41 protein-coding genes and 7 pseudogenes (1 of these 48 running past the window's edge) are annotated in these 57,671 nt (G+C 69.3%); 29 read left to right on the forward strand and 19 right to left on the reverse strand.

Annotated features, from left to right (window positions below; all coding sequences use genetic code 11):
* Window positions 1-53: 53 nt before the first annotated feature.
* Window positions 54-341: pseudogene (locus tag IE275_RS40975) on the reverse strand (transposase family protein); the annotation flags it as partial.
* A gap of 264 nt (window positions 342-605) precedes the next feature.
* Here IE275_RS40975 and IE275_RS40980 point away from each other — a divergent pair.
* The 3 genes from IE275_RS40980 to IE275_RS40990 all read left to right on the forward strand — a co-directional run bounded on the left by IE275_RS40980 (window position 606) and on the right by IE275_RS40990 (window position 15,222).
* Window positions 606-1,796, forward strand: coding sequence for an IS110 family RNA-guided transposase (locus IE275_RS40980; protein ID WP_189717785.1), 1,191 nt, complete (start codon window positions 606-608; stop codon window positions 1,794-1,796).
* 206 nt (window positions 1,797-2,002) lie between these two features.
* Window positions 2,003-8,104: a Tc toxin subunit A-related protein gene (locus IE275_RS40985; RefSeq protein WP_189717786.1), complete on the forward strand. Its 6,102-nt coding sequence runs from the start codon at window positions 2,003-2,005 to the stop codon at window positions 8,102-8,104.
* Between the two features lie 8 nt (window positions 8,105-8,112).
* A complete protein-coding gene (locus IE275_RS40990) occupies window positions 8,113-15,222 on the forward strand; it encodes a SpvB/TcaC N-terminal domain-containing protein (RefSeq protein ID WP_189717787.1) in 7,110 nt (2,369 codons plus the stop codon).
* A gap of 31 nt (window positions 15,223-15,253) precedes the next feature.
* Here IE275_RS40990 and IE275_RS40995 read toward each other — a convergent pair whose 3' ends face one another.
* Entirely contained in the window at window positions 15,254-15,679 is a 426-nt protein-coding gene (locus tag IE275_RS40995; RefSeq protein ID WP_229871145.1) for a DinB/UmuC family translesion DNA polymerase, read from the reverse strand.
* Between the two features lie 255 nt (window positions 15,680-15,934).
* On the opposite strand from IE275_RS40995, the pseudogene IE275_RS41000 reads away from it, so the two are divergent.
* Window positions 15,935-16,312, forward strand: a pseudogene (locus tag IE275_RS41000) (IS110 family transposase); the annotation flags it as partial.
* 162 nt (window positions 16,313-16,474) lie between these two features.
* Here the strand turns inward: IE275_RS41000 and IE275_RS41005 are convergent.
* Genes IE275_RS41005 through IE275_RS41015 form a run of 3 tightly spaced genes read right to left on the reverse strand, consistent with a single transcriptional unit; the run spans window position 16,475 to window position 19,342 of the window.
* A complete protein-coding gene (locus tag IE275_RS41005; RefSeq protein ID WP_189717789.1) occupies window positions 16,475-17,065 on the reverse strand; it encodes an IS630 family transposase in 591 nt (196 codons plus the stop codon).
* Window positions 17,062-17,610 (reverse strand): winged helix-turn-helix domain-containing protein, encoded by a 549-nt coding sequence (locus IE275_RS41010; protein ID WP_373299380.1) that lies wholly within the window; start codon window positions 17,608-17,610, stop codon window positions 17,062-17,064. Before IE275_RS41010 ends, IE275_RS41005 begins: the two co-directional genes overlap by 4 nt.
* Window positions 17,611-17,650: 40 nt before the next feature.
* Window positions 17,651-19,342: an ISAzo13 family transposase gene (locus IE275_RS41015; protein WP_189717791.1), complete on the reverse strand. Its 1,692-nt coding sequence runs from the start codon at window positions 19,340-19,342 to the stop codon at window positions 17,651-17,653.
* Between the two features lie 172 nt (window positions 19,343-19,514).
* Between IE275_RS41015 and IE275_RS41020 the strand changes: the two genes are divergently transcribed.
* From IE275_RS41020 to IE275_RS41040, 5 genes and pseudogenes are all read left to right on the forward strand, one after another.
* Window positions 19,515-19,853, forward strand: coding sequence for a trypco2 family protein (locus tag IE275_RS41020; protein ID WP_189717792.1), 339 nt, complete (start codon window positions 19,515-19,517; stop codon window positions 19,851-19,853).
* A gap of 360 nt (window positions 19,854-20,213) precedes the next feature.
* The gene (locus tag IE275_RS41025; RefSeq protein ID WP_189717793.1) at window positions 20,214-24,074 is read left to right on the forward strand and encodes an NACHT domain-containing protein; all 3,861 of its coding nucleotides are present in this window, start codon (window positions 20,214-20,216) and stop codon (window positions 24,072-24,074) included.
* Between the two features lie 49 nt (window positions 24,075-24,123).
* A pseudogene (locus IE275_RS41030) lies at window positions 24,124-24,315 on the forward strand (transposase); the annotation flags it as partial.
* Window positions 24,315-24,659: pseudogene (locus IE275_RS41035) on the forward strand (ATP-binding protein); the annotation flags it as partial. The pseudogenes IE275_RS41030 and IE275_RS41035, both read left to right, overlap by 1 nt.
* A 594-nt stretch (window positions 24,660-25,253) precedes the next feature.
* On the forward strand, window positions 25,254-26,828 hold the full coding sequence (locus tag IE275_RS41040) for an ISL3 family transposase (RefSeq protein WP_229871148.1): 1,575 nt from the start codon (window positions 25,254-25,256) through the stop codon (window positions 26,826-26,828).
* A 79-nt stretch (window positions 26,829-26,907) separates the two neighbouring features.
* Here IE275_RS41040 and IE275_RS41045 read toward each other — a convergent pair whose 3' ends face one another.
* Together IE275_RS41045 and IE275_RS41050 are read right to left on the reverse strand one after the other, a co-directional pair.
* Window positions 26,908-27,444, reverse strand: coding sequence for a 2'-5' RNA ligase family protein (locus tag IE275_RS41045; RefSeq protein ID WP_189717794.1), 537 nt, complete (start codon window positions 27,442-27,444; stop codon window positions 26,908-26,910).
* Window positions 27,445-28,997: 1,553 nt separating this feature from the next.
* Window positions 28,998-29,408, reverse strand: a complete 411-nt coding sequence (locus IE275_RS41050; protein ID WP_189717795.1) for a winged helix-turn-helix transcriptional regulator — start codon at window positions 29,406-29,408, stop codon at window positions 28,998-29,000.
* Between the two features lie 100 nt (window positions 29,409-29,508).
* Here IE275_RS41050 and IE275_RS41055 point away from each other — a divergent pair, with 100 nt between their 5' ends.
* Window positions 29,509-30,366, forward strand: a complete 858-nt coding sequence (locus tag IE275_RS41055) for an alpha/beta fold hydrolase (RefSeq protein ID WP_189717796.1) — start codon at window positions 29,509-29,511, stop codon at window positions 30,364-30,366.
* A 19-nt stretch (window positions 30,367-30,385) separates the two neighbouring features.
* Here IE275_RS41055 and IE275_RS41060 read toward each other — a convergent pair whose 3' ends face one another.
* The 3 genes from IE275_RS41060 to IE275_RS41070 all read right to left on the reverse strand — a co-directional run bounded on the left by IE275_RS41060 (window position 30,386) and on the right by IE275_RS41070 (window position 33,869).
* Entirely contained in the window at window positions 30,386-31,228 is an 843-nt protein-coding gene (locus tag IE275_RS41060; protein ID WP_189717797.1) for an IS5 family transposase, read from the reverse strand.
* A 102-nt stretch (window positions 31,229-31,330) separates the two neighbouring features.
* Window positions 31,331-31,834 (reverse strand): GNAT family N-acetyltransferase, encoded by a 504-nt coding sequence (locus IE275_RS41065; RefSeq protein ID WP_189717798.1) that lies wholly within the window; start codon window positions 31,832-31,834, stop codon window positions 31,331-31,333.
* Window positions 31,835-33,392: 1,558 nt separating this feature from the next.
* Window positions 33,393-33,869 (reverse strand): DUF5994 family protein, encoded by a 477-nt coding sequence (locus IE275_RS41070; RefSeq protein WP_189717799.1) that lies wholly within the window; start codon window positions 33,867-33,869, stop codon window positions 33,393-33,395.
* A 292-nt stretch (window positions 33,870-34,161) separates the two neighbouring features.
* Here IE275_RS41070 and IE275_RS41075 point away from each other — a divergent pair, with 292 nt between their 5' ends.
* The 4 genes and pseudogenes from IE275_RS41075 to IE275_RS41090 all read left to right on the forward strand — a co-directional run bounded on the left by IE275_RS41075 (window position 34,162) and on the right by IE275_RS41090 (window position 35,613).
* Window positions 34,162-34,737, forward strand: coding sequence for a DUF5994 family protein (locus IE275_RS41075; RefSeq protein ID WP_189717800.1), 576 nt, complete (start codon window positions 34,162-34,164; stop codon window positions 34,735-34,737).
* Window positions 34,738-34,742: 5 nt separating this feature from the next.
* Window positions 34,743-34,931, forward strand: a complete 189-nt coding sequence (locus IE275_RS41080; protein ID WP_189717801.1) for a hypothetical protein — start codon at window positions 34,743-34,745, stop codon at window positions 34,929-34,931.
* A gap of 93 nt (window positions 34,932-35,024) precedes the next feature.
* Window positions 35,025-35,291, forward strand: coding sequence for a hypothetical protein (locus IE275_RS41085; RefSeq protein ID WP_189717802.1), 267 nt, complete (start codon window positions 35,025-35,027; stop codon window positions 35,289-35,291).
* Window positions 35,292-35,341: 50 nt separating this feature from the next.
* Window positions 35,342-35,613 (forward strand): annotated as a pseudogene (locus IE275_RS41090) (hypothetical protein).
* Between the two features lie 918 nt (window positions 35,614-36,531).
* On the opposite strand, the gene IE275_RS41095 reads toward IE275_RS41090, so the two are convergent.
* Both IE275_RS41095 and IE275_RS41100 read right to left on the reverse strand, forming a co-directional pair.
* The gene (locus IE275_RS41095; RefSeq protein ID WP_189717803.1) at window positions 36,532-36,690 is read right to left on the reverse strand and encodes a hypothetical protein; all 159 of its coding nucleotides are present in this window, start codon (window positions 36,688-36,690) and stop codon (window positions 36,532-36,534) included.
* Between the two features lie 72 nt (window positions 36,691-36,762).
* Window positions 36,763-36,993 carry a hypothetical protein gene (locus IE275_RS41100; RefSeq protein WP_189717804.1) on the reverse strand — a complete coding sequence of 77 codons (231 nt, stop codon included), beginning with the start codon at window positions 36,991-36,993 and terminating at the stop codon, window positions 36,763-36,765.
* Between the two features lie 371 nt (window positions 36,994-37,364).
* Here IE275_RS41100 and IE275_RS41105 point away from each other — a divergent pair, with 371 nt between their 5' ends.
* Window positions 37,365-38,603 (forward strand): PP2C family protein-serine/threonine phosphatase, encoded by a 1,239-nt coding sequence (locus tag IE275_RS41105; protein WP_229871150.1) that lies wholly within the window; start codon window positions 37,365-37,367, stop codon window positions 38,601-38,603.
* Window positions 38,604-38,804: 201 nt separating this feature from the next.
* A pseudogene (locus IE275_RS46395) lies at window positions 38,805-39,173 on the forward strand (RacP protein).
* 194 nt (window positions 39,174-39,367) lie between these two features.
* Here the strand turns inward: IE275_RS46395 and IE275_RS41110 are convergent.
* Window positions 39,368-39,994, reverse strand: a complete 627-nt coding sequence (locus tag IE275_RS41110; RefSeq protein ID WP_189717829.1) for a type III effector protein — start codon at window positions 39,992-39,994, stop codon at window positions 39,368-39,370.
* Between the two features lie 127 nt (window positions 39,995-40,121).
* On the opposite strand from IE275_RS41110, the gene IE275_RS41115 reads away from it, so the two are divergent.
* The 3 genes and pseudogenes from IE275_RS41115 to IE275_RS41125 all read left to right on the forward strand — a co-directional run.
* Entirely contained in the window at window positions 40,122-40,553 is a 432-nt protein-coding gene (locus tag IE275_RS41115; RefSeq protein WP_189717805.1) for an Hsp20/alpha crystallin family protein, read from the forward strand.
* Between the two features lie 103 nt (window positions 40,554-40,656).
* Window positions 40,657-41,052: a DUF2267 domain-containing protein gene (locus IE275_RS41120; protein WP_189717806.1), complete on the forward strand. Its 396-nt coding sequence runs from the start codon at window positions 40,657-40,659 to the stop codon at window positions 41,050-41,052.
* A gap of 63 nt (window positions 41,053-41,115) precedes the next feature.
* Window positions 41,116-41,553, forward strand: a pseudogene (locus IE275_RS41125) (DUF2267 domain-containing protein); the annotation flags it as partial.
* Window positions 41,554-41,780: 227 nt separating this feature from the next.
* Here IE275_RS41125 and IE275_RS41130 read toward each other — a convergent pair.
* Entirely contained in the window at window positions 41,781-42,119 is a 339-nt protein-coding gene (locus tag IE275_RS41130; protein WP_189717807.1) for a MerR family transcriptional regulator, read from the reverse strand.
* Between the two features lie 757 nt (window positions 42,120-42,876).
* Between IE275_RS41130 and IE275_RS41135 the strand changes: the two genes are divergently transcribed.
* From IE275_RS41135 to IE275_RS41145, 3 genes are all read left to right on the forward strand, one after another.
* The gene (locus tag IE275_RS41135) at window positions 42,877-43,494 is read left to right on the forward strand and encodes a DinB/UmuC family translesion DNA polymerase (RefSeq protein WP_189717808.1); all 618 of its coding nucleotides are present in this window, start codon (window positions 42,877-42,879) and stop codon (window positions 43,492-43,494) included.
* A 139-nt stretch (window positions 43,495-43,633) separates the two neighbouring features.
* Entirely contained in the window at window positions 43,634-44,302 is a 669-nt protein-coding gene (locus IE275_RS46400; protein ID WP_229871152.1) for a DUF6417 family protein, read from the forward strand.
* A 436-nt stretch (window positions 44,303-44,738) separates the two neighbouring features.
* Entirely contained in the window at window positions 44,739-45,221 is a 483-nt protein-coding gene (locus IE275_RS41145; protein WP_229871153.1) for a lamin tail domain-containing protein, read from the forward strand.
* 105 nt (window positions 45,222-45,326) lie between these two features.
* Here IE275_RS41145 and IE275_RS41150 read toward each other — a convergent pair whose 3' ends face one another.
* The gene (locus tag IE275_RS41150; RefSeq protein ID WP_444545890.1) at window positions 45,327-46,154 is read right to left on the reverse strand and encodes an HNH endonuclease family protein; all 828 of its coding nucleotides are present in this window, start codon (window positions 46,152-46,154) and stop codon (window positions 45,327-45,329) included.
* Window positions 46,155-46,410: 256 nt separating this feature from the next.
* On the opposite strand from IE275_RS41150, the gene IE275_RS41155 reads away from it, so the two are divergent.
* On the forward strand, window positions 46,411-46,737 hold the full coding sequence (locus IE275_RS41155) for a hypothetical protein (protein WP_189717811.1): 327 nt from the start codon (window positions 46,411-46,413) through the stop codon (window positions 46,735-46,737).
* Between the two features lie 720 nt (window positions 46,738-47,457).
* Window positions 47,458-48,660, forward strand: coding sequence for a M20 family metallopeptidase (locus IE275_RS41160; protein ID WP_373299381.1), 1,203 nt, complete (start codon window positions 47,458-47,460; stop codon window positions 48,658-48,660).
* 501 nt (window positions 48,661-49,161) lie between these two features.
* On the opposite strand, the gene IE275_RS41165 is transcribed toward IE275_RS41160, so the two are convergent.
* Window positions 49,162-49,980 carry a hypothetical protein gene (locus tag IE275_RS41165; RefSeq protein WP_189717812.1) on the reverse strand — a complete coding sequence of 273 codons (819 nt, stop codon included), beginning with the start codon at window positions 49,978-49,980 and terminating at the stop codon, window positions 49,162-49,164.
* Window positions 49,981-50,334, reverse strand: coding sequence for a hypothetical protein (locus IE275_RS41170; RefSeq protein ID WP_189717813.1), 354 nt, complete (start codon window positions 50,332-50,334; stop codon window positions 49,981-49,983). It abuts the gene before it with no gap.
* A gap of 993 nt (window positions 50,335-51,327) precedes the next feature.
* On the opposite strand from IE275_RS41170, the gene IE275_RS41175 reads away from it, so the two are divergent.
* Window positions 51,328-51,819: a hypothetical protein gene (locus IE275_RS41175; RefSeq protein WP_189717814.1), complete on the forward strand. Its 492-nt coding sequence runs from the start codon at window positions 51,328-51,330 to the stop codon at window positions 51,817-51,819.
* A 310-nt stretch (window positions 51,820-52,129) separates the two neighbouring features.
* Here the strand turns inward: IE275_RS41175 and IE275_RS41180 are convergent, their stop codons facing one another.
* Entirely contained in the window at window positions 52,130-53,209 is a 1,080-nt protein-coding gene (locus IE275_RS41180) for a response regulator (RefSeq protein ID WP_189717815.1), read from the reverse strand.
* The gene (locus tag IE275_RS41185; RefSeq protein ID WP_189717830.1) at window positions 53,202-53,447 is read right to left on the reverse strand and encodes a hypothetical protein; all 246 of its coding nucleotides are present in this window, start codon (window positions 53,445-53,447) and stop codon (window positions 53,202-53,204) included. The genes IE275_RS41180 and IE275_RS41185 overlap by 8 nt, the downstream gene beginning before the upstream one ends.
* A 221-nt stretch (window positions 53,448-53,668) precedes the next feature.
* Between IE275_RS41185 and IE275_RS41190 the strand changes: the two genes are divergently transcribed.
* The 4 genes from IE275_RS41190 to IE275_RS41205 all read left to right on the forward strand — a co-directional run.
* The gene (locus IE275_RS41190) at window positions 53,669-55,054 is read left to right on the forward strand and encodes a type IV secretory system conjugative DNA transfer family protein (RefSeq protein ID WP_229871155.1); all 1,386 of its coding nucleotides are present in this window, start codon (window positions 53,669-53,671) and stop codon (window positions 55,052-55,054) included.
* A 63-nt stretch (window positions 55,055-55,117) separates the two neighbouring features.
* Window positions 55,118-55,720 carry a DUF4913 domain-containing protein gene (locus IE275_RS41195; protein WP_189717816.1) on the forward strand — a complete coding sequence of 201 codons (603 nt, stop codon included), beginning with the start codon at window positions 55,118-55,120 and terminating at the stop codon, window positions 55,718-55,720.
* Window positions 55,721-55,985: 265 nt separating this feature from the next.
* Window positions 55,986-56,255 (forward strand): hypothetical protein, encoded by a 270-nt coding sequence (locus IE275_RS41200; protein WP_189717817.1) that lies wholly within the window; start codon window positions 55,986-55,988, stop codon window positions 56,253-56,255.
* A gap of 338 nt (window positions 56,256-56,593) precedes the next feature.
* On the forward strand, window positions 56,594-57,671 hold the beginning of the coding sequence (locus tag IE275_RS41205; RefSeq protein WP_189717818.1) for a pentapeptide repeat-containing protein. It continues 1,082 nt past the right edge of the window; only the first 1,078 of its 2,160 coding nucleotides appear in the window; the start codon lies at window positions 56,594-56,596; its stop codon lies beyond the right edge, outside the window.

The raw sequence follows: 57,671 nt of genomic DNA on the forward strand, positions 1-57,671 counted from the left end.
GGCCCTGACCCACGAATCGATCCATGAGCACACTATGCACAGTGGCTAGGCCGACCTCCGCCTTGGTAGGCGAGGTCGGCCAGGACGGGGACGCTCTGGCGCTCGCAGATGCGGATGATCCGGTGGGTGCGGGCCGCGGTCAGGTCGTGAGCTCGGCCCGGCAACGCGGGTGGGAGCCACAGCAGCCGGCCGTCCGAATCGGTGACCAACTGCACGTTCACGCCGTGTCGGCGGTGCTTGTGGGAGTAGTCGGTGCGCCCGTCGCAGACCCGGTCGCACTCAGCGAGTGTGCCGTCCAGCAGGACGAAGTCGGGGTCGGTCTCGATCAACAGCCCGGGGGCCTCGCTCGTTGCGCTTTGCAGGCCCTCACCTGATCCCTACGTTGTCCTGTGGGAGAGGGTGAGCCCTTCGTATGGTTCACCCACCCAGGGGTACCGGGTGTGGCTGTCACCTGATAGCCGATGACGTGGCTTCCACTGATTGGCCGCCCGGTACCCCACGACGACTCGGCTGCCAATTAGGAAATGCGAATGATCGCTGAGTAGGGAATCGACAGCGAGGTCGTCCGTGGGAGGTATCAGTACCACAGTGCGCGGAGGCACCACATGGACACCATCTGGGCCGGCATCGACGCAGGGAAAACCCACCACCACTGGGTCGCAATCGACGACAGCGGCCGACGGCTGCTGTCACGTCGCGTCGCCAACGACGAGCCCGAACTACTCGAACTCCTCGACGACGTCATGGCCCTGGGTGATGAAGTGACCTGGGGAATCGACCTGGTCGACGGTGGAGCGGCCCTGGTCATCGCGCTCCTGCTCAACCACGGCCAACCGTTGCACTACCTCTCCGGCCGGGCCATCCACCGGGCCTCCGAGAGCTATCGCGGCGAAGGCAAGACCGACGCCAAGGACGCCGCCGTCATCGCCGACCAGGTCCGTGTCCGACGCGACCTGCACCCCTTACGCACCCCTGACGACACCATCACCGACCTCAAGCTCCTCACTGGCCGTCGCATGGACCTGGTCGCCGACCGCACCCGCACGGTCAACCGCCTTCGCGCCCAACTCGCAGCGATCTTCCCCGGCCTGGAACGGGCTCTCGACCTCACCAACGCCGGCCCGCTCACGTTGCTGACCGGCTACCAGACCCCGGCCGCTCTTCGTCGGCTCGGTGTGAAGCGCCTGGCCACCTGGCTCCGCAACCGCAGGGTCCTGCGTGCCGACCAGCTCGCCGAGACTGCCCTCCAGGCCGCCGAGCGCCAGCACACCAGCTTGCCCGGCGAGAAGCTGACCGTCCAACTAGTGCACACACTGGCGAAGGAAGTGCTGGCCCTTAACGAGAAGGTCGCCGAGCTCGACAAGAACATCGAGACCCGGTTTCGCGACCACCCCGCCTTCGACGTGATCACCAGCATGCCCGGTCTGGGCGTCATCCTCGGTGCCGAGTTCATGGCCGCCACCGGCGGCGACATGACGGTCTTTGGCACCGCCGACCGTCTTGCCGGCTTCGGCGGCGTCGCCCCAGTTCCCCGAGATTCCGGGAAGATCAGCGGCAACCTGCGCCGACCTCGGCGCTACAACCGCAGACTCCAGCGTGTCTTCTACATCTCGGCCCTGTTCAGCATCCGGTACTGCGAGAACTCCCGCAGGTTCTACGACCGCAAACGGGCCGAGGGCAAGCGCCACATCCAGGCCGTCCTCGCCCTCGCCCGCCGACGTGTCAACGTCCTGTGGGCCCTTCTACGCGACGGACGGTGCTACGAACCGACACCTCCACCGCCACTTGCGGCTTGACAGACAGCATTAGGAATCGGTGGCCGGCTCGAAGAAGCTCATTGCTGTGGCCCCTGTGGCCTGACTGATGGAGCGGCATGGTCAGGGCAAAACGATGAGGTCAGGTGATTTTCTGATAAGGAGGGACACAGTCGGTGTGTTGCCGTCATACTTGCCCCACCTCTGGGCGTGCCGGGTGAGGGACGGTGTGATGGGGAGGCCGGGCAGTGGCGGACAGTGAGGACGACACCCGAGAGCCCGTGCTGGACGTGCGCATCACCTCACCCACGCCCGGTCAGGTGCTCACCGGAGCGGGGCCCGGCATCACCGTCCGCGGAACCGCCGAGGTCTTGAGGGATGGGACGGGTCGGCCGCGCAAGGTCGGGCACGTCGACGTCCGTATCGGCGATGACGGTGAGTGGATACGGGCGGTCGGCACCGACGTCTGGACGGCGACCGGCGACATACCGCGCAACGGACCGCTGCAGATCTGGGCCACCGCCACGTCCGGCAGCGATCTGAACGACACGGACTCCGTGTTCGTGGTCAGCAGCCTGACCGACATGACCCCGCCCGAGGTCACGATTACGGCGCCTCCCGCCGGCACCACCGTGTCCGGTGACGGCACGGTGGTGCCGGTGCCGGTGGCGGCCGAGGTGCGGGACGACTTCCTCGGCATTGCTGCCATCGACTACTCCTTCGACGGGAGCGTCCGGGCCCGCGAGGAGTTCACCACCCCGCAGCGCTCGTGGCACGGCATCCGCGTGATGGAACTCGACGCCTCGGTGCGCACCAGCCGCACGCTCACTGTGACGGCCACCGACGTGGCCGGCAACGCACGCTCCCGCGACGTCACGGTCACGGTGACCGACCGCACCGCCCCGGCCCTGCAGGTCTTCGCGCCGCAGGACGGCAGCACCGTCCCCTCGCCTGGCGCCGGCCGACCGCTGGAGGTGCGGGGGGTGGCCACCGACCTGGAGAGCGGCGTGAAGTCGGTGGAAGTCTCGGTCAACGGCGGGCCGTTCACACCCGCTGCCACCGGCTTCTCAGGAGCCTGGCGGGCGGAGGTGACCGCGCCCACGGGTCGCTGCACCATCACCGTGCGGTGCGCGGATCACGCCGGGAATCAACAGACCGTCACCGTACGGTTCGAACTGGCGCGACCATATGTACCAGCCGATGCCAGCGACCTGTTCAGCCTTCAGGCCTACCTTTCCGACCTGCTCTGGTTCGCTGGCACCCATCTGCTCGACGGAGCCGGAAAGCCGCTCACCCCCGCCGTGCTCACCAGCGCCTTCCACCAGCCCTTCGAGCTGCTCACCGACCCACGTCACAGCGCCGCCTCCGCCCCGGTCAACCAGGTCCGCGCCGCCATCGAGGTGATCCGGCGCTACCTGAGCTCCACCGGCGTCGGCCTGACCGCCCACTTCCGCTTCGACGAAGACTCCGGAACGGTCACCGCCGACGCGGCCGGCGGCCCGGGCGCCACCGTCTCCGGCGCGACCTGGACCGAAGGCCGGGCGGGCTCACCCGCACTGCTCTTCGACGGAACCTCCGCCTACGTGCAGGTTCCGAAGGGCCGGGCCGCCGACATCACCAACACCTTCACTCTCGCCTTCTGGGCGCTGCCGCTCGCCTCCCGCGCCACTGACACCCAGGCCACCGCAGGCGTCAGCGGCATCTCCGGTCAGCGGTACGCGTTCGGCCCGCAGCAGGGCGGCATTGCGTACGGATCCGCCGAGCACGCCGGGGTCGGAGTCTCGGTCGGCACCAACGGTGTCAGCGTCTACGAGCACAGCGACGACTATCTGCCGGCAGCCCTGGTCCACGACACGGCGCTGACCGGCTGGACCCACATCGCGGTGACCTATGCCTATCAGCCGTTTCCCGATCTGATGACGGGGGAGCCGGCCGGCTGGTTCCCGGTGCTCTACCTGAACGGCCAACAGGTCAAGAGAGGCCGGGTCAGCCCGAAGCCCTACCTGCACTGCGTCCCGGCCCACCTCGGTGCCGAAGCCTCCGGCCATGGGGCGTACCACGGCCGGCTCGAGGACGTACGAATCTACGACCGGAGCCTGTGGCAGGGGCAACTAGCCCTGTTGGCGCGGGAGCGGGAGAGCGCCGTTGCCGCCGAGTACTGCCTGCTGGCGTACCGTCTGCTGCTCACCCGCCTAGGCACCTCGTACGAGGAGTTGCGCCTGGCCCGCGGCGTGGCATCCGAGGTCCGCCGCGCCCTGGCCGAACGCCTCGGCATCGACCCGGCACCCGACCGCCTCGACCAGCTGCTGCTCGCTCCCGATCGGGTGACGGAGGCGGGCCTCGCCCGGCTGTTCGGCCTTGCCGACACCACCGCTGACCCGCTGGTGGTGCCCGACCCGTCGCTGCTGCTGCAGTGGCGGCGGCAGCGGCAGGAGCGGCTGTGGGCCGAGGCCGACCATCCCCAGCCGGTACGCGCAAGCACGCCGCTGGTCGTCGACCCGGACCTGCTGGTGCCCGGTGACTTCCGCAACCGTACGGCCGGCGACGCGGCGTTCGACCTGTGGACCGTACGCCGGAAGTGGACAGACGATGCCTTCGCCGCCGTCCGTACCGCCCGGGAGGCGCTGTCCGCATCGCCCCCGGTGGACGCCTTCGACGCCATAGTGAAGACGGTGCTGGGCGTGCCGGCCGCCCGGCTTGCCGAACTCGATGCCCTCCAGCGCCGGGCGGTGCCCATCGACGCCGAACTGGGCGCGTTACGGCTGACCTTGGAGGAGCTGCGTCACCTGCTACGGGTACGCGGGGTGGCCGGAAGCGGCATCGTCACGGAAGACGAGTGGCAGGACCTCTACCATCTGCTGACCCACCTGCGGAAACGCCAGCAGCGGGTGGCGTGGCTGGTGGCCGAGCAGGGCGTCGCCCTCACCCCCGGATCGTTCCTCGTCGCCGCCACCGAATGGGCGCCGACCCCGTGGCGCGGCACCATCGCCGACCGTCTCGACTGGCAGGACCGGCTGCAGTCGCGCATCGAGCAGGCGGACGCTCTCACCGAGGCCCTGCGCACCGCCGTCGGCGACGTCGAGCAGATCGCCCTGCCGGCACTCCGCGACGGTCTCCTCTCCCTGCTCGGCACTCCTGCCCTGGAGGAGGATCGGGACCGCCTCAGCGAGGAACTGTTGATCGATACCGTCGGCGTCGGCAACGACGAGACGACCCGGCTGGCGCAGGCCGTCCAGACCCTGCAGCAGCTCCTGTTGCTGCTGCGTACCGGGCGGCTGCCCGCACAGCACCCGGCGCGTGCCTGGCGCATCGAACCGGGCAGTGCGGCCGACTTCGACGAGGAATGTTCGTGGATGGGCAGCCACGAGGCGTGGCGGGCGGCCATGTTCGTCTTCAGCTACCCCGAGGACCTGCTGTTGCCGACGCTTCGCCGCGGCAGTGCAGGCCCCACCGAGGCCTTCCGGGCCCTGCTGAACACGGTGCGCGGCCGTCCGCGGCTGAGCCGTCCGGCCGCGCTGGGCGCGGCCGCCGACTTCCTCGTCGCCGTACGGCCGCTGCTGCAGGCCTTCCCGCTGCATACGCTGCCATACACGGGCGAGGACATCCGCGACGGACTGCTGCAGCTGCGATACACCGACCGCGCCGGCGCCACGGACCTGCAGCGCTTGCGGACGCTGTCGGCAAGCGTCATGACCCACTTCGGTACGGGGCACCCCGGCCTGCCGAACTACCTGCAGGAAGTCTTCTATTACGTCCCCCTGCTGCTGGCCCAGAGCCTACAGCGGGCCGGGGACTTCGCTGCCGCGCTCGACTGGTACCGCACCATCTACGCCTTCGACCAGGAGGACCTGCCCGACGTCTTCGTCCCGTCCGACGAGCGCAAGATCTACTACGGGCTGGAGAGGGAGTTCAACACCGCGGCCGTGCTGTCCCGGGGCAGCCACTGGCTGCGCGACGAGCTCAACCCGCACGCCCTGGCCGCGAACCGCCCCAATCCGTACACCCGCTACACCTTCTGCAGCATCGCCCGGTGCTTCCTGGAGTACGGGGACGCCGAGTTCACCCGCGACACCGGCGAGTCCCGCGCCCGGGCCCGGGCGCTGTACCTCAGCGCCGCCGGTCTGCTGCGCTCGCCGGAGCTGACTGTCTTGGGCGGCCCGAAGGCCCTGCCAAGCCCGGTGCTGACCGCGCTCACCGCATCGGTGCGCAACCAGCTGCGCAAGCTGCGCCAGGGCCGCAACATCGCCGGCATGATCCGGCCCGCCGAAGAGCCCCCGCTCCCGGCTCCCGGCATGCCCGCCGTCGACACCGGCGGCCGCCTGCTCGCCCCGGGACAGAGGGCACAGCGCCCCACGCCCTACCGCTTCTCCGTCCTCCTGGACCGCGCCCGGCAGCTGGTGGCGACCGCCGCCCAGATCGAGGCCGCCTATCTGGCCAGTCTGGAGAAGCGTGACGCTGCGGCCTACGACCGCCAGCGCGCGGGCGCCGATCTGGATCTGGCCCGCTCCGGGGAGCAGCTGCAGAGTCTGCGGGTGACCGAGGCCCGTAACACCACCGGGCTGGCCCGCCGGCAGAAGGCGGTCAACGACGTTCGCGTCAGCACCTATCAGCAGTGGATCGATGCGGGCCCCAACGTGTGGGAGCGCATGCTTGTCAGCGACTTCGACGAGGCCCGGGTGTACCGGGACTGGATCGCCGGGCTGGATGCCGCCATGACCACCACCCAGGCCATCATCTCCGCCATGGGGTCGGGTTTCGAGACGCCGGGAAAGATGGCGGCCGCGGGGTCGGTCGGTGCGCTGTCCCTCGGCAAGGCCCAGAACGCGATGCAGCTCAACCGTACCGAGCAGGACATTCAACTGCACACGCTGCGGGCCGGCCAGGAGCGCCGCCAGGAGGAGTGGGAGCTCCAGCTCGCCCTGGCCAACGCCGAGGCGCTGGTCGCCGAGGAGGCGATACGGGCCGCGGCCGACCACGAGCTGGTCATCGCCCAGGAGGCTCGTATCGCCGGAATGCAGACCCTCCAGGCCCAGGCCACAGCTGACTTCCTGGTCCGCAAATTCACCAATCTCGAGCTCTACGAGTGGATGAGCGGCGTCCTCGGCGGTGTCTACGGTTACTTCCTGCAGCAGGCCACCGGCACCGCTCAGCTCGCCCAGCAGCAGTTGGGCTTCGAGCGGCCGCCGGTGGCTCCGGCGTACGTGCAGAACGACTACTGGGAGGCCCCGGCCGACGACGACGCCGAGCCCGGCCGCCCCGGGCCGGAGCGCGGCGGCCTGACCGGTGCCGCCCGGCTGCTCCAGGACATCGAGCAGCTCGCCCAGTTTGCGTTCGAGACCGACCGGCGCAAGCTGAACCTGAGCCAGACGATCTCGCTGGCCGAGTTCGCGCCATTCGAGTTCCAGATGTTCCGCGACAGCGGCGTGCTGGCCTTCGACACCCAGCTGACGGACTTCGACCGCATGTTCCCGGGCCACTATCTGCGGCTGATCAAACGGGTCCGGGTCTCCGTCGTCGCCCTGATCCCACCGGTGAGCGGCATCCGGGCCACCTTGACCGCCTCCGGGATCTCCAGGGTGGTCACCGGGCCGGAGGTGTTCCAGGAGACCGTCATCAGACGCACCCCCGAGTCGATCGCGCTGACCTCCCCGACCAACGCTTCCGGTGTTTTCGAGCTGGACTCGCAATCCGAGATGCTGCTGCCCTTCGAGTCGATGGGCGTGGCCACCCGCTGGCAGCTGGAACTGCCCAAAGCGGCCAACCAGTTCGACTTCCGGTCGATCGCGGATGTGCTGCTCACCGTCGACTACACCGCGCTGAGCGACAGCGGTTACCGCGCCCAGGTCATCCAGCGCCTCAACCCGCGGGTCAGTGCCCAGCGGGCCTACAGCTTCCGCGAGGACTTCCCCGACGCCTGGTACGAGCTGAACAATCCCGCCGAGTCGGCGACCGCGATGACGGTGCGGTTCGAGACCCGGCGCGCGGACTTCCCGCCCAACCTGGAGCCCGGCAGCCTGCGCGTCGCCCAGCTGCTGCTGTATGTCTCACAGCGGGAGGGCACCGCCGAGCCGGTACGGGTCCAGCGCTTCACGCTCACCCCGACCGGTGCCAAGGACAAGATCCCGGCCGCCAGCTCGTCCGCCGCCCAGTCCACATCCGAGGGTCTGATCAGCACCCTCGCCGGCAACTGGAACTGGCTCAGCGGCGAGGCCGCGCCCGTACCGGTGGCCGGTACCTGGGAACTGGCTTTCGCCACCGATCTCGCCGAACGCTTCGGCAAGGGCGAGATCCAGGACCTCCTCTTCGTCATCAGCTACTCCGCGCGCATGCCGCCCTGGCCGGATGCGTAGGGGCGGCGATGGGTGACACGGCACGGTCCCCGGTCGAGATCATCTCCCTGCCGCAGGGCGGCGGGGCGCTGCGCGGCATCGGGGAGAAGTTCGCCCCGGACCCGGTCACCGGCACGGGCAGCTTCACCGTGCCGGTCACGGTGCCCGTCGGCCGCGGCGGGCTTGAACCCAGCCTGGCCCTGACGTACAGCACCGGCGCAGGCAACGGCCACTTCGGGCTCGGCTGGAGCCTGCCCCTGCCGGGCATCAGCCGAAAGACCTCGCACGGCGTGCCGCGGTACGACGACAGCGACGTCTTCATCCTCTCCGGCCACGAAGACCTTGTCCCGCTGCCTGCGGCGGCCGGAGCCCCGGTCTGCTACCGGCCGCGTACGGAGGGCCTGTTCGCCGAGATCGTCCACCACCGCGGCCCCCGCGGCGGCCACTGGCGGGTTCGTACCCGGGACGGCCTGACCAGCGTGTACGGCACGCCACCCCACGACGGCACCGACGCCGACTGGCGCGACCCGGCCGTCTGCGCCGACGCCGACGACCCGCGCCGCGTCTTCGCCTGGCAGCTCACCGAGACCCGCGACCCGCTGGGCAATCTCATCCGCTACGAGTACGGCTCCGACGGCGGCGACGAGGCGGGTCACCGCTGGCGGCAGCCGGTCCTGCGCACCATCCGGTACGCCGACTACACCGCCGACGGCGGGCGGCTGCGCTTCCTGGCCCGCGTCGACCTCGACTACGAGCCTCGTCCCGACCCCTTCTCCGCCTACCGGGCGGGCTTCGAGATCCGTACCGCGCTGCGCTGCCGCACCATCACCACCCTCGTCGACGATGGCGCCGAACACCCGGTGCGTTCCTACGAGCTGCGGTACACCCCGAGCGCCCACAGCGCCGTATCGCTGCTGTCGTCCGTACAGGTCACCGGCTTCGACGACGACGGCACCGAGCACCGCGACCTGCCGCCCGTCACCTTCGGCTACACCGCCTTCGAGCCGGAACGCCGCCGGTTCGCGGCGGTCACCGGCGACGACCCGCCACCCGTGCCGCTGTCCCGCGTCGACGTCGAGCTGGCCGATGTCTCCGGTGACGGCCTGCCCGACGTGCTGCAGCTGGACGGCGTCGCCCGCTACTGGCGCAACCTCGGCCGTGGCCGCTTCGACCGCCCCCGCACCCTCCGCTACGTTCCCGCAGGCCTGCGGCTCGCCGACCCCGGCGTGCAGCTGCTGGATGCCGACGGGGACGCCCGGGCCGACCTCCTCGTCAGCACCTCCACCTTCGCCGGCACCGTACCGCTGCGCACGGACGCCACCTGGGCGGCGATCCGCCCGTACACGCAGCCGCCTACCTTCAGCCTCGACGACCCCGAGGTCCGGCTGCTCGACCTCAACGGCGACGGAGTCACCGACGCGGTGCGCGCCGGCAGCCGCCTGGAGTGCTACGTCCAGGATCCCGGACTCGGCTGGACCGGCCCCCGCCCCGCCCGCAGCGCCGACCCCGCAGGCCTGCCCCGCATCTCCCTCACCGACCCACGGGTGCGCTGGGCCGACATGACCGGCGACGGCAGCCAGGACCTGGTGCTGGTCCACGGCACGGCGATCGAGTACTGGCCGAACCTTGGCCACGGCCGCTGGGGACGCCGGGTGGCGATGCGGGACGCCCCACGGCTGCCGGCCCGCCACGATCCGCAGCGACTGCTCCTTGGCGACGTGGACGGCGACGGCCTGGCGGACCTGGTGTACGTCGGCGCCGACGAGGTCACCGTATGGATCAACCGCTGCGGCAACGGCTGGAGTGCACCCATCAGGATCCGCGGCTGCCCGCCGTACGCCGCCGCCGACAGCGTCCGCATCGTCGACCTGCACGGCACCGGCACCGGCGGCGTGCTGTGGAGCAGCGATCGCAGTCCGTCGATGTACTTCCTCGACCTGACCGGCGGCGTCAAACCCCGCCTGCTCGAGGAGATGGACAATAACATCGGGCTGCACACCCGAGTCCGCTACGAGCCCTCCACCCGGCACCGGCTGCGCGACGAGGCCCGGCAGCGGACGCGGTGGCGTACTCCGATGCCGTTCGTGGTGCCGGTGGTCGCCGCCGTCGAGAGCCTTGACCTGATCTCCGGGACGAAACTCACCTCCGAGTACCGATACCACCACGGCTACTGGGACGGCCAGGAGCGAGAGTTCCGCGGCTTCGGCCGCGTCGACCAGTTCGACACCACGGTCTTCGACGACTATCACGGGCCCGGACTGCACCCGGACCATCCCGCCGCGGCGCTCGCACCGGAGGAGTTCTCGCCTCGTACGGAGACCCGCACCTGGTACCACCTCGGCCCTGTGGACCCGACCGGAGACGGCCAGTGGGCGCCACTGGACTGCCGCGACGAGTACTGGAGCGGCGATCCGCCGCTGCTGCACCCATCGCTGCCCGAACCTGCCGCCGCCGACCGCCGCACACGCCGCGCTGCCCTGCGCAGCCTGCGCGGGCGCGTCCTGCGCAGCGAGCTGTACGCACACGACGACTCGACGCTACGCGACCGGCCGTACACCGTCACCGAGTACTCCTACGCGGTGCGCCCGGAAAGCGCCCAGGACGACACCAGAGAGCCGGTCTTCTTCCCGTACGAAACGGCACGCCGCGACACCCTGTGGGAGCGCGGCGAGGACCCGATGACGCACTTCACCTACACCAGCGACCACGACGGGCACGGCCAACCCCGCCGACGGACGACAGTCGTGCCGCCGCGCCGCTCGGCCTGCCGCCAGGAGCTGACCGCCGCCGTGGTGGGCGCGGTCCGCCCGGACGAAACCCGCGTCCTGGCCACCCACACCACCACCGCCTACGCGATCCCGGCCACCGACTCCGGCATCCACGACCGGGTGGCGCAGACCCGTACCTACGAACTGGCAGCCCCACCCGGCATCACCGAGCCCGACCCCGGAAACGTGCCGTCCGTGCTTGCCGAACAGGCCCGCGCCTGCGCGGCCGTCGAGCGCCTCTTCGCGGCAGGCGACCCGGGCACCGTCCGGTTGATCGGCCACGAAGTGCACCACTACGACGGCGCCGCCTTCACGGGCCTGGACTGCGGAAAGGTCGGCGCCCACGGGCTGCTCACCCGCACCCGCACGCTCGTCCACACCGAGGACTCCCTCGACGCCGGCTACCTCGACCGCCGCCCCCGCTACCTTGGCGGCACCGCCGACCTGCCCGCCGGCGTGCCAGCGTCCTTCCGCAGCGGCGCCGGTCTCCATCGCGACCCACCCGACCCCAGCTATCTCGCAGGCTGGTACGCGGAGACTGAATGCCGGGCCTACGACGTCCAGCTCGGCGCCGCCCAGCAGCGCGGCGTCGTCCTGCAGCTTCGCGACCCGCTCGGGCACTTGACCACAATCACACCGGACCGGTTCCTGCTGCTGCCCACCATCGTCGAGGACTCCGCGCGGCTGCGGACCACCGCCACATACAACTACCGGACCGGCCGCCCGGAAAAGGTCACCGACCCCAACGGGACCGGCCGCCACTACCGTTACCACCCGCTGGGCCTGCTGCAGCTGATGTTCCTCACCAGCCCCGGCGGCGAGGGCGGCACCCACGACAAGCCCCAGGTGCGCTACGTGTACAACCTGTCGGATTTCCCGGCCACCGGGCAGCCTCTGTGCGTGCGCACCATCTCCCGTATCCGGCACGCTTCGGAGGGCATCTCCGACGACACGATCGAGGTGCGGGAATACTCTGACGGCGCGGGCCGCCAGGTCCAGCGCCAGGCGCAGGCGGACGACATCGCCTTCGGCGCGTCCGGGGACGACACCGGGCTGCCGGCCGGCGGCCCGGCCCTCGGCAACCGCGCCGCGGACCGGATCTGCGTCACCGGCTCGCAGATCTATGACAACAAGGGCCGGGTGATCAGCCGCTACGAACCCTTTCTCGCCACGGGCTGGGGCTACCGCTCCCAAGAGGCGGCGCAGCGGGGCCGACAGGCGCGCTTCCAGTACGACCCCTGCGGCAGAACGATTCGAGTCCGCAACCCGGACGGCTCCGAGCGCCGCACACTGACGGGCATCCCGGCCGCCCGCACGACCCCGGCCGTCATCCGGCCGACGCCCTGGGCGACCACCAGCTACGACGAGAACGACCTGGCCCCCGACACCCGGGACCCGGCGGGCGATCCGCTCACCGGCGCCGCCCCCGCCGAGCACCACTACACGCCGACCCTGACCCTGACCGACGGCCTCGGCCACCCCCTGTGCCAACTCGTCCACGGCGGCCAGGACCCCGACCACGACGGGCACCTGACCCGCACCTGCCACGACACCCGCGGCAACCTCCTGGAGATCACCGACGAACACGGCCGCACCACCTTTTCCTGCGCCTACGACCTGGCCAACCGCCCGGTGCGCACAGACACCATGGACACCGGCCGGCGCATCGCGGTCGCCGACGCGGCGGGCAACGAGATCCACGCCGTGGACAGCCGCGACCACGTCACCCTGCGGACCTACGATGCGCTGAACCGTCTCAGCGGCGTGTACGCCGCTGAGGGACCCGGCAAGACACTCACCCAGCGCGAGCGGCTCACCTACGGCGACCAAGACCCCGACGAGGCCGACGCCCGGCAGCACTACCGGCTCGGCCGGCTCTGGCGTCATCTCGACGAGGCCGGGCTGCTGCTGGCCGAGTCGTACGACTTCACCGGCCGCCGTACCGCCTGGGTGCGGCAGGTGGTGAGCGACGCCACCCTGGCCGCCGCGGAGCCAGCCGGCTGGACCGCCGACTGGGCAGCCGCGGGCGCCGAGGCGGCGCTCGACGCGACGGGCTATCGCAGCACCGGCCGCTTCGACGCCCTCGGCCGGATCATTGCCGCGCACGTCCCGGCCGCGGTGGACGGCCGCCCCGTCCTGGTCGAGCCGACGTACGGCCGCTCCGGGTCGCTGCGGTCAATCAGCGTCGACGGAGTGCCGTACCTGCGGCTCATCGCCTACAACGCCCGCGGCCAGCGGGTCCTGATGGCATACGGCAACGGGCTGATGCGCCGCCACGCCTACGACCGCGACACCTTCCGGCAGATCCGCTCCCGCCTGGAGACGGCCGTCGTCGACGGCGACAAGTGGACCGGCGAGGGCCCGGCCCTGAGCGAGCTGACATACCGCTACGACTTGGTCGGCAACATCCTGAGCATCGAGGAACGCACCCCGGGCTGCGGCATCGCCGGGACCGCCCACGGCCGCGACCGCCTCGTCCGCCACTTCACCCACGACGCGTACTACCGCCTCGTCAGCGCCACCGGCCGGGCCTGCGCCGACATCGGCGTGCTGCGCCCGCTGCCCGACCGGCCGCGCTACGGCTCGTACCCCGCCGCCCCCGACCAGCACAACGCGCCCGACGTCACGACGGGTTACCGCGAGACCTACCGCTACGACCCGGCGGGCAACCTCATCGATCTGCACTACCAGGTCATTACCGGGGCCCAGCAGCCCAGTTGGCACCGCGGCTTCGCAGTGGGCCACCTGCCGCCCGAGGACTCGACGCAGGCGCCGCACAACCGGCTCACCAGCGTCACCGAGGGCGCCGGTGGCACCCCGCTGCCGCTCGGCTACGACAAGGCCGGCAACCTCTGCACGCAAGGCGAGTCCCGTACCTACACCTGGGACCACGCCGGTCGGCTGACGGGCTTCCGCTGCCACGCCGGCGGCGCCTCCTCGATCACCGCCCGCTACCTCTACGGCGCCGACGGCACCCGCGTGAAGAAGTGGGTCCGCCACCAGGGCCAGGCGGGGCGGGACGAGAGCACCAGCTACCCCGCCCCCGGCGTAGAGCACCATCGCTGGTCCGACGTCGGCGGCGGCGAGAACCGGGTGCTGCACATCATGGACGGCGCCGAGCGCATTGCCGAGATCCGCTCCGGACCTGCCCGGCGCGGTGAGGCCGGCCCCGAGGTGCGGTACGTGTACGCCGACCATCTGGGCAGCAGCGCCCTGACCACCGACGCGAGCCGGTCGTGGATCAACCGGGAGGAGTTCTTCCCGTACGGGGAGACCAGCTTTGGCGGCTATGCGCGAAAGCGCTACCGCTTCACCGGCCACGAGCGAGACGAAGAGTCGGGCCTGAACCACCACGGGACCCGCTACTACCTACCCGGCCTGGCCCGCTGGGCCTCCGCCGACACGGTGATGTCCCGCGAGATGTCTCACGCCTACGCCTACTGCCGAGGGCGCCCGCTGGTGGCCGTGGACCACAGCGGTCGGCATCCAGTAGTGCTCCTCCTCGTCATGGCCGTCCTGCTCAATCTCTCGATCCCGAACACGGCCAACGCCCCGAAGCGGGGCGATCCCGTGTACCCCGCCATGACCGAAGCCGAGTTCGCCGCCCAGGCGGCCCTGGTGCTGGCCACCGGAAGGCTGGGCTCGGTGATCGAGAAGCAGATCGCCTTCAAACTGGGCGGCGGTGTCCTCGGCCATGCCGCCGGCGGATTCCTGGGCGGTGCGACCAGTGGGCTGATGGGCGGCCCCGCCTCCCGCGGGGTGTCCGACCTGGCGCGGGGCGAGCTGAGCAGTGGTGCGGAGTACTTCGAGACCGCGTGGAAGACGGGGCTGGCGGGCGGCGCCATCGGCTCCCTCTTCGGAGCGTTCAGCGCCAGGGTGGACGGAGCCGCCTGGGTGGGCCGCCCGCAGTTCAGCCTGGGCCAGATGGCCGCGGCGGCTGACGAACTGTCGGCGAAGTTCGCCGGCAGTGTGCGCACCTGGGGTGAGAACGGCTGGTTCAAGAACCCCCGGCAGAACCCGTACAAGCCCACGCCGACCAGCAAGCCGCCGTCCAAGGTGGGCGTGGCGGTGAGCCGAAAGACGGGCAACGTCTATCTCGGCACGAACGCGGAGGAGCGGATCCTGGCGCATCCGGACATGGACACCGCCTTCGCATCCATGGAGGGGACGGCGGCCAAGCCCCGCCTGGTGAACCAATGCGCCGAGTTCGCGGCCGTTGACAAGGCCCTGTGGGCGGGTGAGGTGGCGGAAGACCTGGTTGTGTCGGTCCGCGACGTCAAGACGGGCGCCCTGGCGCCTGCCTGCCACAACTGCCAGCGGACCGGCGCCGGGGTGACGTTCACCGCCGGCGTGAAACCGCCGCGGGAGTGACCTCCGGTTGATAGCGGGAGGTCCGGGATGATCAGGGGGATCGGGCTGATCGGTGAGGCTGGTCTGAAGGGCGCGCAGCGCGATGCTGCGGACCCGGGCGAGCGAGCTGGAGACCCAGGGCGTCGTACACCGCGTAGGCGGCGCGGGCCAGGAGGAGGGTGTGCTGGGTGGCTTCGGGCAGGGTCCGGCTGCGGCGGGTGGCACTCAGGTCGGTGTAGTGGATCGTGCAGGTCACGCCGGAGGCGATCTGGTCGGTGGTGCGGAGTCGGGCACCGAGGTCGTCGGCGAGGGCGAGCAGGATGCGTCGGTGGGCGGCCGGGTCGAGTTCGTCCCGGGGGAAGCGGTGTTCTGTGCTGAGGCTTGCCGGGGCCGGGGCCGGGGCCGGGGCCGGGGCCGGGGCCGGGGTGGGGTCGACGACGGCGGCAGTTCTTCGAGCCCAGTGGTCACCCTGCCTCAAAGGCTCCCTACGTTGTTCTGCGGGACGCGGTGAGTCCCTCGTATGGTTCACCCACCCAGGGGTGCCGGGTGTGGTTCAAAAGGCTCTGCCACTTGTGGCTTTCAGTGATTGGCCGCCCGGTACCCCACGACGACCCGGCTGCCAATTAGGAATTGCGAATGATCGCTGAGTAGGGAATCGACAGCGAGGTCGTCCGTCGGGAGGCACCATCACCACACCGCGCGGAGGCACCACATGGCCGCAATCTAGGCTGGCATCGACGCAGGCAAGACCCATCACCACTGCGTTGCGATCGGCGAGAGCGGCCACCGGCTGCTGTCCTGACGCGTCGCCAACGACGAATCCGAACTCCTCGAACTCCTCACCGATGTCCTGGCCCTGGGCGACGAGGTGACCTGGGGCATCGACCTGGCCGACGGCGGAGCCGCCCTAGCCATCACGATCCTCCTCAACCACGATCAGCCGCTGCACTACATCTTCGGCCGGGCCATCCACCGCGCCTCCGAGAGCTACCGCGGCGAAGGCAAGACCGACGCCAAGGACGCCGCCGTCATCGCCGACCAGGTCCGCATCCGCCGCGACCTGCAACGTTTACGCACCGGCGACGAGACGGTCACCGACCTCAAGATCCTCCGCCCGGGAGAGCGGCGGCGCCGTTCGGGAGCGGGCGGCAGCAGTGGGGCCATTCGCTCCCACAGGTCGTCTGGAACAAGATCAGCACGCACTCCGGACACCCTGCCGACCAAGATCGCCGAGCACAAGAACCCGTGGCCCAACTCATTCTGAAACGATCACTTACTGATCTTTTCGTAAGTTCGGTGGGTGTGCTGGGTGGATGGTCAGGCCGGTGTGGGCGAGGAAGGACCATGGCAGTTGTGGGTTGTGGTTGATGCGGTGGATGCCTTGCTCGGTGGCGTCGGCAACATCGGCGAGGTGGTCGCCGGCGAGGTTGGCGAGTTCACGTTTCTTGAGCGAGGACCACAGCAGCTCCACCGGATTGAGCTCGGGAGCGTAGGCGGGTAATCGCTCCAGAGTGAGCCAGTCCTGCTCGGCGACCCAGGCGCGCATCGCCCGGCTCCAATGGGCCGACAGACCGTCCCAGACCAGCACCACTTGCTCGCCGCGGTAGAACGCCTTCATCTGCTCGAGGACTTCGATGAGGGCGGTGGTGTCATAGCTGCCGGGCTTGAGGTGGAAGCACAGACGGGCTCCGCGTTCGGGATCGGTGGAGTGGTAGCCCAGGGCCCCGGCCATCGACGCCCGCTTCCAGTTCAGCCGGTGCCGCAGCAGCGGGGTCCGGCCACGGGGTGCGTAGGTGCGGCGGATCTGGGGGAGCAGAGAAACGCCCGATTCGTCGAGGAACACGATCCAGGCACGTGTGTTCACGGCCCCCTTTTGATGCGCGGCCACTCGTGCGCGATCCAGCGGGCGATCTCGGACTCGTCCCGCTCGACCGCCCTGCGCTCGGGACGTTGCAGACTCCATCCGAGTCGGCCGGTCAGCAGTCGCCACACCGACGCCCTCGACAAAGACACCCCCGTTACCTGCTCCACGACGGCGCCGACTCGCTCCAGGGTCCACAGGTCGGCCTCGAAACCATGAGCCTGAGCTCCTCGCGCCAACGCGGCCCGGACGTTCTCGACCTGGGCGTCGTCCAGCTTGGGCGGGCGACCGGTGGCCGCACGCCGCCGCAGGGCCGAAGCACCACCTTCCTCCCACGCCCGCCGCCATCGCCGCACGCTCTCGGCACACACCCCCACCGCCCGCGCGATCTCCGCATTCGACACACCGTCCTCGAACAACTCGACCGCCCGAACACGACGCGCCTCCGCCAACTGAGGCCGCGACAACGGAGGAAGAGAGGCGCCAGCAGCAGAGGGCGAAGGTCCATAAGCCACCCCGAAAGCCTCCCACCCACACCGCCAGCACACCCACCGAACTTACGAAAAGATCAGTAGGGCCTGTAAAGAATCAACACGTTGGTTTGGTGTCTGTCGTAAGGGTCGCGCCGTATGCGGTGGCGTGGACGAGGAGTCCTGCGAGGGTGTTGAGGTGTGCTGCTGGGGGCCGGGGTGTGTGTGCGTGCTGGTCCATCAGGCGCCGGATCTCGCTGGTGGTGTGGCGGATGGTGTCCTTACTGACGGCGAAGAGGCGGGCCAGCACGGTGGGCGGCAGGGCGAGGTTCTGTTGCAGCACGGTGACCAGGACCCGGTCGGCCAGGTCGAGTTTGGCTTTGCGGCCGCCGCCCGGGGCCCGGCGTCGTTCACCGCCGTCGCGTCGGGTGGTGGCGTCCTGTTTCTGCAGCGCCTGCCAGTCGGCGGTCAGGGCCTCGGTCAGCTCGCTCAGTGCGGTGCGGGTCATGCCGGTCAGTGCGGGGTGCGACAGACTACCGCGGTCGAAGACCACCGCCGGCTTGGACGTTGGTCCGGTGGGGATGGCCGGGCCGGCGGGGTGGGGGTGCACGGTGTAATTCCATTCGCCGTGGAAGGCATGTCCGGTGACCGGTACTGCGTTCAGCTCAGCGTCGCTGACTTTCACACCGGTGGGGTAGCTGCCGGGGTCCAGTTCGGCGTGGACGGTCAGACCGGTGCGGGTGGTAGTCGCGGCGATGCTGTTCACGATGACGTCGTGGCTGGTCGGCGGGCGGCCGCGCCAGTTCATTGTGATCGCGGAGAACAGCCGGTGCTCGATCCGGTTCCATTTCGATGTGCCCGGAGGCATGTGGCAGACGGTGACAGTCAGGCCGGTCTCGGCGGCGAAGGCCGCGAGTTCGGTCTTCCAGGCCCTGGTGCGGTAGCCGTTGGAGCCGCCAGCGTCGGCGGTGATCAGCAGTCGGGTGGCGCCGGGATAGTCGCGGCGTCCTTGCCCGTTCCACCAGCGGCGGATCGATTCGGCCGCGAAAGCCGCGGTGTCGTGGTCCGTACCGACGTTCACCCAGCCGGTGTCCGCCGCCAGGTCGTAGATGCCGTAGGGCAGGGCCTTGCCCAGCGCGTCACCGGGGAAGTCATGGACGTCAACCCGCACAGGATCACCGGCCGGCCGCCATTGACGTCCCGCATTCTTGAACTCCCCGACGACTTCCTTCTTCTTCGTGTCCACGCTGACCACCGGCTCACCGTCCGCCTGATGGGCCTTGGCCTGGTCGTTGATATACCGGAACTGCGCGTCGCGGTCAGGGTGTTGAGCGCCCTCAAGTGTCTTGGCATTGGCCTGCAGACTGAAACCGTTCTCCCGCAGCAGTCTGCCCACGGTCGGCGCCGAAGCGGCGTGGCCCTGACGCGTCAGTTCCCCGGCCAGAGACCGCAGCGACTTGGTCGTCCACCGAAGCGGCGACATCGGATCGCCCCGTTCGTCCGGCTCAACCAGTGCCAGCAACGCCGGAACGAGCAGCGGGTCAAGCTCCTCGGCGCTTTTTCGACCGCCGCCGTCCCGGCGGACCCGGCCCTTGGGCAGTGGGTTCTCGCCGCCCTTCAACTCGAAGACGCCCTTCCGCACTGTCGTCTCGCTCACCCCCGCAGCCCGCGCGACGGCCCTCACCCCGCCGTGCCCCAGCAGCCGGGCCTCGGCGGCCAGCGCCAGCCGCTGCTGCCGCTCATTCAGATGAGGGAACAACACCCCGAATCTCAGGGCAAGTTGATCACGGACCTCACTCGGTATGCGCATACCACAGCAACGACAAAGAGACCGTGAAGCAACGTGTTGATTCTTTACAGGCCCTTACTGTCCGTGGAGACCCGCGATGCGACCTTTTCCTGAGGCTGAGTCGGACTCGCCCTGGGTATGTCACGGTGCGCGGGGTATGTCGTATGAGGTCGATGGCCGGGGGAGGGGCGTCATGGAGATCGAGCTGGCAGACGCTGTGGCGGTTCTGCGGGAGGAAGTGCTTGAGGCGGCGGCGCGGGGTGCCGGTCAGGACATCGCTTTCAAAGTCGGCTTTTTTGAGTTGGAGTTCATGGTCGAACTACGCCAAGACGCGCGGGCGAAAGCCGGCTTCAAAGCATGGGTGGTCTCGGGGGAAGCGGAGGGCGGAGTGGCGCGAGGCACTACCCAGCTGGTGAGGATCACTTTGACTCCGCAGAGGCCGAATGGAGGCGACATCCTCATTCAGAGCGGCTCCAGCCGGACCACGAGGTTCGGGCCCGGCCCTGTCGGCGACCGCATCGAGGATGACTGAGACACTGACTCACCCCTGAAGTCAGAGGGCCGCACTGTGGACCGTGAGCGAGTAGTGGTCATTGAGGCCGAAGGCGGTGCAGGCCGCGGATCTGGTTATGTGATTGCGCCCTGTGTCGTTTTGACCTCTGCGCACGTGGTACCAAGAGAGGGCAAGCGGACCACCCTCTTCCGGCCTGGTCACACAGGCGTGTGCAGCGCCGTGGTGGTGTGGCGGGGCACTCCGGGCGGTCTTTTCGACGCCGCCTTGCTAAGCGTTGACGACCCACAATGGGTTTCTTCCACCGGAGCGCCGGTGCGGTGGGGACGGATCGCGACGCGACGGACAGGGGCGCTCTGTGAAGCCTGGGGCGCTGCGAATATGGCACAGCGGCCTGGCAAGGCCGTCGACACTGCGCATCCGTCCGGCACGATCAATCCGGGAGATTCCTTCGTCGCCAATCGCTATGTCATGAACGTCGACAAGCACCCGCCGGAGGGCGAGGCTGACGGCGCGTCACCTTGGGGCGGCATGTCCGGGGCGGCGTTGTTTGCCGGCAGGCTGCTCATTGGCGTCATCGCGAGTGACCAGGCCGGATTCCCGCACTCCCGCCTGGCGGCGGTCCCCGCCTATGTGTTGTGGGCTAATCCCGGCTTCCACGCTGCCATGGCCGAGCACGCCCCGCAGATGTGCACCGCCCTCGAACCGGCGGAACTACAGCACTTGCACAGCGTCCTTCCGCCCATCGCATCGGTCGCCGAACTGCTGGAAGCCCGCCGTGCCGTGGTGCCGCTGCGAGGACGCGGAGAACAGCTTCACGAGTTGCTCGCCTGGGCGACATCCCCAACCACCGACAGCAGACTTCTTCACGGGCCGGCCCGTCACGGTAAAACGCGCCTCGCGTACGAACTCGGCAGCCGGCTGTCACATCAAGGCTGGGCCGTGCTGTGGCTGCGCACTGTCACCCTCGCTACGGAGGCACTGGACGCATTGGCTGACACCGTGGTTCCCCTGTTGGTGGTCGTGGACGACGCCGACGGCAGGAGCGACCAGATCATTGCCGTACTCGAGACCCTGACCAGGCACAACAGGGCGAAGTCGGCGAAGCTTCTCCTGCTCGCCGAAAGGGAGGAGTGGCTGCACGACCTGCTTGATCGCAGTTCGACCGTCGAGGGAACGCTGGGGAGAATCGAGGCAACTGCGCTGCCTGCCCTGGAACTGGACCTCGGTGCACGTGGTGATGCTTACCGGGAAGCAGCGGAAAGCTTCGCACGGTGCCTGCCCAAGATCCGCGGCTGGGAGCACCACGACTTCGCAGCGCTCGCCGTAAGCCTGGAGGATCTTGAAGTAAACCGGCCTGATCTGGACAACCTCGCAGCCGTTCAAGCAACCGCACTCACCGATCTACTGCATGCCACCGGCACCCACAGACCCCACGAGGCTGTCCTTTTACGCTCGCAGGCCACCCATCGGCTCCGTATGCCAGACCTGCTGCTTCGCTACCTGGACGCAGCGATGCTGGCCGACGAACTCCCGTATCCGGCTCTCCTTCCGGACGACCTGCCCCAGCCCGACCTATCCAGGGTCTACCTGAGCCAACGGGTACAACCTCAGAGGTCGGTAAAGCAGACCGACCAGGGCGCCGATGTCGACAGCGGGCCTGTCGTGGCCGAGAGGATTCTGGAACGGCACGACAACTGTCTTGTGACGGCGGCCGCCGGCGGTGGCAAGACCAGCCTGCTGCGCACTGTCCTCGTGGCCTCCGTCAAGCGGTGGGCGGCTGGCCGGCGTGACCCAGTAGTGCCTGTGCTGGTGCCCGCAGCCGTTCTCGCCGGCCGCTCCCTGCCCGAGGCGATCGCCAAGAGCCTCCATGACGAACTGGCGGAGGACTTCCCACCGGATTTCTTCAGTTCCATGCCCCTGCCGCGAGTCCCGTGGCTGGTATTGGTCGACGGCCTCGACGAGATAACCGACGCAGATACTCTGCGCAGAATCCTGGCCCGGCTGGCAGGCCACCTCAAGAAGCCGACTGCGTCTCCGTACCGGTTCATCATCACCACGCGCCCCCTGCCGGAGGGCTGGCTGGCGAACCTCGGGGAACAACTGCCTCGCTTCGCGTTGCTGCCTTTCGACGAAGCGCAGCTACGCTCGCTTGCCACAGGCTGGTTCACGGCCTTGTCTTTGCCGGACCCTGGCACAGTGACCGCAGCGTTTGTCGCAGAGATTGTTCGCAACCGCCTGAGCGAACCCGCCCGCATCCCCCTTATGGCGTCCATGTTGTGTCAACTGCACGCACACGATCCAGGTCGCCGGCTGCCTGAGGGGCGCAGCGAGGCCTACCGCCTCTTCATCAATCTGCTGTACCGCCGCCAACACGCAACCCCACTGCCGTTGAAAGGCTTTGAAGACCAGCTCCTCACCGCGGCACAACACACGCAACAATGTCTTCCGGCCCTCATCGACCACCTGGCCGCGGAACGGCATGCAGGAAACTCCCTGCATGCCGTTGACTGGCTGGTTGATCAGCCGGACGCCGCCTGCCCTGTACCAGGATTGCGAGAGGTATGGATCAGGTTTCTCACAGAGATCTTGCGTCGCAGCGGTCTGCTGACACAACGCGGAAGAGACTTCGCCTTCCTGCACCAGACGATCCTCGAATACCTCGCCGCTCGACACACCGCGGCGAGCAGGCGAGCCGCGGATGAAGCATTCCGAGACCTGTTCGGGCGCTGGACCAGATACCGACCCTGGGAGCGAAGGTTCTGGGAGAGCCCCAGCGACACGGCCTACTCCTACGCCGGGTTCCTACTCGACGCTTGGAGGAAAACCGACAGAGAACCCGACGTGACCAGAGCCCTGCACAGCCTGGCCAGGCGGGGAGGGAATATGGGGCGGTCGTTCATCACCGAACAGGCAGCGCTGGGGACGCTCATCCCTGAAAGCGTCATCTCCACAGTCGCTGACGGCTACGCACAGATTGCCGCCGCTTCCGACTCCACGAACGCCCCTTGGGCGGCGACGAAGTTGATCACGCTCGGTGATCCACGGGGTCGTGAGGCATTGGCCAGGCTGGCCAACGAGAAGAGGGTGAGCGTTGTGACGCGGCGCTGGATGGCGCGCGACTTGGCCGGCCTGGGCGATACCCGGGGTGCCAGGGTGCTCGAGGGGCTGGCTCACGATTCCGAGGCGCTTCCCTCCGATCGTGTGTGGGCGGCTCGTGATCTTGTAAGCTTCGAGTCATCGCGTGGCCTTGACGCGTTGGCCACCCTGGCCCGGACCCATGCTATCCCCGACCAGGACCGCGTGAGCGCCGCCGAGAGTCTTGCGGAGGCCGGAGATTCCCGCGGTGCAGAGGCACTCGCAGCCCTGGCGGATGACCCCTCGCGTGAAGCGGCCGACCGATTGGTGGCCGCCAAAGCGCTTGCCTCTTGCGGAGACCGACGAGGCTTCGAGGCGTTGGTCACCTTCGCCACCGTCTCCAACGCTGTCGATGCCCAAACATACGACCGTCTGCTGCACGAGATGGTCCTCTCGATGGAGGAGCCCCGCCGGAAAGCCGTGGACCTCGATATCGCGGCACTCACCGCCGCGGCCCGCAGAGCCAACGTGCGACGAGAAGCGGCCCGGACCCTGGCGCGACTTGGTGATCCGCGCGGGTTGGACATCCTCGCCGAACTGAGCGACGACCTCACCACCGATTACGATTTCCTGGAGGCGGCAAGAACACTTGCTCAAACAGGGAACACTCAGGGCCTCGACGCTCTCGCCCAGCTCGTCGAAGCTCCCTCGGTACCCGTTCCCCGCAGACGCCGAGCGGCAGAGACCTTGGCCCGCTTCGGAGACGGGCGAGGGCTGGATTTCCTGGCCGACCTGGCTGCGTCCTCGGGCCGAGCGGCTTGGGCCGCCGCCCAGATCCTGGCGGCATTGGGCGACGGTCGAGGCCTTGACGCGCTTGCATCCGCTGCCGCCCATCCCGACATGCGCCACTCCGAACGCGTCCATGCGGCCAGTGCGCTCGCGCTCTTTGGCGATGCCCGCGGCAGGGACATGATCGCGGCCATGACCGAGCAGTACGACCCCGCCAGTTGGGAGGGGAGACTGGCCAGGATGAGGGCGGACGAGTACACCGCGATCGGCGCGGAGGGTACCTCGCAAGTCGTGTCCGTGTCCGTGAATTGGGAGACGCTCTCCATTCATATGGAGGTGCACCGGTACTCGAGGACGGATACCGAAGACGCGTGATCCACGCTGCCGGATGCACGAAGCCTTGGGACGACCTTGCCATGGCGGGCCCGATCTGTTGCGCACGATGGTCAAGCCGTTCGCCGACGCGCTCCTGTCCGCGGAGGCCTACGTCCTCTGCGATGACGAATACGGGCAGGTCGGCGAGGAGAGAGCCGGCCATAGCAACGGCCGTCGCCCACGCGGGTGGGACACCCGGGCTGGCACCGTCCAACTCGCCGTTCCCAAGCTCGGGTCCGGCGGCACCTCAAAACCGCCGAGGAGACCGGACGGCTGACCAGCAAGCTCGGTACCTACCTGCGGCCCAGCGTCCTTGTGGTCGACGAAGTCGGCTACCAGCCCCTCGAACGAGCCGAGGCGAACCTGGTCTTCCAGGTCATCCCAAAGCGCTATGCAAAGGGCTCCATCATCCTGACCTCGAACAAGACCTTCAGCGAGTGGGGCCAGGTCTTCGGCGACGCGGTCCTGGCCACCCCCATCCTCGACCGCCTCCTCCACCACTGCGACGTGATCTCCATCAACGGGCCCAGCTACGGCCTCAAGAACCGCCTCGCCGCTATCGAAGGAGACACGGACGCAGCCTGACCAAGAGGCAACTCCTCTCGGCAGCCGGCCCCGGACGAGCTAGCGGCCGTCGGGGTGGGGCTGCTGACGAGCGGTGGCACCACGCCAACGCGCAGTGCGAACCTTGACGTGCCTCTGAGCGCGGTCATCTCTTTCAGCCCCTGCACGACTCGGCATGACCCCGTGTCTTGGTCCACGAGGATGGGCCAGTTCCCCCCGATCCTGATCTGGCGCCCCTGCTCGTCTTTCGCCGTGGAATACCACGTGAAGCCATAGATGCCCGTGACAGCCGGGGTCGCCCACAGACCAAGCCTGAAGGCCCACTCGTCCCAACGGTCGGTCAGGGTCCGGCCGAACTCTTCCGCACGTCTCCGTGCTTCGCTCTCCTCCAAGAGGCCCCCTTCACCGCTCTCCAACACTTGAGAGAACTGACGTTACGGGACTGAAGCAGGCCACCGAACGGGAGCTACCGCGGTGCACACATCTCTGTACTTGGTGGTGCACACAGAGGGCCCTGGCAAGATTTTCGTGAAGCCGGGGTGTGCCACCGTGCGCCGGTGACGCTCCGTCACGGGTGGCGGGACCTTCGGCAAGTGTGATGACCTCGTACGAATCATGTCGCCGCACCTGGATGTGGTGCGGGTGGAACGGGTGTGGTTGTCGGGTGGTGTGATCCGTATCGCTGCCCGTACGGGTGAGTTGATGATGGCGTGTCCGGATTGCCGGTGCGCGTCGGCGCGGGTGCACAGCCGGTATTCCCGCACGCTGGCCGATGTCGCTGCCGGAGGCCGGCCAGTGCTGATCAGTCTGATGGTGCGGCGGTTGTTCTGTGACAGTGCGGACTGCGGTCGGCGGACTTTTGCCGAGCAGGTGGAGGGGCTGACGGTGCGCTATCAGCGTCGCAGTCCGCTGCTGCAGCATCTGGTCGAGATGGCCGGGGTGCTGCTCGCCGGCCGTGGCGGGGCCCGGCTTCTGCGCATTTTGAAGACGCCGTTGTCGCGGACGAGTGTGCTGTTCCAGTTGATGCGCATGGGACTTCCGCCGGTCGCGACACCGCGAGTGCTGGGCGTGGACGACTTCGCGTTGTACGCGGACGTCTACGGCACGCTGCTCGTGGATGCCGACACACGGCTGCCCATCGAGTTGTGGGCCGGGCGCGATGCCGAGCAGCTGGCCTCCTGGCTGCGTGCGCATCCCGGCGTCGAGGTGGTGTGCCGGGACGGCTCGCTGGTCTACCGGCAGGGCATCACCGAGGGAGCCCCGGACGCGGTGCAGGTCAGCGACCGTTTTCACCTGTGGCAGGGGCTGTCGAAGCGGGTCTCGGACATCGCCGCGGCCCACCGCGACTGCCTGGCCGCCGCAGTACCTGAGCCCGAACCGGCCCCACCGCCGTCGGACGAACTGCGCGAGGCGGCCGACACTCCCGCCCGCCGTCACGCGAAGCGACTGTTCGAGACCGTCCAGGGATACACCGGCAAGGCCCGCAGTCTCAGCGCGATAGCCCGCGAACTCGGCTTGAACCGCCGCACCGTGGCCAAGTACGCACGCGCTGCCTGCTGGCAGGAGTGCGTACGGCGCACTCCGCCCCGCCGGTCCACGAGCCTCGACCCGTATCTGGAGTATCTGAGGCAGCGGTGGGAGGAAGGCGAGCACACCGCCACCGTGCTGCACCAGGAGATTGCCGCCAAGGGGTACAGCGGCCACTACCAACGGGTCAAGATGGCCATCGCGCCGCTACGCCGCGGTCTGCCGATCGACACACCGCGCGAGCGGCCACCATCGCCCCGCCAGGTCGCCCGGTGGATCACCACCACACCGCCCCGGCGCGGCCTGCACGCCACCGAGGCACTCCGTCGGCTGCTTGAACACTGCCCGGAGCTCGACCAAACCCACACTCTGGTAAGGCAGTTCGCGGCCATGCTCGATGCCCGCGACGCCGCCCCGCTGCCGGCCTGGCTCGACCAACTCGCGGCCTCTGGCCTGCCTGCCTTGGCGAGCCTGGCCAACGCCATCCGCGAAGACCAACTGGCAGTCGTGCAGGGCATCACCACCCCGTACAACTCCGGCGTCAACGAAGGCCGCATCACGGACCTGAAGCTCCAGAAACGGGTCATGGCCGGCCGCGCCGGCGTTCCGCTCCTGCGCCACCGCGTCGTCCTCATGGCCCATCTCCGACGCCGCCACCCGTGACGGAGCGTCACCGGCGCGCGGTGGCACACCCCGGCTTCACGAAAATCTTGCCAGGGCCACACAGAGAAGTACGCCGACATCACCGCAGCGCGAACGACGCCCGCTGCTGCCACCTTGTTCCGTCGTGGACCATCAGATCGACCGACGACACGGGGGCAGTGACGGGAAGCCGGCCGCGAAGGTCGGCCTCGGCCTCCTCCAGCACGGCATCGTCCTGCCCCTGGGCGATGGTCAGATGCGGGACGACCTCGTCGAACTGCCCGCCGAACGGCGGGGTCTCCGGCCACCGGTCCGCGATCGCCTCGGTGAGCCGGCGGAACGGGAGGTCCGGTTCGGGGACGAGATACAGGATCCCCGGGAATCGCCCGCAGTGCTCGAACCGGGCCTCGAAGGGCCGGTGACGTCCGATCACTTCTCCGATGGCAGCGTAAGCACCCTCGTCGATGCGGCTCTCGTCGAGAAAGGGGAAGAGGACGGTGACATGGGCCGGAACACCCGCACGGGCTGAGGGGTCCAGCCGGTCACGCCACGCTCGAACAGCAGGTTCTGCCTCGGGGACCCTCACGATGAGTCCCGACTGCCCTGCCTGAAGCTCACCGGAGTCGTCGCCTGCCATCGCACATATGTATCAGCGAGCCCAGAACGACAGCGACCCGATGACGATCGCGGGCGGTTGAACCGGCGGTCGACGCCCAACGTGATCCTCGCTCAGGTGGGGCCACTCGACTCGTTCACGACGAGCGCCCAAGATCGCTGATTGGGGCCAGCGAACTCGTTCCCCTGGGGCCGATGGACTCGTTCGAAGCCATGGGCGCCAGGTTGTAGGCCTGTCGGCACGGGAGACGGGCGAAGAGCTTCGCGCCGCTCGTGTCGCGGACCAGCCGAGCGGCGTTGCTGTACGACTCGTGCCACGCGCACAGGGCGATTCCGATGTCGGGTCTGGTGGGGGGCTTTTCAGTCTGCGTAGGCTCGGCCATGTCGCCTCCAAGCAGTCGTCCACGCCCGGGGCCGTTCGCGCGGCTGCCAGGGCTTGTTGTGCCTCCCGACGCTAGGAGCGCCAGAGCGCCCTCGTCGGCCACAAGCCGAACGATGCGTTCTACGTGATCTGCGACGACACGAACAACAAGCAGGAGACGATGGACGCGGGCAGGGTCGTCTGCGACATCGGCGTCGCTCCCGTACGCCCTGCCGAGTTCGTGCACTCACCATCACCCAGACCGCCGGCCAGCCAGGCAAGAGCGGCTGATCGAGCCGGAGGCGGCCCGGCCTGGACCACACTTTCCACCTGTTCAAGCGGTATCCCGGCCGGGCCCGCCCACGCCTGCTGGTGAAAGGGTCGCTGGGTGTCCGGGTGCCCGCGCACCTCATGCTCAGCGCATCGTGCCGCTTCGGGCGACACGGTCCGAGCTGGCGATGCGGCCCGAGGCCCGAGTCTCTGTCGAGAGGGGTGCGACCTTGCTGCACGGTCCGCCGGACACGCCCTGGTTCAGAGAAGTGACCAGGCCGAAGCTGATGGCGCCTGACCAGATCGTTCGGGGCATGGGGGCAGACCTCCGCGCAGGGCCCGAGACGTCCACGGTACGGCGGCCGCCCTGCCCGCGGCACGCGGGCAGGGGGCATCTTGAGCGGCTCCGGGGGCTGTGGTTCCCCCGCCGACCGAGAGAGTGAACCAGCCCGTCAGTTTCTGATCACGCGCACGACCATGGACCTGACCTGTGATGGTCCGGATCGTGGTCGTGCGCTGGGTGCGGCGTCTTGGCGCGCGCAGAGCCCTCGGCTGACGCCACGGTGTCGGCGGTGGACACGCACAGCCGGGTCAGCGCCGTTCGGCGCTGCGCGCGGCCGGGCCGTGGTCGGGGTGGTCCCGACGCGGGTTGGGTGTCCCGGCATGCAAAGAAAATCGGACACGCGATCTAATGCCGGTATGGCTGCCACCGACTTCCCCGACGACCTGGTCCAAACACAGCGGGCGTGGAACGTTCACGTACCGCGCGCTTGCCGCGTCCCGGCCCCGCAACACCGCGGTGCTGCGCCGCCGCCTGCTGCGTCTGTCCGTGCGGATGTGGTGGCACCCCTACCCGACCAGTGTCCCCTCGGCGCCGCCAGACACGCCAACGACAGCTGGACCCACTACCTCGCGGCCCGAACGTGAGCGCGGAATTGGCCTGTCTACGCCTCATCGGCCTCCTGGGCGGCGGCTTCGTTGGCGCGGTCGATCTCGGCCATGTGCTCCTCCGCCCAGGTCCGCAGCCCCGCAAGCGCGGCTTCCAGGGACAGCCCGAGTCTGGTGAGTCGGTAGAAGACCCGCGGCGGCACGGTGGGTTCGACCCGGCGCGCCACCAGCCCGTCGCGGGTCAGGCTTCGCAGCGTCACGGACAGCATCTTCTGTGAGACGCCGGGCATCCGGCGTCTCAGCTCTGCGAAGCGCACCTCGTCCGGTGCGGCATCGGCGAGCGTCTTGACGGCCATGGACGTCCACTTCGTTCCGATGCGGTCCAGCAACTGCCGCGTCGGGCAATGGGGATCGAACAGGTCGCCGCGCACCCCGCGACGGGGGACCCGGGCTCCTCGGGTGGTCACCTGTGGCTCACCACCTTCCCTGAAAGTGCCGTCTAGGAAGCGGTCGGACAGTTACCTATCGTTCTGTGGTCACCAATGGTAACCAGCCGGAGGAGCCGTCATGCCCGTCACCACCGCACACCACCTGCGCCGCATTGCGACGAACGGCGTCCAACTCAATGTCGCCATCGCCGGGGACGGACCTGCGGTTCTCCTGCTGCACGGCTTCCCGCACACCTGGCAACTCTGGAGCGGCATCATGGGCCGGCTGGCCGGGCAGTACCGGGTCATCGCCCCGGACCTTCGAGGCTTCGGTGCCAGTGCCCGCGCTGTCGAGGGTTACGACGCAGGCGCCCTCGCTGCCGACATCGAAGGGCTGCTCGACGCACTTGGCGAGCCTTCGGCAGCGGTGGTCGGCATCGACGCGGGGACTGCCCCCGCCGTCCTGCTCGCGCTGCGCCGGCCCGGCCTCGTCCGGCGCCTGGTCGTGATGGAGGCACTGCTCGGCCGCCCGCCCGGAGCAGAGGACGTCGTCGCGGGCGGTGCCCCGTGGTGGTTCGGCTTCCACGCCGTCCCCGGCCTCGCCGAGACCGTCCTGGCCGGCAACGAGGCCCCGTACGTCGACTGGTTCCTCGACTCGGGGACGCTCGGGCGAGGAGTACCCGACGACATCCGTGCGGCCTTCGTCCACGCGTACACCGGGGGTGAAGCTCTGCGCTGCGCGTTCTCCTATTACCGGGCCCTTCCCACCAGCGCGCAGCAGATCCAGGACGCAGTCGCGACGGCTCGGCTGACCATGCCCACCATGGCCGTCGGCTCTCACCCCGTCGGCCGCGGGCTCGAACGCCAACTCCGTCCCATCGCCGATGACCTGGTCGGACACCAGCTTCAGGACTGCGGCCACATCATCCCCCTGGACCGCCCCGACGCATTGTTCGCGCTCCTTGCTCCCTTCCTCTCCGCCGACCTGCCGAAGTGACCGGAGCGGGGCCGAAGGATCACGGTCGGCGGCTCGGGCGTTCGTCCCAGCAGTGAGTTGTCCAGGACCGCCGGATCAGGCTGCGCACGGTGATGATCGTGTCGGCGAGTTCGAAGAAGCCATCGATGACAGTGACGCGACGCTCGTAACACCGGGCGAGACGGTAAAAGGCGTTCTGCCACACGTGAGTGCGTTCGATGTGCCAACGCCGACTGGCCTGAATGGGCGCCCTATCCCCCTTGTGCGCGATACGTCCGTGCAGGCCGCGTTCACTGAGCAGAGCACGGGTGGTGTCCGAGCCGTAGCCGGCGTCCAGGTGCCCGGTGATGGTGTCGGGCAACGGGCCGAGGCCCTCCAAACGGTGCAGAGTCGGGGCGAGCAGCGGAGAGTCGTGACGGTTGGCACCGGCCAGGACACGGCCCAGCGGAATGCGGTATCCATCCGTCATGCCCGAGCGCTTCAGTCCCTGTTTGCCGCGGTCGACCGGTGAGCGTCCGGCGGCCTCCCCGCCTCCAGGTGCCTCGGTGATCGCTCCGTCGACGGCGATCTGGTCGAGGACGAGGCCGACGATTCGGCCGTAGGACTCCAGCGCGAGCTGCATGAGCCGCGCGAAAACGCCCAGTCGTATCCACTCGTCGCGGCGGCTGCGGATCGTGCTGGCCGAGCAGGATGTGTCGGCGATCGCCTCGTAAGACCAGCCGAAGCGCAGCAGTTGCAGCATCTTGTCAAAGACGATCCGGTCGCTGATGCGTCGGTGGTGGCAGCCGAGTGGACGGTCCGGGTGGTACTTCGGTCGCTCAGGCAGCAGGGCTGCGAATTGGTCCCAGAGCGGTTCGGCCAGCCATGGTGGAAGCGCGGGCACAGGTCTCCCCAGTGATCACAGAGCGTCGCAACTCCATGATCACCGGGACCTGTGCCCCGTTCTGTTGCCGGTGTCCCCAACCGCGCCTGTCCGCGCGACCTCTTACGTGTCGGGATGCCCCGGCAGGGCGAGCCAGTCCGACCAGGAGATCTCGCGGCCGAGGAAGCGCGGCTGCTCGAACGGCCAGTCGGCGGCGATCCACTGCGGCACCAGCGCATCGAGGGCCTGCTCGACCTTGCTGCCCACCAGCTCGTCCACCACCCACCAGGAGATCTCACCGTCCGCGCCGGCCCTCTCCGGTGGGTCGATGTAGACACAGCCGAGCAGAGCAGTCTCCGCCGCGTCGAACAGCGCGTAGTTGAAGGACTGGTGTGCGGCGATCTCCTTCTCGTGCCGCAACAGGTCGGCCTGGTCGGCCTCGTAGGTCATGGTGGCCGCGGGCCAGCCCCAGGCCGGTCCGAAGATGGTCCACAGCCGCTCGCGCGAACCCATCACAGCCGGATAGTCGAGCGGGGTGTCCGCCTCCCGGATCGGCCGCAGGTGATGACCACCGCCCGGCAGCGGTACCAGGACGGGGTGGACGAAGTCATCGGGAAGCCAGCTCATGGCGCCCGACCGTAGCAGCGCGCGGCCGTCCGCTCCCCTGGATTCTCCCCGCATACCGCCAGGCCCTGCTCTCATGCCGGGCAGGGCCCGCGATCACCCGATCGAGACTCCCGTTCGATCGACAGACTCCATGATCGGTATGGCAACGGCGTCTCAGGGCCGCCCAAGCCCAGGGCACCTTCGCAGGCTGACCCCGCCCAATCACCACCAGTCGTCTTCCGGTTCACAGAGGTCGCCCTCGTGGAACAAATTGCCTTCCGGCTCACGGAGATCGCCTTCGTGAAACAAAGTGCGGAGCCTTCTCTGGGTCAAACTCCGGACCTCTGCGGCATCGGCTCCTGTCGCCGATATTGAGGCACCGTTCGGAAGCGTGATCGTTATGGAGTCAGGGGTGTAGGAAACCGACGTGCATACGTGGATCAGGCCCAAGCTGAGGTCAATTGACTTGGTGGTCGCTGTGTACCCGGCTGGTACTCCTGCCTGTGAGATCCCCGTGCCACCCAACCAATCAAGAAGATCGCGAACCACAGCCTTAAGCAGACCTTCCTGCTGCAAAGACGGGGCAGGGGGGCGGAGCCCGGGTTGAACGGAAGGCAGCCGAGGTTCGGCGGGATCAGCGGGCCTGATCACAGCCTGCAGTTGAGAGGCATCGATACGCATTGACGTCCCTTCAGGTGACCGGCTACGTGGCCAGTGCAGCAAAGGACGCCCAGCGGGAGAATTTTGTTCCCTCAGCGCAGCAAATACCGACCAACCGATGCACGGCACTACGGAACTTTGTGTACGCCGCGTACGTATCTCCGACTGCTGAGACCGCGCGCACAAAGATCACCTGAGAGTGGCGATTCCCTTCCAGCGTTGCCAGTTCTCATCGATACTTCCGAGCCGTTTGATCGCTGAGTAGCTGTTGTCGTTCCGATCTTGAGAGGTGTGCATCGAACGGGAGTCTCGATCGAGTGACCGCGGCCGGTACCGGGCATGGGAATAGGGCCTCGTGGTAGCTCGGGGTTGCCAAGCCAACCGAGATCCAGGAGACCCTGTTGCCGCAGTTGCACGTGCTCGCGTCGACGGAGTTCAACTCAGCTGCACCGACGTGTGATTGTATCGCTCACCGGTTCGGGAATGCGGCCGATCACCCGGAACATGTTCGGTGGTGTCCCTCGGACATGACGGACGAGGATTCGACCGGCATCCACATCCGCCCGCGTTCTTCCCATCGTCATCGTCATCGTCGGCGACTCCCGCACGCACACGGTGCGGTGCCGCCGTCTGCGGACCGCGCGGTCTTCTGGGGGTGGCTGGCTGCCATGAGCGCACCCGTTCACACCTGGGCGATCCTCGGCTTCAGGCGGAAAGAGCTCGTGACCTTGGACGTCCCGGTCGTGGTACTGCCCGGCGGGTGCTCTCGCGTGCGGCGGCGGATGTCGCGGAGCGGGCGGCTGCGACATCCGCGCGCCCTGTCGGTACGGTCTCGTTCTCCCCTGTGGCAGGGTGCCACCGTCCGATCGGGCCCGGTCGTCATCCGCTGTTCAGTGAAGTCCCGGTTCAAGGACCTGGCCTACTCGGGTTGGGGCGTGGTGGCGATGAGGATCTGAGCGGCCTGGGTGATGTTGTCGGCGCGGACGGCGCGGGCCATCGCTTCGCGGGCGGCGTCGGCTGTGGTGTCCGGGGGGACCACCAGCAGGACGAAGTGGTCGTTGTCGCCGCGGGTGATGAGGACGGTGTCGTCGCCGACCGGGTCGGAGTCGAGGCGCACGACCTGGTCGTCGATGACCAGGCGGGTCGGGAGCCCGTCCCATGCGGACGCGTCCACGCCGACGCGGGTGATCGGCCCGAGATGCCCGGTCAACACGCTGATCAGCGCGGGCAGTTCGGTCTCGATGTCGCGGGTGCGTGGCCACCACGCGCCGTCCAGGAGCCCCTCCCGGGAATGCGTGGTCTCCAGCCGCAGCAGGGCCGTACCCGGCTTGACCGCCTGGTGGATCGCGTCCGGCAGCAGCAGTGGGGGCGTGCGGGGGATGTCGGAGTCAGTCATGTGGGTCCGCCCGTCTACGGGGTGCGGCCGTTCGCCGTCGACGTTCGCGGCCGGTGTCGACGCCGGTGCCCGTTCGGAAGACGTGCACGAGCCCGCCGTCGTTTCACGATACTCCCGCGGCCCGATCCGGCATCCGCCGGAAAATACCTGTTCACGGCGGTCATAGTCCGTCGAACAGGCGTACAGTGAAAGCACCGGAGGTACTTCGCACACCGGCTTTCACGCGGGTGTCATTTCCGGCGACCACGAAATACCGGGCTGTCGACGGGCAGCCCGGGGGCAGGTCCGCATCATGACCACCACCCTCGACCGGACCGCGCCCCGCGACCTCGCCGCAGAGCTTCCGGCACGCTTGTCCCTCACCCCGAAGACCACCCTCGCCGGCCAGCTGGACGGGGCCTGGTGGCCCTACTCCCGCGACCTCGAAGCCGAGCTCCCACCGCTGGCCGCCGCCCTGGAGGAACCCTGGGGGCGCATCACGCGCGTCACCGTGAACCCCACCCGCTGGCCCGTCGTCCCCCACACCGTTGCCGTGGACGGGCGCAAGCTGCACGTGGGCTGGTTCACCGAACAGGACCCCGACAAGCTCATCCTGCTCTCCTACACCGTCGGGCGCTGGGACCTCCTCGTCATCCCGCCCGAGACCGCACCCACCGCCGCGGCCCGCTTGATGGCCGCCGCCGCGATCCCCGGCAGCGTTTTCACCGCAGGCGTCCTGATGACCAACGAAGCGGCCATCGGGCGCGGCATCCGCGACGCCGTGCGCCGGGAAGCCGCCTGGGAGGACGAAGGCGGGGCCTGCATGTCCCCCTTCGGGAACCCGATGAGGCGAAGCGCCCTCCCGCTGCCCGGAAACGGCTGGAGGTGAGCTCCGTGGAGACCCTCGTCACCATCGCGGTGATCGTCCTCGCGATCGGCATCGGAATGCGCCTGATCCACCTGCTCAACGCCCAGCACGACGCACGGATCGCGGCCCACCGCTTCAGCGACCCCCTGCCGAGACCTCCCGGCCTGCCGGCCGACACCGGTCGTCGAGCCCACCGCACGGATGCCGACCGGTGAGGAACAGACCTTCCTCCGGCCGGGAGCAGCGGGTGGGGCGCCACGGCGCCCCACCCGCCGGCTTCTCGCCCACCCCGAAGGGAACACGCCCACGTGAAGTACATCGAGACCCAGACACTGGCCTCGCTCGGACACGCCGAGGTACGGATCATCGCGCACACACCCGAAGCCGCCCGAGCGGTCGCGGAAGCCCTTCGCCACTGCTTCGCCGGAGCGGAACAGCGCAGCTATCCCGGCCTCGACGGCGACACCCGCCTCCACCTCACCGTGGACACTGCAACACCCGCCGGCCTCGCCCGCTCCTGGCTGGCCGCCAGCCGGAGCCCCGTCTGCGCCGGCGCCCACTCCGACGAGACCTGAGAGTCCCCACGGGCCCCGGAACCCACCCCCGCAGCGGAAAGGACGCGGTCATGGCCACACTGCGCGAACGCAAGACCTACCGCGCACAGGTGCTCCGGGTCCCGTACGAAGCCGTCGAAGGCAACCGCCTCCTCGGCATCACCGGAGCGCAGAGCGACGCGACCTCCACGTACCGGAACAGGACCTGGCCGCCGCCTGCACCTACCTGGCGGGCGAAGGACTGATCACCGTCGACTGGGAACCGGGCAACACCCCCGCGATGGTCACCCTCACCCACGAGGGAATCCGACACATGGAGTCCGAGGAGGAAGAGCACAGCTGAATCCCCTTGCACACGGAAGGGCCTGGCACATGGGTAGCCAGTGCTTCGGTTCCGCCTCCCCGACGCAGCCACAAGGCTCCACAACGTCCAACTGGCCCTGCTCTATCCGCTCGTGTGCTCGGTCCGCTTCGAACGGGGTCCTGGATCGGGTGAGTTGGCCGGCGGTGGGGCATGAAGGAAGGGCCTCTTGGCAGCTCGCGGTTGTCGAGTCCAGCGAGAAGCAGGGGCCCTGTTGTCGAAGTGTTGCGTGGTCGTGGTTGCCGGGTCCGGTCCGTGCACTCCTGGGCGTGACTGTCTCGCCCATCGGTTCGGGAACGCGGCCGACCGGCCGGAACGCCGTCCCCGGTACGGCTCGGACCTGAGTGATGCCGAGTGGGCGCGGGTGCGGGATCTGCTGCCGGTGCCGGGACGGCTGGCGGACCGGGGCGGCCGTCCGGAGGAACCGGCCTGCCTCGGGCATGATCACTTCCAGCTGCCACGTTGATGTCAGGGCTCGCATCTTGTGGAAGCTGTCCTCGATGCCGGTGCGGAAGAGCCTGCCGCTCTCGTGGTCACGGACGGCCGAGGACCGTTCGACGAGACGCTCGGCGAAGGCTCCCGGGGAAGCGGGGCCTGACAGATGCAGGCCTGTCTCGCGCAGTGCCTCGCGGCGCAACTGCTCCGGGAAATTGGTGATCAGCTTGCCCACCACACCCGTGCGGGTACGCGCGAACGCGCCGAAGTGCACGTCGCGGCAGTGGTGCGACCGGGCGCAGTGGAGCACGACCAGGTCGCGCAGCGCTGCCACGTGAAGCGGGTCGGCGAACGGAGTCGTAGCGTGCACGGCGGAGAACGCCGCAGGAGCACGCCTGTCCACATCGCCCCACAGCGCGCTTCAGCAGATGGAGAGCCGAAGGCGACGAAGTCCTCGGCACAGCCTCATGTGCTGGTGCTCCTCAGCTTGTGCACGCGTCCAGGATTGCGCAGGCCGAACGGGAGCAACTGCCAGCCGCTGCCCTTCGGCGCGCGCATCGTGAACTGCTTGAGCAGGACCCGGGAGATGAGGTGCTGCCGCGATGTCTGCTGTGCCGTTGCCACACACCGAATTCCGCCCGGCTGCGTCTTCCGGCTGCCAAGGGTTACCAGAGCAGGGACATACGTCACCACCGGTCAGCCCAGCCGGACCACGGTGACGACCGCGTGCAGGGGCGTGCCCGCAACGACCTCCACCACGGCCATCGCCCCGGGCGGGCGTGCCCGGCGAGGCTTGGGGAGCGCGCGGGAGTGCGCCGCCTCGAAGCCGATCCGCGTGTTGCCTTCGTCATCGGCGACGTACACCACCGCCTCACCGTCCCGACCACGCAGTGCGGCAGCCTCATGGCGGCCCACGACCAGGGCCATCCACCGTGCGGTGACGTCGCAGCCGGTCCTTGACTGCAGCCGGACACCGGCCTCGGTCCGCCACAGCACGGTCCGGTGACCGTTGTCATCCAGACTTTGCCGTGTCTCATGAGACACGGGCCCGTCGAAGCGGCCGGGCCTGTGCGCGTCTCAGCTCCGGCTGCCCGGCAGCGGGGCGGCCACAAGCCAGGCCCTCGTCGGGCTTCGCGTCCAGGGCAGTCGTGACGGCGCGCCCGCGGGCGGATGCCGGGGCGTACTCATTTCTGCGAAGGCACAAGGTGACCACCTTCTCTTGGCGTGACTGGGCACGGATTGACGCTCACCGTGGCGGTCCCCAGGCTGGTAGGGGGCCGGACGAAGGGACTGCGGCCGTGAGTGGCGGACAGAGTGAACTTTCCCGACTGCTGACGGCAGCCGAGACGGCGGCGCCGGTGGAGGCCGTCGACGTGGTTGCCGAGGACCTGCGGCGGCGTTTCGAGGCCACGAAGGTCACCTTCCTCATCGTGGACCTGACGGGGAAGGCGGTGGCGCGGCTGTCCACCGCCGGCGCCGTGGAGGGCGGGCGGGAAGCGGAGCGGATCCCCCTGTTCGGCAGCGTGTACGAGCAGGTGATCCGTACCCAGCGGCTGTATCAAGAGGCGACCGGCCAGGGACAGCGAGTAATCGTGCCGGTCACCAACCGGGGAGATGCCATCGGGCTGCTGGAACTGCTCCTGCCGACCGCCCCCGGCGAGGACGTCCTCGATGCGGTCGGGGAAGCCGCCCACGCCTTGGCCTACGTCGTGATCGCCAACGGGCGCTTCACCGACCTCTACACCTGGGGCAAACGCTCCAGGCCCCCCACCCTGGCGGCAGAAATCCAGTACCAGCTGCTGCCCCCGTCGCTGTCGTGCGAGGCCGCACAGTTCACACTGTGCGGGAACCTGGAGCCCTCCGAGGACCTCAGCGGCGACACCTTCGACTACATCCTGGACCGTGACACGCTGCACGTGTCGGTGACCGACCCCATGGGCCATGACATCGACTCTGCACTGGCCGCCACACTCCTGGTCAGCGCCCTGCGCGGCGCCCGCCGCGCAGGAGTCGGCCTGGCCGAGCAGGCCCACCGGGCCGACCAGGCACTGGCCGACCACGGCCACGCTCACGCCACCGGGCAGCTGCTGCGCATCAACCTCCACACCGGGAAGGCCCAGCTCGTCAACGCCGGCCACCCCTGGCCACTGCGCATGCGCGAGGGGACTGCGCAGGAGATCACCTGCGAGGTGGACCATCCCTTCGGGCTGTCCGTGTCCGCGCCCCACCCCTACCGCGTTCAGGACCTCGATCTGCGCCCCGGTGACCGTCTGCTCATGTTCACCGACGGCATGCTCGAACGTCACGGGGAGAAGGTCGACCTGCCCGCCCTGCTGGAGCGCACCCGGGACCTGCACCCGCGGGAGACCGCGCTGATGCTGACGTCCGCAGTCCGGGACGCTGCCGGCGGCCGGCTCGAAGACGATGCCACCGTGATGTGCCTGGACTGGCACGGCCACCAGGAGACCCAGCGGCACGTCAGCTCCGGCGCGGACACGCGGCAGGCTTCAGCCGGTCGCACGAAGCAGCAGCCGTGACCAGAGTGCTCTCCTGGACGGTGCCAGGCGGCCGGGGAGTAGCTCTTGCGTCGCGCCTCTTCCTGGAAGCCTGAGCTCTCGCCCTTCCCCAGCCGCTACGGGCGGGACTGTAAATCATTGACAGACCCGATCGACCGCGATCGCCACCGGCAAGGTCGACATGGGTGACGGGCTCGCCCGCATGCTGAAAGGCGAGTGATCATGGTCCGCGTCTCACGGCGACGGGGAGACGCGGCCGGCCGCCATGCCGACACCGTCCGCTTCGTGCTGTTCGAAGCACGTCCGGCAGGGCTGGACTTCCAGCAGCTCGTCCGCGCGACCGACCTGTCCCCCTGCCAGGTCCGGTCTCGGTGCGCTCAAGGACGAGGCTGCTTCACGAGGCTGGCCGCCGCTGGCATGAACCCGGCAGGCCGGCTATCGGCTCGGCGCCGACCGGGCCGCACTCGAGGCATACGAACGAGCCGTCGTCTCCCAGAAACTCAACGAGTTCCGACGGTTCATCTCCGGCACCGTCGCCCCGATGCCGCCGCTCACCCGGGCGACAAATGGGTCAAGCACATCGCCGCCTGAAAGGGCCGGGGCCGGTCGGCAGCCTGTCACGAACCGGTGCCGGGGCACCTTGGCCAGCAATGGCGCTCAGGCCCTGCTTGGTGAGGGAGCGGGCCAGGTGGCCCGCAGGCCGGTCGCGTCGGTCTCCAGGTCTCCGCTCGTTCGCCCGGGGGCGGAGGCTGACCGGGCTGCTGTTGCGGTGCGCCGGGTGGGGGTCAGGGGGGTGTGAGGGTGTCGAGCCGGGCGGCGAGGTCGGGGTGGGCGGCGGCCAGGTGGGGGCGGGTGGCGGTCAGGGGGGTGATGAGGTCGGTGGGGTCGTCGTGGGCGAGGGCCGCGTTGAGCTTGTTGAGCGGGCGGCGGGCGGCGGGGGGCAGGTCGGTGAGGGCGGTGATCTGGCCGGCGAGGCGGCGTAGGTCGGCGGCGTTGGCGCGGGCCCAGGCGGCGGTGGTGCGGTCGGCGGCGCGGGCCTGTCGGGTGGCCGTCACGCGTTGTTCGCCGGTGGCCCCGGCGGGGCCGGGGCGGCCTCGTAGGTAGCGGCGTTCGGCGGCCTGGCGGCTGGCGACGCCGAGGGGGTGGGCGAGGTCGGCCCAGCTGGCTCCCGCGTCGCGGGCGGTTTCGATCAGGCCGGTCTCCCATCCGGCGAGCTGCTCGCGCACCCGCCGCAGCAGCATCAGGGAGGCCAGGGCCTGTTCCGGACCGGGAGCGTCGGGGGCGGTTGGGGTCTCGTGCTGGGCTTCGCGCAGGGCGTCGTCTATGACGTCAAGGGCCGCCGCGGCGGCGAGGAACGACACCGGGCTGTGGGCGTCGGCGCTGGGCGAGGACGGCTGGTTGGCCGCGGTCACGGGCACCTCCCTCAGGTTGTCATCCAGTAGACGACATCATGTTTGTCATCCATTGGATGACATGTTACAACGGTGTCAGTGAGCGCATTGGCAGTAACTGCCTGAACCTGCTGGAGGTGTTTTCACGATGTTGATGCGCACTGACCCCTTCCGTGAGCTGGACCGGCTGACGCAGCAGCTGATGAGCCCGGGGACCTGGTCGAGGCCGTCGGCGATGCCGATGGACGCCTACCGCGAGGGCGACGAGTACGTGGTGGCCTTCGACCTTCCCGGTGTCACCGCGGACGCGATCGACATCGACGTCGAGCGGAACATGCTCACCGTCAAGGCCGAGCGCCGGCCGGTGGCGAAGGCCGACGACGTGCAGATGGAGCTGTCCGAGCGGCCGCTGGGTGTCTTCTCCCGCCAGATCGTGCTCGCCGACACCCTCGACACCGAGCACATCCGGGCCGACTACGATGCGGGCGTGCTCACCCTGCGGATCCCGATCGCCGAGCGTGCCAAGCCCCGCAAGATCTCCATCGGCGTCGGTTCCGGCCGCAAGGAGATCTCCGGCTGACACCGGCCGGACAGGTGCGGAGGGCGGGCATCTGATCTCCCCCCTCACCCCGTCCTCTGCACCCCGTGGGCAGTGCGAAGAACAAGAAGGGGTGGCGGCCGAGATGGCTCTGCGGCGTGAAGCGTTCCTCGACCATGTGAAGGAACGCAGCGAGTACGGCACTGCGGAGGAAGCCGAGCGCGCGGCCCGTGTGGTGCTCGCCCTGCTCGGCGCGCACCTGGTCGGCGAGGTCCGCGCCCAGCTCGCGGCGCGCCTGCCGGAGGGCTTCGCCCTGATCCTGCTCAACCCGCTGCAGAGCGCCGAGCCGCTGCCTCCGGAGCGGTTCGTCCGGGCGACCGCGGCCTGGATCGAGGGCGCCACCGAGCAGACCGCGACCTGGGACGTCAGCGCCGTCCTGTCGACGGTCGCCGACGCGGCCGGCGATGACCTGCTGGGGGAGATCCTGCTCCAGCTCCCCGTCGGCTACGACCTCCTCTTCGGTCGCCCCCAGCCCACCTGACCCATACCTCGGTGCCGCACACCGGCACCGCCCACTCTGGCTTGACGAAAGGCATGCACCGCAGTGATCACCGACGTACGCGTACCGCTTGAGCACCAGCAGCCGTATGGGACGGCGTATGAGCAGATGCTGGAGAAGGTCCGCTACGAAGGCGCCTACCCCACTCGTGAGCGAGCCGACGAAGCCGTCCGCCTGGTCCTCTCGGGCCTGGGACGCCAGCTGACCGGCGACGAACGCGTCGATCTGGCCGCCTGCCTGCCCTTGGAGGCCGCACGTGTCCTGACCGCGCAGATCCCCGGCACACAGCCGCTGACCGGATGGGCCTTCGTCAAGGACCTCGCCGCCCGCTCCGGCGCCTCCCTGGCCACGTCCCGGTGGGACACCGGCTCCGTCTTCGCGGCCGTCGCCGCCCACGCCGGCCCCGGCCTCATCACCCGCATCCTGCACCAGCTCCCCACCGGCTACGCGCTGTTGTTCGGCCGCGCCGAACTCACCCCGGCCCGCGTAAACGGTCCGCGCCCTCCCAGCGCCAGGGAGGGTTGGACGACGGTGCACGGCCCGCGCACCCCGTGGGGAGGGTCCGCCGCAGCCTCGGCGTGACAGCCGGGCTCCGGGCGGGGCCGGAGCCATGGTGAAGACGACGTTGCCCGGGACGCCGGAGCGTCCCGGGCGGTATGTGCGGGCGCCAGCCGCGAAGCGGCTTGGGTGGGTTGCGGATCTTCGCTGTCTCAGGCCGAGGCCGGCGGAGCGGATGACTCGGCGGCGCGGCGGTACTCGGCGTTGAGGCGCTGGGCTTCTTCGAGCTGGTCTTCGAGGATGACGATGCGGCAGGCGGCCTCGATCGGGGTCCCGTGGTCGACGAGCTCCCGGGCCCGGGCGGCGATGCGCAGTTGGTAGCGGGAGTAGCGGCGGTGCCCGCCCGCGGAGCGAAGCGGGGTGATCAGGCGGGCTTCGCCGATGGCGCGGAGGAAGCCCTGGGTGGTGCCGAGCATCTCGGCGGCCCGGCCCATCGTGTAGGCGGGGTAGTCGTCGTCGTCGAGACGGCCGAAGGTGTCGTCTGCTGTCATTGCACCTCTCTGTGGAACGCGCTTGAGGGCCCTGGTGTCGTACGACACCAGGGCCCGAAGGAACTGCTACACCATCTGCCGGCCCTGGTACTGCGCCGGCGTTCTGTTTCCGCTAGCCCGACGGGAATGCTGTCGGGGGTGCGGGGATCGCGGTTGCTTGACCGGAGACCACCTCACTATCGATGTCCTGCGGTACCCGGGCTCAACACTCCGCCCGGGCGATCCTGATGGCGCCTGCTTCCTCCGTTTCTTCCCTCGGTGATCAACTGCGTACTGCTGGTACTGCGAACTGCTCAGCGGCCTGTGACAGCGCCACCCTTCGGCAGTCAGCCCCGTCGCCCGTCCTGCGTCTGCTCTGGCTTAGAACCCCACTGCCGAACTTCCCGGTGCGCGCGTCCGCAGCCGACGCCTTCACCGAGGTACTGCTCACTGACTTCACTGCTGGGTACTGCGTCCTGCACTTACGGGTACTGCGTCAACTGCGGTACTGCTCACGGCGGCCCCTGATCACTGCGGGCCACCCGGTCCGGTCGCCAGTCCCGTCGCCGTCCTGCAACAACCCTGGCTTCGAAACTCTGCCACCGCACCGTCCTGTCAACTGCACTGCGGGTACTGCTGCCCGGCAGTTCGTCTCTGCCAGGCCCTGCTGACTTCCTGGGCTACGACAGAAACCATAACCAGACCACCACCCAATGTCTACTCCAGCCACCATAGATTTTCGCGCGTTCGGCGATGAGGCAATCGAACTCGAACAGCGATGACACAGGGCTGGCAGACCACACGCCGGGCACACGCAGCGCAGACAACCGGGCTCGCCGCCGTCGACCCCGCAACCGTTCAGCGCCTCCTCGGCGGCCGTGCCGGACGCCTGGCCGCCGACCGGGCCCGCGGCATCGACCCCAGGCCCGTCGTCCCGCGCGCCCTGCCCGCCACCGCCACCGTGCGCCACACCTTCCCCCGCCACACCCTGGACGGCACCCACGTCCGCGCCGCCCTCCTCAAGACCGTCGTGGATCTGGGGCAGATGCTGCGCCACCGCGGGCAGGCGGCCCGCGTGCTCACCCTGATACTCCAGTTCGCCGGCAACACCACATGGGAAAAGACCCGCCGCCTCAAGGAGCCGTCCGCACACGACGAAGACCTGCGACTTCTGGCCTACCGGCTGATGGACGCCGCCGCCCTCCAGCGCGGCCGGCTCACCGGCCTTGCCCTCAAGGCCGAGGACCTCATCGACGCCGACCGCGTGGCCCGGCAGATCAGCCTCGACGACGCCCGCGAGGCACGCCTGGTCGCCGAAGCGGCCGTCGACCGGGTCCGCGACAGGTTCGGGCCCGGCGTCATCGGTCCGGCCGCCGTCTTCCGGCGCGCCTCGTGACCCGTCGGCGGGCTACCGTCACCCGGCGCCGGCAGCGAGAGGCGGCGAAACCCGTACGGACGTGACCTATGGGTCCCACCGCCGGTTGACCGTGCGGGCCGCCGGGCCGGACGCGCGGGTCCCTGGTGCGGGGGTGGGAATGACGTACGAGGACAGAGCCGTCGCTGTGCTCAAGACCGTGGCGGACCGGCAGCGGGCGGCCGACCACGGCTGGGCGCTGGACTGGTACCTGGGCCCGCTGCGCCAGCGCGTGTTCCATCTTGCCGAGCGCGGGCTCACCCAGCTGGAGGACCGGGAGGACCGCGCGGCTCTGTCGCTGTGGGAAGAGCGGCCGGTGCGGTGGGCCACCCGCCTCACACCGCCCGGCCACGACCTCCTCCTCTACGCCCGCCACTGCCCCCGACCCGACACAGACCAGCGTGCGCCGTCCCCCGGGGCGCGGAAGGTGGAACTCATCCCGGCACAGATGACGGCACTGCGCCTGTTCGTCCTGCTCGCCGACAGGCTTCAGGTGCCGCCCGCCGAAGGCCTCGCTGAGCAGGTGCGCACGGCCCGGCGCGATGCCCCGGCGAACCGGCATGTGCTGTACCTGACCGAGGAGCAGATGGTGTCGGTGGCGTACGGGTTCTGGCTGCACCGGATGACCGGCTCAGCCCTGGAGGCCAACCGCTTCGCCCGCGACTACGGCATCACCCACGACCCCGCCGCCGGCGCCGAGGGGGCCGCCCGGCGGTATGTCACCGGGGCCGTAGCGGCCGTCCCCGCGTCGGGCGGCACGACAGCCGACTCGGTCGGAACGGGCGGGTAGCGCTCCTGCCGGCGGCCCGATCTGGTGCGGTGCCCCGTACCAAGTGCTCGGCGGATCCGCAGGACGCGCACATCGGATACGGCTGACTGCCGCGTGTGCGGGAGCAGGGCTGTTACTCACTTTCGGGTGACGGGCCGGCCCGGGGCGGGGTGGCGCGCGCGGGTGAGCGCGGGCGAGGGGTCAACTCCCGCAAGCCACCCGCAACCTGCCGGAGCGTCAACATGGTGCACATCCGGCATACATGGATAGTGCAGTCGAGAGTCACGGAAATATGGGCAACAGGTAACACAGTCCATGTTTCCGTCTCACCTTCTCCATGGGGTGGACAGAGTGTGACTGCGCGGCCGGTCCGGCCGCCACCCGCACACCGCACCCGCTACCCGCGGCGCCCGCACAGGTCGCTCGGGGGAGGTGCCCGCACCATCTGGGGGACTTCTTGTCCGTTTCTGCTTCTGTCTCCGCCCGCCGTCTGGCCGCTGCCGCGCTGGCGGCGGGTGCCGTGGTCTCGGCGGTGGCGCTGCCGGCCTCCGCGGCCGACCGCCGCCCCGAGCGGCCGAAGGTGGAGATCTCGGACGTCCAGTACGACTCCCCGGGACGTGACGACCGCACCAACCGGTCGCTGAACAAGGAGTGGGTGGAACTCACCAACACCACCCGCCAGTCGGTCAACCTGGACGGCTGGACGCTGGAGGACGAGTCGGGCCGGACGTACACGTTCGACGGCTACCGTCTGGCCGGGCGGGCCACGGTCCGTATCCACACCGGTGAGGGCCGCGATACCCGCACCGACCTGTACCAGGACCGCCGGCAGTATGTGTGGAACAACGACCACGACACTGCCACCCTGCGCAACGACCGCAATCGGCTCGTCGACGAGGAGTCCTGGGACCACCACCTCGGCGGCGGCAGCCACCACTGACCTGCTGCCCCATCCGTGAGGGCCCGGCCGGGCCCTCACGACCCCTGCGGCGCGCCGCCCCCTTTCTCTCCCGGGGCGGCGCGCCGCTCGGCGTGCTTGGTGTCTCTACTGCGGTGCCTGCTGGTAGGTGACGGTGGTGTCGGGGCAGGCTTCCGCGAGGCGGGTGAGGGCGTCGCGTTCGGCCGGGTCGGCGGGCAGTTGCCAGCGCAGTTTCGTGGCCATCCACGCACCCGTGTACTCGCACCGGGAGACGTCGGCGGGCAGCCAGTCGGCGGGGTCTTTGTCGCTCTTGGAGCGGTTGGAGCTGCCCGAGACCGCGATCAGCGACGCCGGCGCCTGCTGGTCGTTGGCGTAGGCCTCGCGGCGGGCGGGCGTCCAGGCGGAGGCGCCGGAGTCCCAGGCCTCGGCGAGCGGGACCATGTGGTCGACGTCCAGGGAGGACGCCGGTGTCACCCACGTCTGGTCGTACTCGGAGAACCAGCGTCCCCCCGACAGCGCGCACCGCGCGCCGACCTCCGGGGCCAGCTTCGCCTCCGTGAGGATCACCTCCCGGCGGGTGTCGCACCCGTCCGCGGGGTTCAGGCCCCGGTTCCAGTGCTTGAACAGCTCGCGGCTGTAGCCGTCCCGGCTCTCGGCGGCCTCGCCGAGCCACTCCAGGGCCTGGAACAGCGGCACGTCCTGCGCGGCCGCCGGGGCCGGCACCGCCCCGGCTGCCGGCGCCAGGGCGGCGGTCCCGGCCGTCGGGAGGGGCGGCCGGGCATGGGCAGCCGCGGAAGGGGCCACCGGGGGCAGCACGGTGAGGGCAAGCGCGGGCGCGACGAACAGCAGTTTCTTGATCACACCCGGGTTGTAGCGCCCATTCCCCTGCACCAGGCCGGTGTCCGACACGGACTGGCCCAGACGGTCCCGGGAGTTCACCTGCAGAAACGCCACAGCAGCAACCAGCCTGGCAGGACGCCACCAGACCGGACCGCCCCGGGTTGACGGGCAACAGCCGGCCTCCGGCTGGGCGTCGGTCCCGCCACTGGCCCCGATCATGACGCCGACTGTAAGCCGCCCGCGCGCGCCGGCAGCTGACCGAGCGCGTATGGGAGCCGACCTTTGAAAGCGATACCACCTCGGCTACGAGAAGCACGAGTTTGAGCGGATGGACCGGCGCTCAGCCACGATGGATGCAACGGTGTCCGGCATGAGCCAAGGCGCAAACGCTCCTGATCCCGGCAATGAGCAGTCAGCCACCGGGCGTCTGCTCGGTCTCGTTCACTCGTTCGTCACCACGCATGTGTCGTGGAAGCCGCTGTTCATCGGCGCGGTCATCACGGACGACGGCCGTATGCGTCTCTATTTCCGTTCACCTGAGCGGGACCGCACCTACGGGGTGGACGTGCTGATCGGCAACACGGGGCCCGGCTTGCTCGCAGCCCTGGATTCCCCGTCGTTCCTGGCGAACGAGTACCTCCATCAGCCTTCCGACGATCCGCACTGCGATGTGATCGTGGATCTCACCGCCTACTGACGGATCTACCGGCCACGTCAGCATGCCGGCTCTCCCCTGACCGCAGGGTCCGCAAGTTCCAGTGGCGGGTGGATCCCCGAGATGGCGAAGAAGAAGAGGGCGACGACCCAAAAGACGGCGAAAGCAGTTCCCTTGGCGGGGCCGGACCGACTGACGCGCGAGCAACTGTTGGACAGTGTGCCCGGGCCCGACGGTGTGCGGATCGGGTTCGCTGTGCCGGAGAGTCCATCCCCTCCCGCGGGGCGCAAGATGAGGGGGGCAGGCCCTCACGCCGATCCCCCGAGCCGGCGTGAGGCCCGCATATGTCCACTCGGCACAGCCGGGTCCGGCCCCTGCGGCACAGCGCCCGTCAGAGCCGCCCTTCGGACGGAGCATCGTTCGATCACGCCGCCCGGTCGTGCGATCCGGCCAGAGGCGGGTTGCCGGGCCGACGCGGCGAGCACGAACCCGGCTGCCGTCTCGTACGGGCCCGGTGACCTTGCCGGCGCTGCCGGTGCAGCCGGCCGAGGCGCTGGAGCGGTTCTTTGTCGCCTCAAAGACGGTGGCGGTGGTGCCGCTGCCGTCGTTCCACGGGGGGCGAAGGCTTCGACTGCGGTGTCGGGCTCGGCCGGGAGGCGGCGGTGGGCCTGGTCCACCATGGACGGGAAGCGTGCGCCTCTGCACGGCTGGTGGAGACCGCCGACGCCGTGCGAGCGCTGTCGGTGCGACACAACTGACTTGGTGGGCAGACGCGTGAGCACGAACCTTCAGCAGCCGGACGATGCCCGTGCGGTATCGGTGGTCGCACTGGCCCAGGACCTGATCCGGCAGCCGAGCCGGGCCGGGATCGACGACTACACGCCCGTCCTTGGGGTGCTGGAGGACTGGCTCGCCGCTCGCGGTCTGCCGCACAGGCGCCTGTACGGCGACCCGGGGGACCCGGTGGGGTTGCTGGTGGAGATTCCCGGAGGGCGGACGGGGAAGTGGTGGACGCTCGATGCCTGCGTGGACACCGCCCCCTACGGCGACGAGTCGGCCTGGTCGTTCCCGCCGGCCTCGGGCGACATCGTGGACGGCTGGCTGCGGGGACGGGGCGCGGCTGACTCCAAACTGGCCGCGGCCATGTTCTGCCACATCGCGGCAGACCTCGCGCCGAGGGCCCCTGAGCTGAGCGGCGGGCTCGCCGTGCTTTTGGACGTCGACGAGCACACCGGCAACTTCGGAGGTGCCCGCGCTCTTCTCGCCGACGAGGCTGCGGCCCGGCCGGCCGGGGTGATGATCGGCTACCCCGGCATGGAGGAGGTGGTTGTCGGCGGGCGGGGCCTGTGGCGGGCAGTCCTCACCGTGCATGCTCCTTCCGGGCATTCCGGGTCCAGCAGGACGGTGGTCGGCGCGATCTCCCGTGCTGCCCACCTGGTTCGTCTCCTGGACGCGGCGGAAGTGCCCGGAGTGGAAGACCGTGCGGAGTTCCCGCTGCCGGCGAAGGTGTCGGTCACTGCCTGCCACGGCGGCCAGGGATTCTCCGTCACTCCCGACCGGTGTGACCTCAACGTCGATGTGCGTACCACGCCCGGATTCGACGCCCATGACGCCGAGACCCTCGTCCGCAAAGCCGTCGCCGAGCTCGACGCTGCCCTGCCCGCCCCGCGGCCGACCGAGATCACCCTGGTCGCGACGTGGCCGCCGTTCCGGCTCATCGACACCGAGCAGCCGGCCGCGGCGCTGCTGGAAGCTGCCGCGGGGGCCGGGCTCGCCGTTCGGTCAAAGACCGCCGGGCCCTCGAACATCGGCAACCTGCTGGCCGCAGAAGGCATCCCGGCAACGGCTGGCTTCGGGGTGCCGTACAAAGGGCTGCACGGCAACGACGAACGTGCCCACCTCGCGGAACTTCCGACGGTGTATGCGGTCTATCAGCGTGCCGTGCTCGGCCTGCTGAGGGGCTGACATCCCCATCGCGTCCCAGGATTCTCCCACCCGCGATCCCGGCAACTGCCCAACTGTCCAACTGCACTTGTGGGAACGGGACCTCGATCGCGGTGACATAGAGGCAGTACCTTCCCCTGTCCGCCGAGAAGGACCTCGGCACCGACCGAGCAGATCAATCGATCTGCGAAGTCCACCGGCGAGTCGGTCATGTGCGACGTCGTCCTCGATGCCGCTGCCCGGCCGGCGCGGGCGGCACCGCATCGCGCGCAGGACCCGGGCACGTTCACCCGGCCGGAACGCACGGCCGGAACACGCGGTTGCCCGGGTGCGGGGCGGCCCGGCAGGTGCGGGCCCGACGGCCGGGGCGCGCGGCGGGCCGCGCCCCGGCCGGTGCGAGCCCGTGATCGCCCGGGTGCCGGGGCCGGGTGGCGGCCGGTGGCTTTCCGGCGGGGTGCTGGTGGCGGGTGGGGGGTAGGGACGGCCGGGCCGGAGGGAGCCGGCCGCGGCCGTCGCTGTCGTCTACTTGGTGTCCGTGGCGGGTTCCGGGTGAAGCGGTGCGGCCGTGGGGCCCTGGCAGGACGTGAAGTCCCAGTTCCCGACCTTGGCTTGCTCGAGGGCGGGCCAGGTGACGCGGGCGTTCGTACCGGCGATCGCGAAGGTGTTGTCCGGGCCGAAGCAGCCCAGGTAGATCGTCTGTCCGCGGGCGATGTACGTCGTTCCTGATGTCTGGGGCAGCTGGACGGCCAGGTCCCGGTGCAGGGTGACTTTCCGGAGTCCGAGTGTGCTGCCGGACGCTTCGGGCTCGATGTACCGGGTGGTGCGGGGGTGCAGGTCACCGGCGGCCGGATGGAATCCGTAGCCCAGGAGGCTGGTGACGAGCAGGAGTGATCCGAGCCCGCCGGCGACCGCTGCGGCCCGTGCCTGCCGCGCGGGGTACTTCGCCAGGAACGTCTGCTCGAAATCAGAGGGTGTTTCCGGTGTCCAGAGCCTGATCTCGCGGAAGTTGTCGGCGATCCACCGGTCGTTCCTGTGGTCGCTGCGTGCGCCGTTGACCCAGAACTGGGCCAAAGACTCCCGGGGGACCGACGGCAGCGCCAGCGTCTGCTGCACCGCGAACAGGTACTTCCACCGGGGATGCCGTTTCGGCTTCGCACGGAGAAATTCGGAGACCTTTCCTTTATTTACGAAAACTTTGGCACCGTGGCAGCATTTGGCCTTCTCTGAAATGGCTTCACAGCTCAGGTTGCTCAATCGCACGTCCTTACGAATCAGTTCGAGCCAGAACTGGTGCGCGGCGGACGCATCCTTGCGGATGCGGCCCATTTGCGGCCCCGACATCTATCGCTCCGTCAAGGTGTCGTCGGCCGGGCCACCGGGCTCGGCCCGGCCGTCCTGCGGCGGCTGCGCCTGTGAGGGCTGCCCGGGCGTCCTGCCGGCCGCTTGCCGCGCCCCGTCTTCCCCGCCGGCTCCTGCCGGCTTGGCCTCGGCGTTCTTCCCGGCCGGCTCCTGCATCCTCTTGCCGCCGGAGGTGAGGGGGTGCAGGAGCTGGTTCACGCCGACCACGATCGCCAGGATCAAAGGACCTACCAGCGTCGGTCCCACGTCCATCAGCAGCAGTGCAATCGTCAGGGCGGTGAAGGTGACCAGACCGATCACCGTGAGGATGACGACGTGCCTCAGCTCTTGCGACACCGCAACCTTCCTTCAAGTCGTGCTTGTTCCGGACGTCCCAGCGGTTGCCGGTATGGCTGCACTGTTGTCGAGCCCGCTGTCTCGCGTTCTCGTGACGTCTGAGCAAAGGATGCTGAAGGAGGTGCAGTTGAGGGAAGCCGTGAACGGCGTGACAGGCGTTTTCGGAACGTTCCCGATTTAGCGGCCAGTTGATTCCTCCAGGTCAACGGCAACGTTCCCATTTTTTACGGGAGGCCGGGAGCGGAAAGGCCCGTGCATCGGTGCCCGATACATATGTCCGAGCTGCCGTGTCCTGTCTATGGGGCGGCCCCAAAGCGGTGTACGCCGGGACCCGTACCGCCGGCCGGGGACCCGTCCGTACCCTGCCGGCGCACACCTCGCCTCCCGGCCTCCCGCCCCGGATGCCCCTGCCGCCGGCACCACCGTCCTGCCGCACTCACCCCCGGCCGAGCACCGTGAACGCATTCGCTCCAGCCCGCGCCACGGTGCCAACCACCGCCCCCCCCACACGCGACCTGACCACCCGTACGGCGGTCTCCGTGCCCCAGAGTCGGCGGGGACAACGAACCGAGGTGAGTACCTGTTCCTGGGCCGTTCAGGACAGGTGTGCGCGTTTGCCGTGGGACGGTCAGGGCGACAGGGCGGGACGGTCAGCGGCTGGGGTACCGGGCGCGGCCGGTACCCAGGCCGCGCACCAGCGATACGCTTCGGCGGATTCGCCGCGTTCGAGGGGCGCGGGGTTCGACCACGGGGGTGGGGCAGATGGGGCTCAACAGGCACGGGCGCAGACTCCTCGCGCGCGGAGCGGGGTACGGACTCGCACTGCTGGCCGTGACTTCGTGCACGACGGCTCCGCCGTCGGGATCCGCGCCGCCCCCGTCGCAGCAGGCACAGGCCTCACCCGCCGGGTCGCCCTCGCCGTCCAAGTCGGCATCCTCGTCGGGGCCCGCCGTCCCGGTCGGGGCGGCGAGGCCCACGGTCGCCGACGCACTGATGCTGGCGTCGGTCCGCAAGAGCATGAAATCGCTGCCGTCCCACGAGATGCCGTCCGACGATTTCGTAGCGGTGCTCCGCAGGGATGCGCCGGACGCCGGTGAGCTCCTGTGGATGAAGGATGACCGCGCGTACTGCTCCGCGATCGTTCGCGAGGGGCTGGCCAGGATCGAGTGCGGGGTCCTGCCGGAAAGCCGGCCGCGCAAGGGCGTCCTGAAAGTGACGACGGGCGAGCCGTACCAGGACAAGCCCGGCCAGCAGCCCAGCCTGTTCGTCTTCCTCGCCATCGTCGAGGGCGAGCATGGCCCGTACGACTACAAGGGAGCGGCACCAGAGGCAGCGGGCCCGGTCCACGACGCCGTCGTGACCTTCGCTTCGGGCCGCAAGCTGGGCCTGATCTCCTACGAGAAGCACTCGCGCCAGATTCCGGAGACCGAGATCTGCGGCGCGGACGGCGCCGTGTGCTTCCCGGCCTACTACCCGAACCGCTAGGTTCTGCCCCGCCGATCTTGGACCGCGAAAGGATGCCGTCCATGACGTGCATCCGAAGGGGCCGTGCCGCGTAAAGATCAACCGCAAGCAGGTGCCGCGTCGGAGACGCGAGCCCATCGCTCACACCGCAGGAGCGGCGTCCGTGGTGGTGTGTGGGCTTGAGCGTAAATCTCGGCCCGGGGGAGTGACCGGGTTCGCCGGTGAGCCGGCCTGGCGGGGCAGCCGGGGGCGGTGTTGCGCGTTTCCTGCTCCTGCCCGGTTCCGTGCATCCCCGTGCACGGGACCGGGCCTTGCCGGGCGTGCCCGGGGCCTATGGGGTGCATCTCTCCAGGTAGATGGAGGTGAATACGGCGACTTTGGCGCGTAGGGCCCAGGGGTCGAAGGGTTTGCTGATGTAGTCGACGGCGCCGGCCGCGTAGCCGCGGGCGGTGTGTTCGGAGTCCACGCCCATGGCGGTCAGGAAGATGATGGGGACGTCTCGGGTCCGGGGCCGGCGCTTGATGTGGGCACAGGTCTCGTACCCGTCCATCTCCGGCATCTGCACGTCCATGATGATGACCGCGAAGTCGTCGTGGTGGAGCAGGGCCTTGAGGGCTTCGCGGCCGGAGGAGACCGTCACGAGTTCCTGGTCGAGTGTCGCGAGGACCGCGGTCATGGCGAGCAGGTTGTCCGGCTGGTCGTCCACGACGAGGATCTTGGGCATGCCCTGAGGGACGGCGGGCAGCCCGGCCGCCGTGGCCGCCTGCTCGACGGCGGCCAGCTGGCGTTCGAGCAGATCGCAGCGGCCCTCCGCCGCGGCACGTTGGGCCTGCGCCTCGCGCAGGTCCGTTCCGAGCCGCTCGACTTCCTGCTGGAGTTCGTCGCGTTCGGCGATGAGGCCGCAGACGTCCGGGTGCACCGCTGCCAGCTGGTCCGCCCGCTTCTGTTCCGAGATGCGGTCGGCCTTCAGCTGGTTGAGCCGTGTCTCGAGGTCGGCGATGCGCTGCGTCCGGTCCAGCAGTGCATCGCCCAGGACGTCACCGCGGACGCTGGATCGCCGCGAGACCCGGTCGGCGTCGGCCAGCTGCTGCTCCAGGATCTCCACCGCGTGCTTGGGGGAGGACGCGGCGTCCACGGCCGACCCGTACAGAGCGCGTACGAGCTCGATGGCCTCGGTGGTGACCGCCGTCCCGCGGTACTCGGCAACGTCCGCGAAAAGGTCGCTGATCACTTGCCACGGAGGTAACCGGGTGCCGTTCAGGTAGCGCGAGACGGTGCCCGGGTCGAGCCTGCGCCGCGCCGCGTATCGCCGAACGGACACCTGCAGGCCTTCGAACAGTTCCCGCAGGGCCTGGGCGAGTGCGCGTGAGGCGTCATTGAGGTCGTCCCCCAGCGGCCGCAGCTCAGCCATGGTTCTCCCCCTCCGCGATGCCGGTGCCCGCAGGCCCTTCAGGCCGGACCGTGGTGGTGTCGGAGTCGATGAGGCGGTTGAAGAACGGAACCGCCAGGCCCGCGACGGCGAGCCCGGCGAGCACGCTGCGCGGCGTGCTGTCCCCCGCCAGCGCCGTCAGCCCCCCGGCCGCCGCGCCGGCCAGCACGGCGAGGAGGAACACCAGCGTCGATCTCAGCGACAGCAGAGGACGGTCCACCCGCGTACTCCATTCGTTCAACCCGACTCAGGGGCAAAGGACTTGTCGCCCCTCCCCGCAGTTTGCGGAAGGGGGAATCCAGAATGGACGAACCTCAAGGTGTTGCAGCCCGCGATCGAGGAATGAGGGCGCCGCAACATCCCGCTGCAACGCCCCCACCACTCCATTCGTAGGATGTTCTGGCTGGTCAAGAGGCTGGTGCTACGGGACGTTGCCAAGCGTTGCTCTGCAACACTGCTGAGTTCCTGCACCAGGTCCGCGAACTCACGCCCGTCCCGGCTGCCCGCGCCGCGACCCGCCTGCGCGCCTCCCTCAAGGGCGTCAAGCCCAAGGAGATCAAGCCCGCCGACCGCGGCGTGCTGCTCGGCGACCACCTGCCGTCCGGCGTCGAGCTGCGCGGCTCCGACGAGGACACCTACCTCGCCATCATGGCGCCCCGCGCCGGCAAGTCGACTGCGCTGGCCATCCCCATCGCCGAACAGGCACCGGGCGCCCTGCTGCTGACGTCCAACAAGGCGGACGTCTACGCCGCGACCCGCGCCGCACGCTCGCGTGTCGGCACCACATGGGTGCTGGACACCCAGGGCGTCGCCCAGGTCGAGCGGGCCATGTGGTGGGACATGATCGCCCAGGCGGAGACGCTGGAGGGCGCCGAGCGCCTCGCCGGGCACTTCGTCGGCCAGATCACCTCCGACCAGGCCGACCCGTTCTGGTCCCAGGCCGCCCAGGACCTGCTCGTCGGCCTGTTCCGCGCGGCCTGGTGGGACGGCGGGACCGTCCGCGACGTCATGAAGTGGCTGTCCGATCCGGCGGAGAAGACGCCGCTGCGCATCCTCTACGAGCACGAGCCCGTCCTCGCCGAGCAGGTCGACTCCAGCATCTCGATCGCCGAGGAGACCCAGAGCGGCATCTACCAGAACGCGCGCACCGCCATGTCGGCGCTGCGCGAGGAGAAGGTCCTCGCGTGGGTCACGCCGGACAAGGTCAACCCCCGCTTCGACCCCGAACACTTCGCGACCAGCAAGGACACGATCTACTTGCTGTCGAAGAAGGGCGGCCCCACGGCCGCGATCGTCGCCGCCCTCGCGGACGCCGTGTTCACCGCCGCCGCCGAGGCGGGGGAGCGGGCCGGCGGGCGTCTGCCCGAGCCGATGCGCGCCGTGCTCGACGAGGCCGCCAACATCTGCAAGATCGCCGACCTGCCCGACCTGTTCAGCCACCTCGGCTCGCGCGGCATCAACCCGTTCGTGATCCTCCAGTCCTACCGGCAGGGCGTGAAGGCCTGGGGCGAGGTCGGCATGGACGCCATGTGGTCGGCCAGCACGAAGAAGGTCCTCGGTGTCGGCCTGGACGACGCCAAGTTCGCCGCCGACATCTCCAGCCTCGTCGGCGCGCACTTCGTCAACCGCGGCTCGTACTCCAAGAGCAAAGAGGGCGGCTACTCCCACTCCGTGTCCGAGCAGCGCGAGCAGGTCATGGACGCCGCCGAGATCCGCGCCATGAAGAAGGGCACCGCCCTGCTGCTGGCCACCGGCCTGCCCGTCGCCCAGATCGCCCTGCGCCCCTGGTACGAGGAGGAGGCCATGGCCACATCGGCGACGAGATGAAGGCCGAGGAGACGGCCATCACCAAGCGGGCCGTGGTCGCGTACGAGGAGAGGAAGGCCGCCCGTGAGCGATGAACCCGACGTGCCGCGCTTCGAGGTCCCGGTCGGCCTGTTCCAGGACGTCGAGGACCTGCGGGCCGACGTCGTCCGCCTGACCGGCCAGGTCAAGACGCTCATGGAGGCCGCCGAGACCCGCGCCGAGGAGACCCCGCCCGGCGATGAGACGGCCGGCACCGGGGAGGAGCCCGAGGGGAAGACCGGCGACGAGGACGACGAGGAGTGGAAGTTCCCGCCCTTCATCCTGCTGCTGGACCCCCCTGAGTACGACGACGAGCTGCGCGCCCTGACCGAGTGGGTGGAGGGCGTCCTCGTACCCGGGTACCTTGCCGAGCCCAGCGCCGAGGCCCGCTGGTGCCACCGCTGGTTCGACCACCCCGTCGCCGTCGCCCGCCTCCACGCCTGCTGGCTCGCCTGGCAGGAGCTGACCGACCCCGCCACCTGCGGCTACACCGGCCCCAGCGTCTGGCACCGCGACCACCTGGACCCCTGCATGCGGGAACTGCGCGGCTCCAGCGGCCCCTTCGAGGGCTGCACCAAGAACGAGCACCAGATCAACCACCGCCTGCCCGGACTCGTGCCCAGCGCATGGAGCCACACCGGGGACTGACCTATGAACGGGGCCGGGTGGAGAGGAGCCGCGACATCTCCCCACCCCGTCGGGCGGGAAGGCACGCGGGCGAGCCGCCGCAACGTCAGTGGCGGCACGTAGACTGGCACTTGTGTTCCCCGCCGATATGAGGGGGAGTAGCGCCCAGAGCTTTTCCTGTGGGTCTGAGGGCAGCCGTACAGGTTCGTGCGGAGCGACGACAGCAGGCAGCCAGCGCCTTTCGAGTGTGAGTCGGCCGCGCTCGTGTTGGTCACACCTGTTCTGCATGTTGTCAACAGGGGTGGTCGGGCTCGGCTGCCGCGAGGGCATCGGCTTCGGCCACCCCTTCCTGCCCGGAGGGGAATCCTTGAATCTCAAGATCATGGGCGTGGTCGTCGTCCTGCTGGCGGCCGCCGTGGTCGCCATGGGGGTCGGCATCACCGTCTTCGTCCTCGGCTCGAAGCCGCTCGCGGCCCTTGGATCTGGCGGGGCCGCCTTCGTCGGCACCGCCGGCCTCGGCATGGTCGTGCTGGGCTACCTCGCGCCGAACACCTGAGCCCGCCCCGGTCCTGAACGAGCGGCTCGGGGTGGGGTGACAGCCGTCCCACATGCAGGCGGGGCCCGTCCGCAAGGACGGGCCCCGCCTGCATGTGACCGCCACCCGTCCTAACGGCCGGGGCCGCCGTTATCTTGGGTGTGAAGGGGGTGTCAGGCATGTGAGGTCTATGCGCCTCAGTGCACCGTGCCTGACAGATATCTACGGGTTTTTCAGGCATGTACGGCAAGTAGTGATACAGGCCCGCATCTCCGACGATGCCTGTCATTGTCGAGCCTGAACCGTTCCCGCCCCCAGGGCGTCCATACGGGCACCTGACACCCTGGAGCCGCCACACCATGAGCACACCCCCGACAGCGCCAGCCTGGCCGCACTGCGCGCACGGCGCTGACCCGGCCACCGCTCCCGTCGGCTGCCGCGGCATCCACGTCGCCGGCCACACCGCGTGCCTCGCCCACCTGGTCGACGCCGACCGCGACGCCTACCTGGCTGGCCTGACTCCCGGCGCCAACATCGACCACCGGGGCACCACATTCACCGATTCCCTCCTCACCGCCTTACTCAACGCCCTCCGCGACCCCACAACCCGTAACGCCCGCTTAGGCGACGCCCGGTTCGGGTCGGCGACCTTCGAGGGCGACGCCCGGTTCGGGTCGGCGACCTTCGAGGGCGGCACCTGGTTCGGGTCGGCGACCTTCAAGGGCGACGCCCGGTTCGATTCGGTGTTCTTCAAGGGCGACGCCCGGTTCGGGTCGGCGACCTTCGAGGGCGGCACCTGGTTCGGGTCGGCGACCTTCAAGGGCGACGCCCGGTTCGATTCGGTGTTCTTCGAGGGCATCGCCTGGTTCGGGTCGGCGACCTTCGAGGGCGACGCCCGGTTCGATTCGGTGTTCTTCAAGGGCGCCGGCTGGTTCGGGTCGGCGACCTTCAAGGGCGACGCCCGGTTCGAGTCGGCGTTCTTCAAGTGCAACGCGGGGTTCGAGTCGGTGACCTTCGAGGGCGACGCCGGGTTCGGGTCGGCGACCTTCAAGGGCGGCATCGGGTTCGAGTCGGCGTTCTTCGAGGGCGCCGCCGGGTTTGAGTCGGTGACCTTCGAGGGCGACGCCCGGTTCGATTCGGTGTTCTTCAAGGGCGACGCCTGGTTCGGGTCGGCGAATTTTAAGGGCAACGCCGGGTTCGGGTCGGCGACCTTCGAGGGCGGCACCCGGTTCGGGTCGGTGACCTTCGAGGGCGACGCCGGGTTCGGGTCGGTGACCTTCGAGGGCGACGCCGGGTTCGGGTCGGTGACCTTCGAGGGCGACGCCGGGTTCGGGTCGGCGACCTTCAAGGGCGGCACCCGGTTCGGGTCGGCGTTCTTCGAGGGCGACGCCCGGTTCGAGTCGGCGACCTTCGAGGGCGCTGACCAGTTGGGGCCAT

The organism is Streptomyces phaeofaciens (genome assembly GCF_014648915.1).
Taxonomy (GTDB): Bacteria; Actinomycetota; Actinomycetes; order Streptomycetales; family Streptomycetaceae; genus Streptomyces; species Streptomyces phaeofaciens.

Excerpts from the sequence above, each read along its gene's own strand:
- IE275_RS40980 (WP_189717785.1), top strand. The coding sequence starts at position 606 with ATGGACACCATCTGGGCCGGCATCGACGCAGGGAAAACCCACCACCAC.
- IE275_RS40990 (WP_189717787.1), top strand. The coding sequence starts at position 8,113 with ATGGGTGACACGGCACGGTCCCCGGTCGAGATCATCTCCCTGCCGCAG.
- IE275_RS41015 (WP_189717791.1), bottom strand. The coding sequence starts at position 19,342 with ATGCGCATACCGAGTGAGGTCCGTGATCAACTTGCCCTGAGATTCGGG.
- IE275_RS41020 (WP_189717792.1), top strand. The coding sequence starts at position 19,515 with ATGGAGATCGAGCTGGCAGACGCTGTGGCGGTTCTGCGGGAGGAAGTG.
- IE275_RS41025 (WP_189717793.1), top strand. The coding sequence starts at position 20,214 with ATGGCACAGCGGCCTGGCAAGGCCGTCGACACTGCGCATCCGTCCGGC.
- IE275_RS41040 (WP_229871148.1), top strand. The coding sequence starts at position 25,254 with ATGTCGCCGCACCTGGATGTGGTGCGGGTGGAACGGGTGTGGTTGTCG.
- IE275_RS41045 (WP_189717794.1), bottom strand. The coding sequence starts at position 27,444 with ATGGCAGGCGACGACTCCGGTGAGCTTCAGGCAGGGCAGTCGGGACTC.
- IE275_RS41055 (WP_189717796.1), top strand. The coding sequence starts at position 29,509 with ATGCCCGTCACCACCGCACACCACCTGCGCCGCATTGCGACGAACGGC.
- IE275_RS41065 (WP_189717798.1), bottom strand. The coding sequence starts at position 31,834 with ATGAGCTGGCTTCCCGATGACTTCGTCCACCCCGTCCTGGTACCGCTG.
- IE275_RS41070 (WP_189717799.1), bottom strand. The coding sequence starts at position 33,869 with ATGACTGACTCCGACATCCCCCGCACGCCCCCACTGCTGCTGCCGGAC.
- IE275_RS41075 (WP_189717800.1), top strand. The coding sequence starts at position 34,162 with ATGACCACCACCCTCGACCGGACCGCGCCCCGCGACCTCGCCGCAGAG.
- IE275_RS41100 (WP_189717804.1), bottom strand. The coding sequence starts at position 36,993 with ATGGCCCTGGTCGTGGGCCGCCATGAGGCTGCCGCACTGCGTGGTCGG.
- IE275_RS41115 (WP_189717805.1), top strand. The coding sequence starts at position 40,122 with ATGTTGATGCGCACTGACCCCTTCCGTGAGCTGGACCGGCTGACGCAG.
- IE275_RS41120 (WP_189717806.1), top strand. The coding sequence starts at position 40,657 with ATGGCTCTGCGGCGTGAAGCGTTCCTCGACCATGTGAAGGAACGCAGC.
- IE275_RS41130 (WP_189717807.1), bottom strand. The coding sequence starts at position 42,119 with ATGACAGCAGACGACACCTTCGGCCGTCTCGACGACGACGACTACCCC.
- IE275_RS41135 (WP_189717808.1), top strand. The coding sequence starts at position 42,877 with ATGACACAGGGCTGGCAGACCACACGCCGGGCACACGCAGCGCAGACA.
- IE275_RS46400 (WP_229871152.1), top strand. The coding sequence starts at position 43,634 with ATGACGTACGAGGACAGAGCCGTCGCTGTGCTCAAGACCGTGGCGGAC.
- IE275_RS41155 (WP_189717811.1), top strand. The coding sequence starts at position 46,411 with ATGAGCCAAGGCGCAAACGCTCCTGATCCCGGCAATGAGCAGTCAGCC.
- IE275_RS41165 (WP_189717812.1), bottom strand. The coding sequence starts at position 49,980 with ATGTCGGGGCCGCAAATGGGCCGCATCCGCAAGGATGCGTCCGCCGCG.
- IE275_RS41175 (WP_189717814.1), top strand. The coding sequence starts at position 51,328 with ATGCTGGCGTCGGTCCGCAAGAGCATGAAATCGCTGCCGTCCCACGAG.
- IE275_RS41180 (WP_189717815.1), bottom strand. The coding sequence starts at position 53,209 with ATGGCTGAGCTGCGGCCGCTGGGGGACGACCTCAATGACGCCTCACGC.
- IE275_RS41200 (WP_189717817.1), top strand. The coding sequence starts at position 55,986 with ATGTTGTCAACAGGGGTGGTCGGGCTCGGCTGCCGCGAGGGCATCGGC.